We start from the raw sequence: 45,621 nt of genomic DNA on the forward strand, positions 1-45,621 counted from the left end.
CGATCGGCGCGTCGGGCTGCCGGATCCTGGTGACGCTGCTGCACGAGATGGCCAAGCGCGATGCGAAGCGCGGGCTGGCGTCGCTGTGCATCGGCGGCGGGATGGGCGTCGCGCTCGCGGTCGAGCGTCCGTAACCGGCTGTCCGTAAGCGGCCGTTCGCGACCAGCGAACCGAATCCGTGCGCCGGCCGATTGCGGCTTCGGCCGGCGTCACGTGAAGTCAGAGGGGGCCTCCGGCGGCTCTCGAAACCAAAAAATGGAGTGAGATTCATGTCTCAGCGAATTGCGTACGTAACGGGCGGGATGGGCGGCATCGGCACCAGCATCTGCCAGCGCCTGTTGAAAGATGGCTTCAAGGTGGTCGCGGGTTGCGGCCCGAACTCGCCGCGCCGGGTGAAATGGCTCGAGGACCAGAAGGCGCTCGGGTACGATTTCATCGCGTCGGAAGGCAACGTCGGCGACTGGGACTCGACCAAGGAAGCGTTCGACAAGGTCAAGGCTGAAGTCGGCGAGATCGACGTGCTGGTCAACAATGCGGGCATCACGCGCGATGTCGTGTTCCGCAAGATGACGCACGAAGACTGGACCGCCGTGATCGACACCAACCTGACGAGCCTGTTCAACGTGACGAAGCAGGTGATCGACGGGATGGTCGAACGTGGCTGGGGCCGCATCATCAACATTTCGTCGGTGAACGGCCAGAAGGGGCAGTTCGGCCAGACCAACTATTCGACCGCGAAGGCCGGCATCCACGGCTTCACGATGTCGCTCGCACAGGAAGTCGCGACGAAGGGCGTGACGGTCAACACCGTGTCGCCGGGCTACATCGGTACCGACATGGTGAAGGCGATCCGCCCGGACGTGCTCGAGAAGATCGTCGCGACGATCCCGGTGCGGCGTCTCGGCGGGCCGGAGGAAATCGGTTCGATCGTCGCGTGGCTCGCGTCGAACGATTCCGGTTTCGCGACGGGCGCCGACTTCTCGCTGAACGGCGGCCTGCACATGGGCTGAGCGTCCGCGCTGCGCGGGCCGGGTGGCCGCGCAGCCGGGCGTTTTCCGAAGGCCCCCGCCTCCCGGATTCGGGCGGCGGGGATTCGTCACTTCCGCTACGCTGCACTCAAAGGCGTTACATGACTACTACAAAGAAGACGGCTGAACGGCTCATCAAGAAGTACCCGAACCGTCGGCTCTACGATACCGAGACAAGCACGTACATTACGCTGACCGACGTGAAGCAGCTCGTGCTGGAGCAGGAGGACTTCAAGGTCGTCGATGCGAAATCCAATGAAGACCTGACGCGCAGCATCCTCCTGCAGATCATCCTCGAAGAAGAAAGCGGCGGCGTGCCGATGTTCTCGTCGTCGATGCTGTCGCAGATCATCCGTTTCTACGGGCATGCGATGCAGGGCATGATGGGCACGTACCTGGAAAAGAACATCCAGGCGTTCATCGACATCCAGAACAAGCTCGCGGATCAGTCGAAGAACCTGTACGAAGGCAATGCGATGAATCCGGAAGTCTGGTCGCAGTTCATGAACATGCAGGCGCCGATGATGCAAGGGATGATGACCAGCTACATCGAGCAGTCGAAGAACATGTTCGTGCAGATGCAGGAACAGATGCAGAACCAGGCGAAGTCGATGTTCAGCACGTTCCCGTTCAAGCAGCCGGGCGCGTCGGAACCGGAAAAGAAGTAACGGTTTCGCGGCAGGCCGACCGCGGCGGGCAACCCGCCGGGCGTCGGTGCCGCGAAGCGATGCGGTGCGGGCCGGCCGATCGCGCATTCGGGCGCGACGATGTGCGGCCGCCGCCTGCCGGACCCTCTCGCCGACGGTCGTTCACGACCGTCGGTACCGAATGCGCGCGCCGGGTTCGGGCGAGCATGACCGCTGTCCAGTCGATCGAGATCCAGCCTCACGTGCAGCGGACGTCGATCGATTGATCGTGTTGATGCCGGGTGCGAGAGAGCGAGACGATTCGCGATGGCGAGTGGCAGGCGACCGCACAGCGGCGACGAGGGGCGGACGGTATAGTCGAAATCCCGAAAGTTCCGAATGCTACTCATGGGAAACAACCCGCTGCGCGTCGTCGTGGTCGGCGGTGGCATCGTCGGTGCATCCATCGCATGGCATCTTGCGCGATCGGGCGCGCAGGTCACGCTGCTGGAACGGCAGGCAGCGCCCGCGGGCGGCGCGACTCACTGGTCGTTCGGCTGGGTGGGTACCGGCAGCGCGCTTCCTTCTGAAAACCCGTCCAGGTTCTCCCGCACGCTCGGGGCGCTCCCGGAGTTCGCCAGGCTGGAGCGTGAACTGGGCCCGCTGCCGATGACGACGCGCGGGGCACTTGTCTGGCTGGACACGGATACGCAGACCGCTGCATTGATCGACGAGCAGCGCGCGGCGGGCGTGCAAATGGAAGCGTTGGGGCGTCGAGAGGTGGCGCGGATGGAGCCGCGTCTTGCACGGCTTCCCGAGTTGATCGCGTGGGCACCGGATGATTTCGTGGTCGAGCCGATCGACCTGACGCATCAATTTCTGGCCGGTGCGCAAGCGGCCGGCGCGCAGGTCCGATGCGGTTGTGCAGTCGATGCGATCGAAACGCGCAATGGGCACGCAGTCGGCGTACATACCGCGCACGGGCATGTGCCGGCGGATGTCGTTGTCCTGGCGAACGCTGCTTCAGCGGTTGCCATCGCCGCGGGCCTGGGCGTGTCGTTGTCTGTTCGCGAGGAGCCGGCCGTGTTGATGCGTTTCGCGGCTGAGCCCGGTCTCATCAGCCACTTGATCTACGGGCAGGATCTTGAAGTGCGTGTCGGTCCATCGGGCAGCCTGCTGTCGGCCGCGGATCCTCCGAAAGAGGGAAACAGCGGGCTTGCCGCCCTTGTTGCGCGTACGGCCTTGGACATTTCGGCGCTGTTTGCCGATCCGCCAACTCTCACGCTGCTCTCCGCGAAATCGGCGCTTCGGCCGATGACGAACGACGGGGCGCCGATCAACGGATTTTTGCCCGGTGTTGCGGGCGTCTATACCGTCGTCGCGCATCCCGGCGTGATCCTGGCGCCCCAGCTCGGGCGATTGGCCGCGAACGCGATCATGGACGCGTGACGGGGCGCGCGTCTCGTCGTTCGTCAGTGCGCCGGATCGAAATCCTGCTCGCCGTCCGACGGAGGAAGGTCGAGCACGAGTTTGACGGCGCTGTAGTTGGCCTTGAGCGAAAACACGCGGCCGATCACGAGAAACGTCTGGCGCGAATTCTCGAGTTCGACGAAGTCGCCCGGTTGCGGCACGTGTGCGCCCTGGTCATACGAAAAGCTGGTGCTGGTCTGCTCGCCGATGGCTTCCGCTGCGTGGTCGGTGAATTCGATCGTGATGTGAGTGGTCATGCGAGCCCCGTTGAGTCGATTGAAGAGGGTGGAGGGTTCGATTTTCGCATAGCGGCCGGCGGTGCCGGTGCGATGCTCAGCTCGCTGAGGGGCGTTGGGGGGCAGAGCGGCAACGCGACTTTGCTCGACACGAACGGACACGCCAAAACCGGCGTAACGGCGCACCTGGCGCGCGACGGATATGCGAGCTGGCGCAGCGGATGCCCAACAACTGCTCGTTTCGAGATACCCGGATATCCAAGGGCCGCAAATCCACGCTTTCGCTACTACATCGTCACACTCCGGATTTCCCCAATTCCCGAAGCACGGTCCTGCATCCCCCGGGGTGCCGGTTATTTGGCAAATACAGCTCCCACCCCGTATGGCGGGTTAAACAAGCAGAGACTTGCCCACAGTCTGGCGGGGGCGGATAGCGGGTTGCGTCGGCCGATAACCCGGTTGCAGTTATCGGCCGCATGTCTGTCGGACCATTCAATCAAGCTCGTTAGCCGACTGACAGCGATAAGAGAAGACGCTGCTCATTATCGCGCCGGCGATGGGCGGCATCATTCCTCTTTCATTGATGCATAAGGGACTGCCAGATCCGGTTGCCAGTTAACGCCATCGGACGTCGATGTGTAATAAATGCTCGAATCGGTGGCGCTTTGGTGCGCCAGGTAAAGATTGTTGTTGAACACTGCCAGTGAAACCGGCGCGTTGGTTTGGGCAACGCCGTAGAGTAATTCGATCGGAAACTTCCAGTTAACACCATCGGATGTCCACGTATAGTAGATATTGGTGTTGGAGTCGGGGGCGCCTTTATACGCCAGGTAAAGATTTCCTTTAAAGGCGGCCATTGCAACCGGCACGGTGGTTGAGACAACGTCAGGGCGAACGATATTTTCTTGTGCCCAATTAATACCATCGGATGACGACGTATAGAAAACCAGGGAGTCGGTTGCGCCTTTGTGTGCCAGGAACAACTTGGTACCAAACGTGGCCAATGCGACGGCTTGGGCAGTCTTGGCAACGCCGGTGAGGACAGGGGTCGGCGATGACGCCCACGTCGTGCCGTCGAAGTTTGTGGTGGAAATATTGGTGCTGGATGCCTGTTTGAACGCCAGGTACAGCTTCGTCTTGAATGGGGTCAATGCGGCCGGGTTATCGCTTCTGCAACTCGGAACTGCCTGATCACTCCCCCAGCTCGAACCACTGGTCGAGTCGTAATAGACCTGGGTGTCGGATCCGGAGCTCTTGTGAATCGAATACAATTTTGTACCGAATGCTGCTAACGCCAGGGCCTGATTGGTCGAGTCGTAGGTGTTGATTGGAGCAGGGCGCGACCAGATCGAGCCATTGTATGTCTGGTATTGAATCCTGGTGCTTTTCTGGTCTTTATAGACCAGGTATAGCTGGTTGTTGAGTGTGGCGATTGCAGGCCAATTCGTTGTCTGCGCAGCGGCAGCGGAAACATCTTGGTCGTTTTCTTCTTCGACAAGGCGATTTTCGTCATTCATGATATGGCCCTCTGGATTATTAATGGAGGTGAGCTGGCCGGCATATTCAAACCGACACGTGAAATTTGAAAATTCACGTGCAATAAACTTAGCCTTGCTTATGCGCCGGATCCATTACACTCGATTACGCGTCTGTGCCGTCTGGGCGTAGCGCGATTCGATGAATCGCAGACCCTCGATCGCTTCGACGTGCCGGCGAAAGGCATGACGAAAACTGCGCCGAAGCGCCGTTGTTCTCGTGCGGAGGCTGGCGGCGACGACACGTGAAGATGCCCGCTGCCGATTGGCGCGCAGGAATACGCCACATGCCTTGTCTGACGTACCGTTGACGAGCGGCCGGCAGCCCTGACCCCGAAGAGAAACGGACGGATTACCCCATCCCCAATCAGCCGCCGATCTGGCGCCAGTCCGAGCAGGCATGCCGCGGCCGCTTTCCCACGCTTGTTTTGGCTCGCCGCCCCTAAATCGCTGTAAACTCACGCTTTTGCTGCCACGCCCCCACAATCCAGATGTCCCAATCCCCCAAAGTAGGGTTCGTATCCCTCGGGTGCCCGAAGGCGCTTGTCGACTCCGAACAGATCATCACGCAACTGCGCGCCGAAGGTTATGAAATCTCCGGCACGTACGACGGTGCCGACCTCGTCGTCGTGAACACCTGCGGCTTCATCGACGAAGCCGTGCAGGAAAGCCTCGACGCGATCGGCGAAGCGCTGACCGAGAACGGCAAGGTGATCGTCACCGGCTGTCTCGGCGCCAAGGCGAGCGCCAGCGGCTCGAACCTGATCGAGGAAGTCCACCCGAAGGTGCTCGCCGTCACCGGCCCGCACGCAGTGGGCGAAGTGATGCAGGCCGTGCATTCGCACCTGCCGAAGCCGCACGACCCGTTCACCGATCTCGTGCCCGCGGCCGGCATCAAGCTCACGCCGCGCCACTATGCATACCTGAAGATTTCCGAAGGCTGCAACCACCGCTGCACGTTCTGCATCATCCCGTCGATGCGCGGCGACCTCGTGTCGCGCCCGGTCGCCGAAGTGATGCTGGAAGCCGAGAACCTGTTCAAGTCGGGCGTGAAGGAACTGCTCGTGATCTCGCAGGACACGAGCGCGTACGGCGTCGACGTGAAGTACCGCACGGGCTTCTGGAACGGCAAGCCGATCAAGACGCGCATGACCGACCTGGTCGCCGCGCTCGGCGAACTCGCCGCGCAGTACGGTGCATGGGTGCGACTGCACTACGTGTATCCGTATCCGAGCGTCGACGAAGTGATTCCGCTGATGGCCGAAGGCCCGTTCAAGGGCCACGTGCTGCCGTACCTCGACGTGCCGTTCCAGCACGCGCACCCGGAAGTGCTGAAGCGCATGAAGCGTCCGGCGAACGCCGAGAAGGTGCTCGAGCGCGTGCAGAAGTGGCGCGAAATCTGCCCGGACCTGACGATCCGCAGCACGTTCATCGCGGGCTTCCCCGGCGAGACGGAAGCGCAGTTCGAAACGCTGCTCGACTTCATCCGCGAGGCGGAACTCGATCGCGTCGGCTGCTTCGCGTATTCGCCGGTCGAAGGCGCGACCGCGAACGAACTTGACGGCGCGCTGCCGGATGAAGTCCGCGAGGAGCGCCGCGCGCGCTTCATGGAAGTCGCTGAGGAAGTGTCGGCGAACCGCATCCAGCGCAAGGTCGGCAAGACCCTCAAGGTGCTGATCGACGAAGTCAGCGAAGAAGGCGGCATCGGCCGCACGGCGGCCGATGCGCCGGAAATCGATGGTGTCGTCTATGTCGAGCCGGCGGCGAAGGCATCGAAGCGCTACAAGGTCGGCGATTTCGTGTCCGTGAAGATCACGGGCGCCGACGGCCACGATCTGTGGGGCGAGGTGTAAGCGATGACCGCCGCGTTTCCGGAGATTCTCGCGCTCGGCGAGGCGATGATCGAATTCAACCAGTCGCAGCCGGGCCGGCCTGAATTCCTGCAGGGCTTCGGCGGCGACACGTCGAACTTCTGCATCGCGGCGGCGCGCCAGGGCGCGTCGACGGGCTTCGTGTCGGCGATCGGCGACGATCCGTTCGGCCGCCTGCTGGCCGACATGTGGCGCGCCGAGCACGTCGACACGACGTACGTGCGGATCGACCGCACGGCGCCGACCGGCGTGTATTTCGTCACGCATGGCGCCGGCGGTCACCAGTTCGACTACCTGCGCGCGGGCTCGGCGGCGAGCCGCTATGCAGCGGGCGACCTGCCGCTCGACGCGCTGGCCGCCGCGAAGGCCGTGCACCTGTCGGGCATCAGCCTCGCGATCGGCACGGCTGCGTGCGACGCTGCGTTCGCGGCGATCGACCATGCGCGCCGCAACGGTGCAAAGGTCAGCTTCGACACGAACCTGCGCCTGAAGCTGTGGCCGCTGCCGCGCGCCCGCGCGGTGATGCGCGAAGCGCTGCGCCAGACGGATATCTGCCTGCCCAGCTGGGACGACGTGACGGCCCTCACGGGCGCGAACGATCGAGACGCGATCGTCGATGCGATGCTCGAACACGGGCCGCAGGTCGTCGCGCTGAAGCTCGGCAAGGACGGCGCCTACGTGGCGACGCCGAACGAGCGGCGCGTCGTGCCGGGCTTCGCGGTCGCAGCCGTCGACGCGACGGGCGCGGGCGACTGCTTCGGCGGCGCCTTCGTCGCGCGGATCGTCGCGGGCGACGATCCGTTCGCGGCGGCGCGTTATGCGAATGCCGCGGCGGCACTGTCGACGACAGGCTACGGCGCGGTCGCGCCGATTCCGCACCGCGATGCGGTGGAGCGCCTGATGCAAGGCTGATGCGGCATGCGCACGCAGGCCGCGGCGCCGCACGAACGATTCATCGATCGGAAGAATGAGGAGGCAACGCGGCGGCCGTTACCGGCTCGTGACGATGTGCATCGGCGGCGGGCAGGGCATCGCCGCGATTTTCGAGCGAATCTGAAGCAAGGAGCAACACAAGGTGGGTCGATATTCGCAATGGCAACGGGCGCTCGTCGTCGCGGGCGCGCTGGCGGCGGGCATGGCGATGCCCGGCGTGGTCGCGGCGCAGGCCGTCGCGCCGGGCGTGCAGCAGGATGAACCGGCACTGGCGCGGCCGCTGAAGCCGAATCCCGAGTTCGCCCGCCTGCCGCGCTACGAGGGCACGCTCGGCGACCGGCCGATCGTCGTGCATCTCGGCCCGAAGACGGACGAGGAAGGCGTGCACGGCGAATACCAGTTCGCCGATACGGGCGAGGTCGTGCTGCTCGCGGGCGATCGCGACGGCGACACGCTCGAAATCGAGGAATCGAACGACGGCACGAACATCACGGGCGTGTGGATCGGCCGCTTCGACGCGACCGGCGACCTGAAGGCCGACCGGATGAATTCGGACGAGTCGGATCCGCAGCCCGTCGTGCTGCGGCTCGCGCCGGGCAAGCGCGCGGCGCTGCAGGTGCGCGACGGCCGCGTACAGGAAATCGAGACGGTGGGCAGCGTCGTCAATCTGCGCACCGACGACTGACTCCGCGCTGGCTCGGTGCGCACGGCGCGCATTGTACCGGGCCAATTGCGCCGATTTTGGCTAACCTAGCGACATATTCCGCAACCGAACGGCCTCGTGCCCGGGCTCCTGTCATGACTGCATCCACTCCCAAGCGCGCGCTGCAAACCCGCATCGTTCAACCCGACGACGTGATCCCGGAAGGTTTCCGTTCGTTCGTGCCGCCGGTCGCGCGCGCGTCGACGGTCGTGTTCCCCGATCTCGCGACGATGCGTGCGCTCGTCTGGCACAACGACAACCAGTGGCGCTACGGGCTGCATGCGACGCCGACGTCGCTCGCGCTCGCGCAGCGGCTCGCCGAGATCGAGGGCGGCACGCATGCGCTGCTGCAGCCGTCGGGCCTCGCGGCCATCATGAACGTCTACTTCGGGATCGTGAAAGCCGGCGACGACGTGCTGATTCCGCACAACGTGTACGGGCCGAACGCCGATTTCGGCAACTGGCTCGCGAAGGATTTCGGCATTACCGCGCGCTTCTACGATCCGCTGATCGGTGCCGGCATCGCCGACCTGATCCAGCCGAACACGCGACTGATCTGGATCGAGGCGCCCGGCTCGGTGACGATGGAAGTGCCGGACGTGCAGGCGCTCGCGGCGGCCGCGAAGGCACGTGGCATCGTCACCGCGATCGACAACACCTTTTCGGCCGGGCTCGCGTTCAAGCCGTTCGAACACGGCGTCGACATCTCGGTGCAGGCGCTGACCAAGTACCAGTCGGGCGGCAGCGACGTGCTGATGGGTGCGACGATCACCGCGAACGCGGAACTGCACGCGAAGCTGAAGCTCGCGCGGATGCGCTGCGGGATCGGCGTGTCGGTCGACGATTGCTCGCTCGTGCTGCGCAGCCTGCCGAGCATGCAGGTGCGCTTCGACGCGCACAGCAAGAGCGCGCTCGCGCTCGCGCAATGGCTGAAGGCGCGGCCGGAGATCGCGTCGGTGCTGCACCCGCAGATCGCCGATTGCCCGGGGCATGCGTCGTTCATGCGCGACTTCACCGGTGCGGGCGGGCTGTTCTCGGTGGTGTTCGACGAACGCTACAGTGCAGAGCAGATCGACCGCTTCGTCGAGTCGCTCGAACTGTTCGCGATCGGCTGGAGCTGGGGCGGCGCATGCAGCCTCGCGATGCCTTACGACGTCGCGTCGATGCGTCCGGACTGGGCGCATCGCGGCACGCTGGTGCGTTTCTACGTCGGCCTGGAAGACGAAGCCGACCTGCGCGCGGACATCGAGCGCGCGATGCAGGCCGCGCTCGGCTGATCGCCAGCCGATAGCGTTCAGCAGAAAAGAAAAACAAAACGCCGGCGCGATGCAACATCGCGCCGGCGTTTTTCATTTGACGTGCGGCAGGATCAGAACAGCCGCAGCAGCCCGTCGAGGCCGACGTGATCGAACGCGACCGTCGCCGCGTCGCGCACGACGGGCTTCGCGTGGAACGCGACCGACAGCCCGGCTTCGGCCATCATTTTCAGGTCGTTCGACCCGTCGCCCATCGCGATCGCACGGCTCGGCTCGAGGCCGAGCGATGCACACGTCTCGCGCAGCAGGCGCGCCTTCACGTCGGCGTTGACGATCTCGCCGAGCACCTTGCCGGTCAGCTTGCCGTCGACGATCTCGAGCGTGTTCGCATGCGCATGGTCGAGGCCGAGGCGCGCCTTCAGGCGCTCGGTGAAGAACGTGAAGCCGCCCGACACGAGCAGCGTTTTCATGCCGGCGGCCTTCACGCCGGCGAGCATCTTCTCGGCGCCCGGCGACAGTTGCAGCCGTTCCTCGTACACGCGTTCGAGCGCGTGCGCGTCGAGCCCGGCCAGCAGCGCGACGCGTCGCGTGAGGCTTTCGTTGAAGTCGCGGATCTCGCCGCGCATCGACGCTTCGGTGATCTCGGCGACCTGCGTTTTCAGTCCGCAGAAATCGGCGATCTCGTCGATGCATTCGATCGTGATCAGCGTCGAATCCATGTCCATCACGGCGAGCCCGAAATTGCCGAGCGTGAGGCCGGCCTCGACGAACGCGAAATCGAGCGCGTGCGTGCCGCAGTACGCGTCGATGTCGAGGCGCTGCGCCGGGTTCGCGTCTTCGATCCGCAGTGCGTGATCGTCGGTCTGCACGATGCGGGTGCCGCGCGACAGCGCGAGCAGCGGTTTGTGATGGGCGTCCGACAGCGGCGCAAGACTCTGGATGACGAGGTTGTGGGTCATGACGGGATGGTTGGGAGGCGAATGAAAAGCGTGCGCGGCCAATGGGCGGCCGTCTGCGAGCGCGGCCCCTCGGCAGCGGGCCATTGCGTCGCGAACGCGCCATTGTAGCCGGTTGGTATCGGATAGCTATCCGATCGCCGCCAGATACCCCGCGGGTAGCCGCCCGGGCCCGTGCGTGCGGCGGATCGCCGGGCGACGCCGGTGTTCACCCGTCCGCGCGATCCCAGTACGGCGGATCGCCGAAATGCTCGGCCAGGAACGCGATGAACGCGAGCGTCTTCAGCGGGACGTGCGCGCGGCTCGGATAGACGCCCCAGATCGCGATGTCTTCCGCGAACGGATAGTCGTCGAGCACCGTGACGAGCGCGCCGCTCGCGAGCAGCGGGCCGACGTCCCAGGTCGACTTGATCGCGATCCCGAAGCCGTCGACGAGCGCTTCGCGGATCGCCTCGCCGTTGCTCGCGACGAGCCGGCCGCCGACCCGCACGGTGAGCGGGCCTTGCGGCGTGGCGAACGACCAGTCGCGCTGGTCGCCGAGGATCACGCACTCGTGCTGCGCGAGGTCGGCCGGATGGCGTGGTGTGCCGTGCTCGGCGAGATACGCGGGCGAGCAGCACAGCACGCGGCGGTTCACGGCAAGCTTGCGCGCGACGAGCGTCGAATCCTTCAGCGTGCCGAGGCGGATCGCGACGTCGTAACCGTCGTCGACGAGATCGACGATCTCGTCCGACAGCCGCAGGTCGAGCGACACGGACGGATAGCGGCGCAGGAACGCGGGGATCACCGGCGCGACATGCTGGCGGCCGAACGACGACGACATCGACACCTTCAGGCGCCCGTACGGCTCGGTGCGGCCGTGGCCGACCGACGCGCGCGCGGCGTCGGCGGCCGACAGCAGCGTGTCGGCGTGCGCCATGAAGACTTCGCCGTCCTGCGTGAGGCTGATGCGGCGCGTGGTGCGGTGCAGCAACCGCGCGCCGAGCTGGCGCTCGAGCTGCGCGATGCGCGCGCTCGCGACCGCGGCCGATACGCCGAACTCGCGCCCGGCTGCGGTGACGTTCGCGAGCAGCGCCGCGCGCACGAACAGCGCGACGTCGAGCAGGTCGAGCGGCTTGTCGGGGGCCGGAATCGGATGGGAGGGCATTGTTCTGAAATTCCTGAAAATGTTTCAGGAAATATAGCGGTTTTATCGAAGGATCGGGTTGCCTACGATGACGTTCATGGGGCTGCGCCGCGGCCCCCAGGTTTCCCTGAAGGAGTTTCGTGATGAAAGCCGTTGGACTGACCCGTTATCTGCCGATCGACGACCCGCAAGCCTTGCTCGACGTGGAGCTGCCGCAGCCCGTGCCGGGCCCGCGCGACCTGCTCGTGAAGGTCGAGGCGATTTCCGTGAACCCGGTGGACACCAAGGTGCGCGCGCCGAAGCCGCAGGTCGAGGACACCCCGCGCGTGCTCGGCTGGGATGCGGCCGGCACGGTGGTCGCGGTCGGCGCCGAAGTCACGCTGTTCCGGCCCGGCGACGAAGTGTTCTACGCGGGCAGCATCACGCGGCCCGGCGCGAACAGCGAATTCCATACGGTTGACGAGCGAATCGCCGCGCTGAAGCCGCGCACGCTCGATTTCGCCGCGGCGGCCGCGCTGCCGCTCACCGCGCTGACCGCGTGGGAAGCGCTGTTCGACCGGCTGTACGTGTCGCCGCAGGGCGCGGACGCCGGCAAGTCGGTGCTGATCATCGGCGGCGCGGGCGGTGTGGGCTCGATCGCGATCCAGCTCGCGAAGGCGCTCGGCAAGCTGCACGTGATCGCGACCGCGTCGCGGCCGGCGTCGGCCGACTGGGTGCGCTCGCTGGGCGCGGACACGGTGGTCGACCATTTCGGCGACCTGCCTGCGCAGTTGCGCGAGGCCGGGTATCCGAACGTCGACTACGTGCTGATCTTCAACGACACGGATCGTCATTTCCCTGCCGCTGCCGAAGTCATCCGGCCGCAGGGCGGCATTTGCACGATCGTCGAGAACGACAAGCCGGTGCCGGTCGAACTGCTGAAGGCGAAGAGCGCCGCGTTTCACTGGGAATTCATGTTCACGCGCGCAATGTTCGAGACGCCGGACATGATCGAGCAGCACCGGATCCTCGGCGAAGTCGCGCGGCTCGTCGACGGCGGCACGCTGCGCACCACGCTCGGCGAACAGCTCGGCACGATCAATGCCGCGAACGTGCGGCGCGCGCACCAGTTGCTCGAAGCCGGGCGCGCGATCGGCAAGCTCGTGCTGAGCGGCTTCTGAGCCGCCATCGCACGTAAGGTTGCGGCGCCGCGAACGCAAGCGGGGTAACACCCGATGCGTTTGCGGCGCACTGCATGCCGCTTGGCGGTAGACTGGCAGCGCATCATGCATCGAAAACCGCGCGGCACGCGCGTGCCGCCGCATACCAAGGAGGTCAGCATGAGCCAACGCAGCTTGTCAGTCGCCGGATCGTGGTCGGTCGTGTTCGCGGCGGCGTGCGTCAGCGCGAGCGTATTCGCGGCGCCGCCGGTCAAGGGCAGCCTGAAGGGCGGCGGCACCGGACAGCTCGAATACACCGTCAAGGTCGACTCGAAGGCCTTCGGCAATACGCAGGAGACCCGCAAGATCCGCTCGGGCGAGACGGACGACTTCAACTGGAAGTCGGTGCCGCCGAGCGGTGCGGTCGCAATGCCGGACGGTTGCCCGAACGCCGACAGCCTGCCGCGCGACGAGAATGGCGCGATGGTGCGCCAGACCCAGGTGCGGCTCGCGCCGTCGATCGACGCGAAGGGGATCGCCAACGTGCAGTTGAGCTTCCAGGCGGCCGCGCCGAAGGGCACGCGCAGCGTGACGGCCGGCGGCAAGTCGCTGCAGTGCCCGGACGTCGTGTCGGTGAGCCAGGTGAAGTGGGTGTCGATCCCGACCAATGGCGGTTCGAAGTCCGTCACGATGAGCGACGGCACGAAAGTGACGGTGTCGATCAAGCGCTGAGCGGCGCGCGCGGGCCGGTGCCGTAGCCGGTGCGCGTGCAACGGATTCGACTCGCGGGTTGGCCCGGCGACACGGAACCGTTTCGTGTCGCCGTCACGACGCTTTTCCGCGACCTGCCTCGCAGTACCGCGGTTGCCGCAACGGCGTGGCAGCCGTTCGATATGCGACAGCGTCGCGTGCCGACCTGCGTGACGTCACGCGAATGTCACGCTATGCTCGCCCGCATCCTCACCTTCCTGTCACGACATCCCGATGAAATGCCGAATGCGCGCGTTGCTGTGTGCCCTTGCGTTCGTCGCCATGCACGCGCACGCGGCCGACGAGTGCGGCTTCGTGAAAAAGGTCGCGCTGCCGTCGCGGCAGCAGGTGGCGGTCGTGTCGAGCGGCGCGCTCGAGCCGTGCTCGACCGGCAGCTACGCGGTGCACGTGTATTCGACCGCGCATGCCGCCCCCGGCTTCGATACCGACGATTACGTGACGGGCGCGCTGCATGCGCGTGACGGTACGGTCACCGATGCGTTCACGGCCGACCTCGGCGCGCGGGCGCCGCAGGCGCTCGTCGTGACGACGCGCTCGGCCGGCAGCGGCGGCTTTGTCGGCGCGCAGGCGTATGTGACGACGCCGCGCGCGGTGCGGCTTGTTGCGTCGGTCGACGGGCTCGCGCCGCACGCGGACATCGCGGCCGCGTTGCGGCAGGCGATCGGCAAGCGCCGCGCCGTGCGCTGACCGGCGAACCGCGCGAGCGCTTCGCGCGGTGACGCCGCGTGTCAGTGCGCGCGTTCTTCGAGCCGCGATGCGAGAAAGCGGTGATCGGCCGAGAACAGCCGGCGATAGGTCATCAGCACCGCGCCGACGGTGCCGAGCGCGGAGGCCGCGGCGATCAGGAACATGATCACGATCTGGTAGCGCACGGCCTGCAGCGGCGACTGGCCGGCCAGCACCTGGCCCGTCATCATCCCCGGCAGGCTCACGACGCCGACGACGGCCATCTGGTTCAGCGTCGGCAGCATGCCTGCACGCACGGCCTGGCGCGCGGCGTCCTGCGCGGCCTCCCAGCGCGTCGCGCCGAGCGCGAGTGCGGTTTCGACGCGATCGCGGCGTGCCGTGAGTTCTTCCATCATCCGCTCGACGCCGAGCGACACGCCCGTGAGCGTATTGCCGAGAATCATCCCGAGGATCGGAATCGCGTATTGCGGCGCGTACCACGGATGGATGCGGATCACGACGAACAGGCCGACCGCCGCGACGAACCAGCTGCTGAACCAGATCGACGCGATGCTGTCGATGCGCTGGCCGCGATATGTACGCTTGCCGCGCCCGGCGCCGGCGAACCCGGCGATCAGCGTCATCAGCGCGGTGAGCGGCAGCACGACGTACCAGTGCGGATGGCCGAACACCCAGCCGAGCACGTAGCCGATTGCGAGCAACTGCACGACGGTGCGCACGGCCGCGAGCGCGAGCTTGCGGCCGAGGCCGAGCGACAGGGCCATCGAGATCGCGCCGTTGACCGCGACGAGCGCGGCGGCGATGCCGACGTCGACGAGGCTCAGGTCCTGAAGTGCAGGGCTCATTGCGTTGCCTCCGTCGGGTTTGCAACGTGCATCACGCCGGCCTGCATCACTAGCCGCATCGTGCCGATCCGCGCGGCCTGGGCCGGATCGTGCGAGATCCACATGTATGCGCGGGCGTCGGGCGCCGCGTCGAACCATGTGCCGACGAGCGTCTCGATCGCGCGCGCCGATTCGGGGTCGAGCGCGGAGGTCGGTTCGTCGAGCAGCAGCACGTCGGGATCGAGCTGCAGCACGCGCAGCAGCGCGGCGATCTGCGCTTCGCCGCCCGACAGGTCGCTTGCGCGCTTGTCGAGAAAGTCGGGGCCGCGGCCGGCCTGCGCGGCGAGTGCTTCGGCGCGCGCGCGATCGAACGCGACGTCGCGATAGATCGCGAGCGAATACGGATAGCGCAACTGCGATTCGACGGTGCCGTCCATCTGCGCGGGGCGCTGGCGCACATACGCGACGCTGCGGCGGTAACGCGGGATCGCATTGCGCCGGATCCGCTTGCCGCGCCACCGGATGTGGCCGCCGTCGAGCGGATCGAGCAGCGCGAGCGCACGCAGCAGCACGCTCTTGCCCGACCCGGACGGCCCGGTGATAGCAATCCGCGATCCCGCGGCGAGGCTGAAATCGGTCGGGGAGAGCAGGGTCTTGCCGCTGCTGGCATCGCGCCGCGTGATGCGCTGTGCATTGATGAGGCCGGTGGGGGCTGTCATGTCACAAATGAAAAAAAGCGTTAATGGCGCCGAAACGTCACCATGGCGTGCGTCATAATACCGATCGAAAAGCCGCGGGTCTCGTGCGCCGTTCGTCCACGCAAGCGGCCCGGCATGGTGCGGCAACATGTCAGAACAACAACGGAACCGCCATGACGCTAACCCGAGCCATCGGCAAATCGGCTGCATGGATCGTCGGTATCGTCGCGGTGCTCATCGCGGCGGCCGGCGTCTTTCTCTTCGCCTTCGACTGGAATCGCGCGAAGCCGTGGGTCAACGAACAGGTCACAGCCGCGCTCGGCCGCCCGTTCGCGATCAACGGCGACCTGAAGGTCGGCTGGCGCCGCCCCGATGGCGAAACCGGCTGGCGCGCCTGGGTGCCCTGGCCGAGCTTTTCGGCCACGCAGCTCGAAATCGGCAACCCCGACTGGGCGAAGACGCCCAAGTTCGTCACGCTCGATGCCGCGCACTTCGATCTCGCGATCCTGCCGCTGCTCGCGCATGAAATCGTGATTCCGTCGATCGACGTCGTGAATCCGGCCGTCGACCTCGAGCGGCTCGCCGACGGCCGCAACACGTGGACCTTCCAGTTCAAGCAATCGTCGCAGCCGTCGCCGTGGAAGGTGCGGCTCGACAGCTTCGGCTTCGCGAAGGGCACCGTCACGTATCGCGACGCGATCACCAAGGCCGACCTGACCGTCGCGATCGACACGCTCGGGCAGCCGATTCCGCTCGGCGACGTGCTGAAGGAACAGGAGCAGACCTCGCGTGCGGCATCCGCGCAGCGGGTCGGCAAGCACGGCGCCGCGCAACTGAGCGCGAAGGCCAACGCGGAGGCCGCGTCGAGCGCTTCCGCCGCGCAGGCTGCGAGTGCGGCGTCGGCAACGGGTGCTTCGGCTGCGTCTGCCGTGGTTTCGGCTTCGTCCTCGTCGTCTCCCTCTTCGGCATCGGCTGCGGCCGCCGCATCGGGTGCAAGCGGCGCAAGCAGCGTCGCGGCGCCCGCGAAGCCGTCCGGCCCGACCTATGCGTTCGGGCTGAAGGTCGACGGCCGCTACAAGAACGTGCCGATCAGCGGTACCGGCAAACTGGGCGGCGTGCTGGCGATCCAGGACGCGTCGCGGCCGTTCCCGCTGCAGGCCGACGTGAAGGCCGGCGACACGCGGCTCGCGATCGTCGGTACGCTGACCGATCCGATGCATCTCGCGGCCATCGACCTGCGGCTGTGGCTGCAGGGCACGTCGATGTCGCATCTCTACCAGCTCAGCGGCATCACGCTGCCCGATACGCCGCCTTACGCGACCGAAGGGCGGCTGATCGGCAACTTCAAGCGCAAGGCCAGCACGTTCCGCTACGAGAACTTCAACGGCCGCGTCGGCGGCAGCGATCTCGGCGGCACGCTGTTCTACGAGCAGCGCGAGCCGCGGCCGAAGCTGTCGGGCGAGCTCGTGTCGAACCTGCTGCAGTTCTCCGATCTCGCTCCGGTGATCGGCGCGGACACGGCCGCGAGCAAGGCCAAGCGCGGCGACACGACGAAACAGCCGCCGGGCCGCGTGCTGCCGGTCGAGACCTTCCGCACGGACCGCTGGCGCGCACTCGACGCGGACGTCAAGTTCACGGGCCGCAAGCTGGTCAAGAGTTCGGACCTGCCGATCACGAACCTGTACACGCACATCGTGATGCAGGACGGCGTGCTGTCGCTCGAGCCGCTGCAGTTCGGCGTCGCGGGCGGCACGCTCGCAACGACCGCGCATCTCGACGGCAGCGGTGCGCCGCTGAAGGGCCGCTTCACGGTGGCGGCGCGGCACCTGAAGCTCAAGCAGCTGTTCCCGGCGCAGAAGGTCATGCAGTCGGCGCTCGGCGAGATCAACGGCGATGCGTCGCTGTCGGCGACCGGCAACTCGCCGGCCGCGCTGGCCGCGACGTCGAACGGTGAAGTGAAGGCGCTCGTGACGGACGGCCGCATCAGCCGCCTGCTGATGGAAGCGGCGGGGCTGAACGTCGCGAACGTCGTCTACGAGAAGCTGTTCGGCAACCGCGACGTGAACATCAACTGCGCGGCGATCGACTTCGTCGCGACCAACGGCATTCTCGACCCGAAGGTATTCGCGCTCGATACGGACGACGCGCTGATCAACGTCGACGGCCCGATCAGCCTGCGCGACGAAACGCTGAACCTGAAGATCCATCCGCACACGAAGGGTTTCCGGATCTTCTCGCTGCGCTCGCCGCTGTATGCGAAGGGTACGTTCAAGAACCCGGACGTCGGCGTCGATGCCGGCGCGCTCGCGCTGCGCGCCGGCGCGATGATCGGCCTCGGGCTGATCAACCCGTTCGCGGCCTTGATTCCGCTGATCGCGCCGAGCAACAACCGCGACGTGCCGTGCTCGGAGCTGTTTGGTCAGATGAATGCGAAGGCTGCGCAGCGGGCGGCGGCGAAGGCCGGCAAGTAACGGGCGTCAGCAGCCCGCGCGCACCCAGAGCAGCACGACGTCGACCTCCCGGCCGCCGATCCGGACCGGTGCCAAGGGGCCGAGCTGCAGGCGATCGCCGTCGAGCACGGCGATCCGCTGCTGGACGTTGCCGACCCAGTTCGGGAGCAGGCTGACGTCCATTTCGTGAGTCAGCGTGCCGTCGTCGGCGACCTGAAAGGCGCCTGAATAGGCGATGTAGCCGCGCGCGGCCGCCGCGCACGCTTCGTCGGCGCCGTGGTGCGGGTCGCCGTTCGCGTAGGGCGGCCGGCCGGCGGCCATCAGCTGGGCGGACATGTAGCCGTCCCGCGTATAGAGAAGCCAGCCGCGCACGTCGCGGCCGAGCGGATAGGCGGCCGCGCTGCCGTCGCGCGGGCGGACTTCGTAGGACACGAGGCGCCATGCGCCGACGAGTTGTTCGCGAAGCGGGCTGGCAGGCATGCGGGATTCCGGTAAGGCGGCGGCGGTGGGGCGCGTGCTGTCGTGTTGGCGGGCCGCCGGGCGGCGGGCCAGGGGGCCTGGAATGCGCTGCCGGAACGGCGTGGTCGGCAGTTTCTCCGACACCTGCTAAAATACACGGTTTTCCGTCGATTTATCCTTTAACGGGACCTGCCGTGCTTTCTACTGCCAACATCACGATGCAATTCGGGCCGAAGCCCTTGTTCGAGAACATCTCGGTCAAATTCGGCGAGGGCAACCGCTATGGTCTGATCGGCGCGAACGGCTGTGGCAAGTCGACGTTCATGAAGATCCTCGGCGGCGATCTCGAGTCGAGCGCCGGCAACGTCGCGCTGGAGCCGAACGTCCGTCTCGGCAAGCTGCGCCAGGACCAGTTCGCGTACGAAGACGTACGCGTGCTCGACGTCGTGATGATGGGCCACACCGAGATGTGGGCCGCGATGACCGAGCGTGACGCGATCTACGCGAACCCGGAAGCCACCGACGACGACTACATGCACGCCGCCGAGCTTGAAGGCAAGTTCGCCGAATACGGCGGCTACGACGCCGAGGCGCGCGCGGGCGCGCTGCTGCTGGGCATCGGTATCGAAGAGAAATTCCACAACGGCACGATGAGCGACGTCGCGCCGGGCTGGAAGCTGCGCGTGCTGCTCGCGCAGGCGCTGTTCTCGAAGCCGGACGTGCTGCTGCTCGACGAACCGACCAACAACCTCGACATCAACTCGATCCGTTGGCTCGAGCAAACGCTCAACGAGTACAACTCGACGATGATCATCATCTCGCACGATCGTCACTTCCTGAACTCGGTGTGCACGCACATGGCCGACATGGACTTCGGCACGCTGAAAGTCTGGCCGGGCAACTACGACGACTACATGCTCGCATCGGCACAGGCGCGCGAGCGCCAGGCCGCGGCGAACACGCGGGCGAAGGAGCGCGTGGCCGAACTGCAGGACTTCGTGCGCCGCTTCTCGGCGAACAAGTCGAAGGCCCGCCAGGCGACCAGCCGCGCGAAGCAGATCGACAAGATCAAGATCGAGGAATTCAAGCCGTCGTCGCGCCAGAACCCGTTCATCCGTTTCGAGTTCGAGAAGAAGCTGCACAACGTCGCGGTGGTGGCTGAAGACATCACGAAGAAGTACGAGCGCACGATCTTCCGGAACTTCAACCTGTCGGTTCAGCCGGGCGAGCGCATCGCGATCATCGGCGAGAACGGCGCGGGCAAGACGACGCTGCTGCGTTCGCTGCTCGGCGCGCTGGAGCTCGAGCACGGCACGGTGAAGTGGTCCGAGAACGCGAATGTCGGCTACATGCCGCAGGACACGTACGAGGAGTTCCCGAACGACATCACGCTGATGGACTGGATCGACCAGTACCGCAAGGACGGCGACGACGAAACGATGGTGCGCGGCACGCTGGGCCGCCTGCTGTTTTCGTCGGACGACATCAAGAAGTCGGTGAAGGTGCTGTCGGGCGGCGAGAAGGGCCGCATGATCTGGGGCAAGCTGATGCTCGGCCGCCACAACGTGCTGCTGATGGACGAGCCGACCAACCACATGGACATGGAATCGATCGAGTCGCTGCAGATCGCGCTCGAGCAGTTCGAAGGCACGCTGATCTTCGTGTCGCACGACCGCGAATTCGTGAGCGGGCTGGCGAACCGGATCATCGAAGTGCGCACGGATGGCACGCTGTTCGACTTTGGCGGCAATTACGAGGAGTTCCTGACAAGCCAGGGGCAGGAGTAAGTGTCCTGACGCTTCCGTTCATGTGTCACGGCCGGGCAGTACGCATCCGGAGCGCATAGAGCGAAGCGGCCGGAAGCGCATCGAGCCCGCATCGACAGTATTGTCGATGCGGGCTTTTTCATTTCTGCGCCAGTGAAGGCCCCCGTGTTGCGAATCCTGGTTTCCTTCCCTCAATCGACTTCGGGTAAATTACGCTCCGAATACCATCCTTAATTCCGACCGGAGCCGCCCCCTCGATGCAGGACCATCCTTTCCCGCTCGACCTGTCCGGCCTTGCGCAAAGCCTGTACGCGCAGGGCACCGAGGAAGGCATCCTGTCGCGCCTGATGGAGCGGATCGCGCCGGCCAACCGCTTCTGCGTCGACATCGGCGCAAGCGACGGCCTGCGCAACAGCAACACCGCTCGGCTGCTGCGTGAAGAGCGATGGTCCGGCGTGCTGGTGGAAGGCAGCACGTACCGCTTCGGCAAGCTGGCCGCCCACTACGCGGGCGCGGACCGCGTCCGCTTGCACCATGACCGCGTTCAGCCCGACACGATCGACACGTTGCTCGCCGATGCGAACACGCCCACCGACTTCGACCTGCTGTCGATCGATATCGACGGCAACGACTACTGGGTGTGGCGCGGCCTGCAAGCGTTTCAGCCGCGCATCGTGGTGATCGAATACAACCCGTACTACACGCCGCCCGAACGATGGGTCATGTGCTTCAATCCGGGTCACGAATGGGACGGCTCGACCTATTACGGCGCGAGCCTCGAATCGCTCGTCCATCTCGGCAGGCAGAAGGGCTATGAACTCGTCTGCTGCGACGACATGGGCAACAATGCATTCTTCGTGCGGCAGGACCTGTATCCGCTGCTCGGCATCACGAACAACGATCCTTCGGTGCTGTTCCGCCCGGCGATGTACAAGGTGCGCTACGTCGGGCACAACACGTTCCTGAGCGGCCATCCGTATCGATACGGGCCGGCCGAGCACATCTGAATGGACTCGCTCGCCGCCACCTTCGACGAGATCCGCGATGCCTATGCGCTGGGCCGAAGCGGGCCGCCGCGCCAGGTGGGCGAACGCGTGTGGCATTTGCCGACCGATGATGGCGGCGTAGCGGTCAAGCGCTACGCGCCCGGGCATCAGGCGCGTGCGGCCAAGGAAGCTGCCGTGCTCGCGCATTTCGAGGCGCACGGGGATTCACGTTTCCATGTGCAGGCGCTGAAGCGCATGACGGCCGGCGCACCGCTGTGGACGGGGTCAAACACCCACGCGATGCTGACGCGCTGGGAAATCGGGCAGTTCAGAACCTACGACACGTTTTCGCTGGCCGAATGGGATGCGCTCGGTACGAGTCTGGCAGCGTTGCATCTGAGCCTCGAGCAGATTCACTTGCCGCAACTCGACACGATCCGCGCACGACTGACCGCGATCGACGCGGACGCGGTGCGCCGCAGCCTGCTCGACGCACTCGATCACGCCCGCTCGAACGCCGCCGCCGACAACCTGCGCCGCTATGTCGATCTCGCGCTGTGCATGCTCGACCGCTACTATCCACGCAGCATCGATGCATTTCCCGCCGACGATCCGCAGCATCCGATCCACAACGACTACAACCAGTTCAACTATCTGTTCACGGGCACGCTGCCGCCGCTCATCCTCGACTGGGAAGCGTCGATCGGCGCGCCGCGCGAATACGAGCTGGTGCGTTGCCTGAACCATCTGCCGCTGGAGGCGCCGCATCTGGCGGAAGCGTTCGTGCTGGCATACCGGCGGACCCGGCCGGTGGATCCCGCGCGCATTGCATGGGCGGTTGATGCCGCGTGTCTGCAGCACGCGCTCAAGCTCTGGATCGTGCAAGGCTGGCTCGACGATCCTTCGCGCTTTGCATCGCATCTGAACGGCGCGGTGACGATGGCGTCCGCGATGGTGGACGCGCGCGACCGTCTGGTCGATTTCTTTTCCCGTTGTGTGGAAGCAGGACGCTGAAGTGAATGCGAATCTGAACCGGATTTCGAATCCGACGCCGCCGGCCGAGCGGCAGCATGTGTTTCCGCCGCCGCTGGATCGCGATTACCGCATCGAAGACGGGCGCGTGCTGACGCGCTCGCTGGAGGCGCATATCGTCGACCACTGCAACCTGACCTGCGCGGAATGCTGCTCGCTGTCGCCGCTGCTGCCCGAGTGGTACGCGAGCCCCGAATCGCTCGAGGCCGATCTGCGCCGCGCCGCGAAGGTGTTGCGCCCGCGCATGTTCAAGCTGGTCGGCGGCGAACCGCTGCTGCATCCGGCGCTCGTCGAACTCATCCCGCGCGTGCGCGCCACGGGCATCGCGCCCGTGATCTCCGTCACGACGAACGGCCTGAAGCTCGGCGAGATGACGGACGCGTTCTGGCAGGCCGTGGATGCGCTGACGATCTCGCGCTATCCGAAGCCGTCGTTGTCGCCCGACCTGGTCGCGCATGTCGAGCACCAGGCCGCGCGCTTCGACGTGCGCCTGAACTGGAAGGTGCAGGACGTGTTCACGACGATGAACCGCACGCAGCCCGGCACCGACCGCGACGAAGCACAGCGCCTCTATCGGGATTGCTGGATCCGCGAGCGCTGCCATATGATTCGCGACGGCATGTTCTACACGTGCACGCGTCCCGCGCATTTCCATACGCTCTACAAGGGCGAGAAGGATTTTCAATCCGACGGCCTGCCGTTGCGCGACGACGCGGACATGCTCGGCGCGATGCTCGCCTATCTGAATCGCGAGGCACCGCTCGAAGCGTGCCTGCATTGCCAGGGCGGCAGCGCGCCGGTGGCGCCGCATCGTATCCTCAACCGCATTGAAGTGAATTCCCTGAAGGCTCGTTATCCATGATCGTCGGTACGCGCGACCTGTTCGGCTTCGACCGGCTTCACTACCATCCGCGCAGCGGCACGACGGCGTCCGCCATCCGGGCCGTCCTGCACGCATCGGGGCAACCGGCCGGCGAGCCGGACGCGGCGGCCATCGCGGGCTACCTGAGCGGCGAGCGGCTGGTCGGCCGCACCGTGCTGCGCGACGTGCTTGCGGTGCCGCCCGGCCATGCGCTGATCCGTTCGACGCAAGGGCTGGCCGTGCAGCCGGCACCCGGGCAGCCGCAGCACGCCGATCTGGAAACCGTGCTGCGCGCGTCGCTGCAGCGTGCGCTCGACAGCGGCAAGCGCGTTGCGCTGGCGCTGAGCGGCGGGCTCGATTCGGCGCTGTTGCTCGCGTTGCTGCGCGAACTCGGCGCGCAGCAGCAGGTGACGTCCTACATCCTGGTGACCGACATGCCGGACTATTGCGAGCGCGATGCCGCACTCGAACTGGCCGGGCAGATGCAGGCGAACGTGAAGATCGTGCGCGCGAACGAGGCCGATTTCGTCGCGGCGCTGCCGAGAACGACCCATGCGGTCGAGGAGCCGATGTTCAACCTGCATCCGGTCGCGAAGCTGCTGCTGGCCGAGGCGATGGCCGCGGACGGCGTCGAGGTGGCCATCACCGGCGACGGCGCGGACCAGGTGCTGCGCCGCGACCGGTCGGCCAACTATCTGCCGCTGTGCCACGCGTTGTTCGATGCGGCGTCGGTCGACCTGCATCCGCCGTTCGTCGATGCGGCCGTCGTCGCGCATCTGACGAGCATCGCACCCGATCCGGACAAGCAATGCCTGCGCGATCTCGGCGCACGCCTGAACCTGCCGGACCGGCTCGTGCACGGCCCCAAGCGCGGCCGTCTCGCCCCGGCGATGGACCTCGCGGCGCTGCTCGATCGCGACCGCACGCACGCGCTGGCCGACAGGCTCGGTTTGGCCGCACCCACGCTGCAGACGGATAACGAACGCGTGCTGTGGACGACGCTGTCGCTGATCCTCGATCACTTCGACCACCTCGATGCTGCGCATCGCCCAACCTGAGCCGCTCATGAAACGCATCCTGTTCTGCGTGGTGCCCGAGAAGGGGCACGTCAATCCGTGTATCGGCCCGGCCCAGCATCTACGCGCCGCCGGTTGCGACGTCGCGTTCTATGCGCCGGCCGACATCAGCGCGCAGCTCGACGGCGCCGGCGGTTTCACGTTCGTCGGGCCGCGCGAAACGCCGGAGCGCCACGACCTGTCGCGCGGCGCGAGTTTCGCCGCGAACATTCGCGACGCCGACTGGCTGCGGCACTGGATCCGCACGCTGCTGATCGACCTCGCACCCGCACAGGTGGACGGCATCCGCGCGGTACTGCGCGACTGGCAGCCCGACGTGGTCGTGATCGATCCGCTGCTCTATGCGGCGGCGATTGCCGCGGAGCTGGAAGGACTGCCGTGGGTGTCGATGTCCAATTCGCTGAATCCGGTGCTGCCGGACGATCTCGATTCGGAACTGCTGCGCACGGTGAGATGGCTCGCGCCGGAACGCACGCGGCTGTTCGCGCGCTACGGGCTCGACGCGCGTTTTCGCGGTTGCGACATCCTGTCGCCGCACTTGACGCTCGCATTCACGACCGATGCGCTGGTCGGTGCGCCGCCGCCGGGTGTCGAGCTGGTCGGCCCGGCGCTGCCGTCCGGCCCGCGCGGCGACGAGACGCCCTTCCCGTGGGAGCGCCTCGATGCCGATCGTCCGCTCGTCTATATGTCGCTCGGCAGCCAGCTTTACTACCATCCCGATGTGTTTGCGAAGGTCATCGACGCGACGCGCGCGACGTCGGCGCAACTGGTGTTGTCGGTGGGCGAACTGGTCGATTCGGATCTGCTACCAACTGACGACGAGCGCGTGGTCGCGGTGCGCTACGTGCCGCAACTGGCGCTGTTGCAGCGCACGCACGCGTTCGTCAGCCATGGTGGCGCGAATTCGGTGATGGAGTCGCTTGCATGCGGCGTGCCGATGCTGCTGTCGCCGTTCTGCAACGACCAGTTCCATTCGGCGCACTTCGTCGAGCGGGCCGGCGCGGGGTGCGTGCTGGATCTCCAGCAGGCCGGCGTGGCGGGCATTGCCGATGCGCTCGAACGCCTGCTGCGGCCCGGGTCGTTGCGCGAGCAGGCGGCAAAGATTCGTGCGAGCTATGCGGCGCGCGACGGTTCTGCGCAAGCTGCCGGCCTGATCAGCGCACTCGCTTCAGGAAACCGCCTGGCGACAGCGTCATGAGTACGCGGTCTTCGATGTCGTAGTCGACTTCGAACCGGTCGTCGCGGGCGAGGAATTCACGCGCGGCGGTGGCCGGGTTGTTGCCTTTGCCGTACGGTTTGCCGTCGAACATCGACGCGGGCAGGTATTCCATGATGGTATCCATCACGATCGCGTAGCTGCCGGGCGTCACGAGCGGCGCATAGCCTTCGAGTTCGCGCAGCACGTGCGCGTGGGTGTGCGTGAGGTCGAGGATCGCCATCACGCGCGCGCCGTCGTTAATCTGTGCGCGCACCGACGCGAGCGTGTCGGCCGCGCACGATTCGCCTTCGATCAGCGTCATGCGGTGCGCGAGCCGGTGCGATTGCAGGCGCTGCCTGACCTCGTCGCGCAGGCGCGGCTCGATCGCGACGACGCGGCCGCTGTCGCCCGCCAGTTCCAGCATCGACGCGGTGAACACGACACCGCCGCCCGCCGCGATGCCGGTCTGCACGATGCAGTCGGGACGCTCGCGCCAGATCAGCTCCTGGAGCGCGAGCATGTCGCCGGGCAGATGGAAGAAGCGTTCGCCGAGCCAGCGGGTCTGGAACAGATGGCCGAATTCGGCAGCGCGCGTCAGCCATTCGATGTTGATGTCCCGCATGCGGGCCGAAGGACGCTCTGACATGGTCAATGCAACGAGTAGGAGTGACGTGAAAACGCTGGAACCGTGGCTTCACCGGCACTGGAACATCGGGCCGGCGCGCCTGCAGGCGCTGGCATCGGGCCATACTAACAAAACGTATCTCGTCGAGTGCGATGCGGGGCGCGCAGTGTTGCGCGTGTCGTGGTCCGGGAAGCCGGTCGAGCAGGTGAATCGTGAGGTGGCGATACTTGGCCATCTCGGCCACCCGCGCACGGCGCCGATGCTGCCTGCGGTGCCGCGCCTGCGGCCGACCGTGGACGCACAGTCCGGTGTGCGGCTTCCCGATGGAAGCTGGCTGCATCTGTTCGAGCATATCGATGGCAGCCCCGGCCTGCCGGACGATGGGGAGGCCGGCGCGAGCGATGCGATGCAGGCGCTCGCGCATCTGCACGCTGCGCTGGCGGCGATACCCGCGACCGAATCGGCGCCGCTGGCATGGCTGTCGGCGCGCCACGCACGCGTAGCGGCGCGTGCCGCGCCGTCGTTGCCGGGCGACTTGAGCGGCCACTACGAGACGATGATCCGGCGGATCGGCGCACATCTCGACGCTGCCGCGAACTGGCTGACGGGGGCGGCGCACTGGCTGCACGGCGATTATCACGCGGGCAACCTGCTGTACGTCGGTGGCGCGGTGAACGGCGTGCTCGATTTCGATGATGTGGGCCAGGGCGCGCAGTGGCTCGAGGCGGCCTTTGCGCTGTTCGCGCTGTCGCGCGATGCAGGCAGGGACGATCGCTTCGTATTCGATGCGCAGCGCTGGGAGGCCGGCCTGCAAGCCTATGCAGCGACACGGCCCGATGCTGCGCCGGACTGGATGCACGACCGCCGCGATGCGCTGATGGCCCTGTTCTGCGCGGACCAGACGCTGATCCATCTCGAAGCCGCGCAGCGCGGCCTGTGGATGCCGGGGCCCGGTATCGGATTCCTGGGCGGCTGGTGGCAGTTGCTGGAGGGTGCGGCGCCCGGACGCTAGCCGGCTGTTGCGTCAGTCTCGTCGATTCAGGAACAGGCGAACGGCTTCGACCGTGTGGGGCCGCGCTTCGCCGTGCCGCGACCCGTCGTGCATACAGAACAGCACGTCGCGCTGCCGTGCCGCGCTCGCGTCGACATGCGCGCACATCGCGTCGAACAGCGCCTGCGGCGACGGCGCGGGCCGCTGCCAGTCGTCGAGTATGGCGGTCCAGCCTGTGTGATCGCGCTGCAGCCGCGCCAACACGCGGGAGCGATTGTCCTGCGGCATCAGGCCGTAAGGCAGGCGCAGCGGGATCGTGTCCGGCGCGGGAACACCGGCTTCGCGATAGGCTTCGCGGATCAGCGCGTCAGTCGTCTCGATTTCGTCGATCAGTGCATCGTCCGCCAGCGCGCCGGGCTTTGCGTGCCAATACGTGTGATTGCCGAGCCGATGGCCTTCACGCGCCATTCTTGCGGCGACGTCGAGCGCGCCGCCCGCCAGGTGCTTGCCGAGCAGGAAGAAGGTCGCCTTGCACGACGCGTCGCGCAGGACATCGAGCAAGGCCGGCGTCGACGGCCCGGGGCCGTCGTCGAAACTGAGGTGAATTGACATCGCGGGCGGGCGCGCCGTTCGGGGTGTACCGGGGGAACGATAGCGCAAGTCGCGCCGTGCGGCGGCCGGCGCATCGATCGGGCCGGTCACCGAGGCGGCTCGATGGCGAGTGGGCACGTGCCGACCGGACGCAGCCGCGTGCCGGTCCATTCGTAAAAGAACCGGGCGGCCTTCTTGCCGTTGTCGTCGCAGTCGTCGTTGAAGCAGCCCGCGACGATCAGCAGCCTGCTGTCGGTGCGGAAATCGACGCGCTCCTCGTCGTTGCCCATCACGCCCGCGATGGCCTGCACGCCGGGCATCGTGTAGGTCGCGCCCGTGTACTTGTCGACGATCGCGAAATTCCGGCAATCGGTTCCGCAACCCCAGATCGCGACGCGGTAGTGGCCGGCGAAATTGGCCGTTTGCGTGAACGCGTCGTGAATGACGGTGCGGTAGAGGCGCGCTTCCTTGCCGGTCAGGCGTGGCGCATGGGCCGTGGTGTGCGGCGCGGGCACCGTGCGCACGGGGTAGCGATCGAACGATGGCGACGGGCAGTTTCGGGCGGACGCAGCGGTGACGGGCACCGGCTGGGCAGCCACAGCCCAGCCGGCAAGCATGGCCGTGGCGCCGGCCGTCAGCAGAAGTCGGTATGCGCGCATCACGCGATCGTCCTTGCAGGGAAGAGGAGCGGGCCGCCGCGCGCACGGTGGCCGTGCGTTCGTGTGCCGATGTCGCGGCGGGTCGGGGCCCGACGGCCCCGCCGCGCGATTCTATGACGCTTCGCGTGCGCTGGCACGCGTTGTTATCGGCGTCCCGTGCGACTGCGCGAACGGCATGGCGGCCTGATGCCCGCAAGCCGGACCGGTCGCCGGCGCGATGACCGGTCCGCGCTCAAGCATCGCACGCTTCCCGCGCGTCATCCGTAATGGCACGCTCCGCGAGCGCGACATAATCGCCGGCCGCCGTGCGTTCGACCCGGGCGTCGACACGATACGCGCGCCGCAGGTGCGGCGGTGTCAGGACTTCGGAGGGGGCGCCGTCGGCGACGAGGCCGTCGGTGCCCAGCAGCACGAGCCGGTCGCAGAATCGCGACGCGAGATTCAGGTCGTGCATCGCGACCAGCACGACCGCGCCGTGTCTGCGTGCCGCGTCCCCGACCGCTTCCAGCGCGAGCAACTGCCAGCGCAGGTCGAGCGCGCTCGTCGGTTCGTCGAGCAGCAGCAGCGGCGTGCCGCGTACGAGTACCTGCGCGAGTCCGACCATCTGCCGCTGCCCGCCGGACAGCCGCTCGAGCGGCGACATCGCGAGCGCTTGCAGCCGCAATCGCTCGAACACGTTCTGCAGGCGCAGGTCGCGTGCCGCGTCGGACAAACCGGGACAGGTCGCGCGCAATGCGCTGCGTACGGCCTCGTACACGAGCAGCGACGACGGTTGCGGCAGCGTCTGCGGCAGGTAGCCGACCTGTCGCGTGTGTTCCCGGCGCGCGCCGCGCAGCAGGTCCAATCCGCCGAACGCCGCGTTGCCGTGCGCGACCGCGAGCCGGGCGAGTGCGCGCAGCAGCGTCGACTTGCCGACCCCGTTCGGTCCGAGCAATCCGACCATCGTGCCAGGCGAAACGGGTGCGAGCGACAACCCGTCGAGCACGATCTTCGCGCCATAACGCGCGGCCAGGTCGTCGATGTACAGGGTGCCCTTATCCATCGAGCCTCCTGCGCCGGCTGACGAGGATCATGAACAGCGGCACGCCGACCAGCGCGGTGATGATCCCGATCGGCAGCGTCACGCCGGGGATCAGCGCCTTGCTGAGCACCGATGCGCCAGCCAGCATGATCGCGCCGGCAAGGGCGGCGCCGGGCAGGTAGTAGCGATGTTCGTCGCCGACGAGCAGCCGTGCGACGTGCGGCCCGACGAGCCCGACGAAACCGATCGTGCCCACGAACGACAGCGCGGTGGCCGACAGCAGGCTGATGCGCACCAACGCGACGAGTCGCAGCCGCTCGACGGCGATCCCCATGCTGCGCGCCTGTTCGTCGCCGGCGCGCAGCGCCGTCAGCGATGCGACGTCGAAGCTCGCCCACAACGCGCAGGCGGCGAACACGCACGACAGCAGCGCGATCTTGCCCCACGTCGCGCGCGCGAGGCTGCCCATGCTCCAGAACACGATCTGCTGGAGCGCGTTCGCATCCGCGAGAAACTGCAGCAGCCACAGCAGCGCCTCGAAGCTGAACATCAGGCCGATGCCGAACAGCACCACGGTTTCGGTCGTCGCGCCATGGCGCCACGCGAGCCAGACGATCAGCAGCGTCGCGAGGCTCGCGCAGCAGAACGCGCCGAGCGACAGCGCGATGTTCTCGTTCCACAGCACGACGTGCCAGCCCGAGATCACGACGAGCGACGCACCGACGCTCGCGGCGGCCGACATGCCGAGCGTGAACGGGCTCGCGAGCGGGTTGTTCAGCACGGTCTGCATTTCCGCGCCGGCGATGCCGAGCGACGCGCCGACGAGCACGGCCATCAGCGCATACGGCAGGCGCACGTCCCAGAGGATCACGCGCTGTTCGAGCGGCAGCGCGTCCGGCCGGAACAGCCCGGCGACCAGGTCCGCGATCGGGAACGGCGACGGGCCGGTGCCGATGTCGACGACGAGCAGGGTGCCGAGCACGCAGGCGAGGAACATCAGTGCGCCGACCCGCCGCGCGGCGATTGCGCGGTAGCGCAGCTTCAGCGAAGCGGACGAACGGGACGAGGGCGACGATGCGGGCGACGCGGCGCTCATGCGGCATCTCCCGCGACAGCTTCGGCCGCGATGCGCGCGGCCAGCATCGCGCTGGGCACCACGACGCCGCCATGATCCTCGCCGTCGATCAGGCGGAACGTCGCGTCGAGCCCCGGGCGGGCACCGACGCGCCGGACGAAGTCGCGCGCGGAACTGACCTGCTTGCGCGCCTGTTGCCGGCGCATGCGTTCGACGTCGGGATTCGGCGCGCCTTCTTCGAGGCTACCCGCTGTGACGAGCAGCCGCAGTGCGGGCGCCAGCGGTGCCGCTTGCATGGCGAAGCGGTCCGCATAGGGCAGCAGCGCGCGGTCGCCCCACCAGATCGACGGGCTCGCCGCGACATACCGCGCGAACAGGTGCGGGCGCGTCAGCATCGCGTACAGCGTCAGCAGGCCGCCGTACGAATGGCCGAACAGCGTCTGGCGCGCCGGGTCGATGGCAACCTGTTGCGCAAGCCAGGGCTGCACGTCGTGTTCGATGAAATCGAGCAGGCGGTCGGCGACGACACCGTGGCCGTCCGTCAGCGGCGCGAGCGTGTAGTCGTCCGCGCGGGCCGCCATGTCGTATGCGGCATCGGTCGGGTAACCGATGCCGATCACGACGGGCTCCGCATCGGGCGTCGCGTCGGGGCGCGCGCGCCGGTTGCGCACGAGTTGCGCGGCGAGCGGGAAGAGCGCGTTGCCGTCGAGGACGATCAGCACCGGATGGGATGCGGCAACAGCCTGCTCGGCGGGCAGCGCGACGAACAGGCGGCGGGGCTTGCTGCCGACCGTCACGTCGAACTGGCGGCTGTTCGGCACCTGCACGGCGGGCGCTGCGTCGAGCGCGGGCCAGTCCGGTGCACGAGCGGCGAGTGCGGGGGCGATGCGGACGCCGAGCGGGCCCGCGAGGCCGGCGACGAGCAGCGAGCGGCGCATCGTGGAAGCAGGGAGCGCCATGTCAGGACCCTTCCTGTACCCAGTATTCGCCCTGCAGCGGAACCGGCTGGAAGCGTTGCACCATCGTGTCGAGCGTGCGGCGCGGGTCAACGTCGGCGAACAGCGCCGGATGCAGCCATTTGGCCAGAGCCTGCACCGCGACGACGTTGAACGGCGAGTTGTAGAAGTGATGCCAGATCGCATAGGCCCGGCGCTCGCGAACCGCGCGCAGCGGCGCGATCTGCGGGCGCTGCAGCGACCGGTCGAACGAACGGGTGGCGGTTTCGCGGGACACGCCGGCGCCGAGCGCGATGCGCAGCGGCGCACTGTGCAGCGTCTGTGTCGAGCCGATCCCCGTGCCGATGTAGAAATCGGGCTGGCGGCTGAGCAGGTATTCGGGATTCAGCGTGCCGTGCTCGCCGGGCACGCGGCCTTTCGCGATGTTGTTGCCGCCGGCGGCGTCGAGCAGGCGCCCCATCATGCCGGTCATCGTGTCGCAGCAGTCGCTCGACAGGCCGACGCGGCTTTCGAGGAACACGCTCGGTGCGACCGCGTGCGCGTTCGCCAGCCGCGTGCGGACGAGGTCGAGCTGCGCGTGCCAGTACGCGTTGAAATCCGCCGCGCGCTGCGGCGTGCCGAGGACCTGGCCGAGCAGCGCGATGCTGCGCGTCGTATTGACGAGCGGGTCGTGCCGGAAATCGACGAAGACGATCGCGACGCCGGCGGCTTCGAGCCGCGCGAGCGTCTCGCGATCGCGCTCGCCGGGGCCGTGGCCGCCGCCGAGGCCGAAGATCGCGACCTGCGGGCGCAGCGCGAGTGCGCGTTCGTCGCTGAAGCTGCCGGCCTGCGAACGGCCGATGCGCGGCACGTCCTTCAGGCGCGGAAACCGCTCGAGCCATTGCGCGTAACTGGCCGGATCGAGCTGTTCGAAATCGCCCATCATGCCCACGAGGCGACGGGTGGGATCGCTGGGGTCGACAACTGCCAGCGCAGGCAGCAGGCGCCCTTCGCCGAGCAGCACGCGCTCGACGCGCGCGGGAATCGGTACCTGCCGGCCGGCCAGGTCGGTCACGGTGGTGTCCGCGCATGCCGCTTGCGCGACGAACCCGCTGCATAGCCATGCGCCGAGCATGGCCCACATTCCACTTGTCTTTCTCACGCGACTCCCGATACGATATAAATGAGAACTATTCGCATTTAATTGTAGCCGAGCAGCGGCGCATCGCGGGATGCCGGCTGTTTGATCCAGCGACGAAATAGTTTGTGCGGGCACGCGGTGCCCGACGCACTCAACGGGGTATCACGACATGACGGCGCAGACGCCAGCTGCTTTCCAATCCGACGGCCATCGCCACGACGCGCACGTCGCGCGGATCCGCGAGGTGCGTCCGGGCTTGCGCATCCACGCGGACGACGCGACCGACGAATTCGATGCAGTGATGTCGGGGCAGTGCACGCCGGGCCTGCATCTCGTGCTGCTGCTCGAAGGCGCGCTCGACGTGTCGTACGGCGACCGGCGCGTGTTACTGACGACGGACGCGCGCCGGGCGAACCGGGCGCCGGTGCCGCGGCCCGCGGTGCGGATGCAGTCGTTCCTGCTCAATGCGGTGCAGCCGGATACGTTCCGCCGGCGGCTCAGCAAGGGCGGCTATGCGCGGCGGCTCAGCCTCGCGATGTCGGGTGAGTGGCTGGGGCATCTTCAGGCCGCGAGCCGCGGCGCGCTGCCGGAGCGGCTGGATGCGATGCTGTCCGCGCACCTGGCGATCCGCTTCTGGCAACCGACACCACGCGCGACCGCGCTGGCCGAGCAGATCGTGCGGCCGCCGACCTATCAGCCGATGCTGCAGGCGATTTACCTGGAAAGCCGTGTGCTGGAACTGCTTGCCGAGGCGTTCGCGCCGCTCGAGGCGGAGGCGGTGGACGCGGCACCGGCGCCGGATGCGGCGCTCGGATCGCGCGACTACCGCCGGATGGCGGAATTGCGCGCGTTCCTGGCGAGCAATGCCGCACAGGATTTGTCGCTCGACGATATCGCACGCCATGCCGGCATGAGCGCGAACGCGATGCAGCGGCAATTCCGTGCCGCCTACGGCACGACGGTGTTCGACTTCGTCCGCGAGCATCACCTGCAGCGCGCTCGGCTGGCCCTCGAGCGCGACGCGGTGAGCGTCAAGCAGGCCGCGGCGCTGGCCGGCTATACGAGCGCGGCGAACTTCGCGACCGCCTACAAGCGCCGCTTCGGCGTCACGCCAACGCTCGCGCGCCGCAGCGACCATCGCTGACGGTGCAGTCGCGGTGACTCAAACGAGTTCGTCGCTTACGCAAAGATTTCGGCGTATTACATGTTCCATAATGCAAATGAGAATCAATCACATTATGAAATATCGAAAGCGCCACCATGTCGAGTCAAGCTGCAAACCTTGCATTGAAGCCGGTCGTCGTCGCCGGCCTGTACCTGATGGGCGTGTCGAGCGCGTGGGCGCAGACGCCTGATCAGCCCGCCGGCGCATCCGCCGTCCCGGTTCAGGCGGTTGCCGGCGATCTGCCGGATCCGGTCACACTGAAGGATATCGTCGTGACGGCCAGCCGCCGCGAGCAGGCGATCCGCGAAGCGCCTGCGAGCATTTCCGTGATCGGTCGAGACGAGATCGAGGCGAAGCCTTATACGTCAGTTGCGGAGATCGTCAGCAACGTCGAAGGCGTGAGCGTCGTCGGCACCTCGCCGAACGACCAGGACATCTCGATTCGCGGAATGCCCGGCGAATACACGCTGCTGCTGGTCGACGGCCGCCGCCAGAATACGCGGGAAACGATGAACCGCGGCAGCTCGGGCGTGCAGTCGAACCTGATGCCGCCGCTGTCCGCGATCGAGCGGATCGAGGTCGTGCGCGGGCCGATGTCGTCACTGTACGGCGCCGATGCGATGGGCGGCGTGATCAACGTGATCACGCGCAAGGTACCGAAGCGTTGGGGCGGCACGATCACGGCCGGCAGCGTGTGGCAGCTCGAATCGAACCAGGGCGATACGCAGAGCGTCGACTTCTGGCTCGGCGGCCCGCTGAAATCCGACGTACTCGGGCTGCAGGCGTCCGGCCGCCTCCTGCATCGCGGCGAGGACGACATCTATTACGCGAACAGCGGCACCGGCGGCGCGAACGGGCAGCGGATCGGCAGCTTCGACGTGAAGCTCGCGGCGAAGCCCACGCGCAACCAGGACGTGAGCGTGAACATCGGGCGCGAGCAGCTGACCTACCTGAGCACGCCGGGCAAGAGCGCGGCGCCGCTCACGCCGCGCACGGCCGCGTCGGCGGTGACCGAGACGCGCCACGTCCGCGACTACTGGGGCATCACGCACGACGGCCGCTGGGGATTCGGCAGCACCACGCTGTCGCTCTATGGCGAGCGCGGCGTGCAGGATCAATGGACGCCGGCCGGCCGCGCAGCGATCCGGCCCGCGCTGACCGACACGATCCTCGAAGGCAAGGCCGAGGTGCCGTGGTGGGGCGAGCGCAACATCCTGACGGTCGGTGGCCAGCATATCTGGTCGACGCTGTCGGGCGTGGCCCGCCAGGACGCGGTGCCGAAGGGCCATGCGGCGAACTCGGACCGGATCCGGCGCAATGCGTGGGCGTTGTTCGGCGAGAACGACTATTTCTTCAACGACCGGTTCACGCTGACGACCGGCGTACGGCTCGATCACGATGATCGTTACGGCAGCCACGTGAGCCCGCGCATCTATGGCGTCTACAAGCTCAGCCGGGCGTGGACGGTGCGTGGCGGCGTGTCGACGGGCTTCCGGCCGCCGTCGCTGCGCCAGAGCACGGGCGGCTACTGCATGACGTCGGGCGGTGCAGCGGGGGCGACGCCCGGCACGCTGTGCGGCAATCCGGATCTCAAGCCGGAGACGAGCCTGACCGAGGAACTCGGCGTGCGTTACGACCTGGGCGACACGTACGCGGGGCTGACGCTTTTCAACAACCTGTTCAAGAACAAGGTGGCCAGCTACGACACGGGTAAGGCCGATCCGCGCTCGCCGGGCCGCAACATCTACGTGTACGACAACATCGACCGGGTCAAGCTGTACGGCTTCGAGCTCGGCGCGGGCACGCGCGTGGTGCGCACGCTGAAGGTGTCGGGCACCTACACGCTGACCCAGTCGCGCCGCGAGGGCAGCGGCGAGAAGGCGTTCAACGGCAGCTCGCTCGACGGCTATCCGCTCGACAAGACGCCCAAGCACAAATTCAACGTGCAGGTCGACTGGACGCCGACTGCCAAGCTCGATCTGTACGCGACCGCGAACTACATCGGCAGCGAATACTGGGCGGCGTTCCGCAACAGCGCGCAGGGTGTTCGCGAGCGGCCTTCGACGACGACCTTCGATGTCGGCGGCCGCTACCGGATCGACAAGCGTTTCTCCGTCAACTTCGCGGTGCTGAACCTGACCAACAAGATGGTACCGATCGACGATCGCACGCGCACGACTGGCCTGAGCGGCAACTGGCTGGTCGATCAGGGGCGCCGCGTCGCGGTGAGCCTCACCGCCGAAATGTGACGGCACGGCCGGTGCGACGCGCCGGCCCTTCAATCTGGAGATGAATTCGATGAATGCGATATCTCGTCCTGCCGATCTGTTAGTACCCCATAGCATATGGGATCTCTATCGTGCCGATGCGGCGCTGTTCCTCGCGACACCGGGCCATACGCTGCTTGCGGCCGATCCGGCGGAAGCGATTCCGCATGCGGATACGCCGCTGACCGCGCGCGTGGCGCAGGCGCTGCGTCGTGCGCAGGCGCACGGGCATGCAGGTGCGGCGGTGGTCGGCGCGGTGCCGTTCGATGCCGATTCGCCGGCCGCGCTGCGGGTGGCGCACACGATGCTGCGCGCCGCACCGCGCGGTGTGCCGCGGGTGCCGGAGCCGACCGGAATGCGCTATGCGACGCGCGAGGTGCCGGCGGCCGACGCCTATGCCGATGCGGTGGCGCATGCGGTCGCGCGCATCCGCGCGGGCGAACTCGACAAGGCCGTGCTGGCGCGCACGCTCGAAGTCGATGCCGAGCAGCCGGTCGAGGTCGCGCCGCTCGTCGCGCGTCTCGCGGCCCGCAACCCGCACGGCTATACGTTTTCCGTCGATCTCGGCGAGGGGCGCACGCTGCTCGGCGCGAGCCCGGAGCTGCTCGTGAACCGCTTCGGCGGTGTCGTGCGCGCGAATCCGCTGGCCGGCTCCACGCCGCGCAGCCGCGACCCCGTCGAGGACCGCCGTCGCGCTGAGGCGCTGCTGGATTCGGTCAAGGATCTCGACGAGCACCGGGTCGTCGTCGAAGCGGTGCGGGACAGCCTCGCGCCGTTCTGCTCGCATCTCGACGTGCCGGTGCGCCCGTCGCTGATGCACACCGAAACGATGTGGCACCTGTCCACCGAAGTGCGCGGCGAAACACAGGCCGACGCGTTGACGCTCGCGCTTGCGCTGCATCCGACGCCTGCGGTCTGCGGCGCGCCGCGCGCCGCGGCCCGCGCGTGCATTCGCGCGGCCGAACCGTTCGACCGCGGGTTCTACGCGGGGATGCTCGGCTGGGTCGATGCGCACGGCGATGGCGAATGGATCGTGACGATCCGTTGCGCGCAAGCGTTCGATCGCACGCTGCGGCTCTATGCGGGGGCAGGCGTCGTCGCCGAGTCGACGCCCGACGGCGAGCGGGCCGAAACGGCGGCCAAGTTCAGGACGATGCTGGATGCGCTGGGGATTCGCCACGACGCCGCGTCGGGCGGCGCCCGGGAGGCGGCATGACGATCGCGCACGGCACGCCGTGGCCGGCCGCGCTGGCCGACACGTACCGGAGGAGGGGCTATTGGCGCGGCGAATCGTTCGCCCGCTGGTTCGATGCGCGCGTCGCGCAATTCGGCGAACGGACGGCGCTCGTGCAGGGCGATCTTCGCTGGTCGTACCGGACGCTCGCGGTCGAGGCACAACGTATTGCGCGCGCGCTGAGCGCGGCGGGCATCGCATCAGGCGATCGCGTGGTGTTGCAACTGCCGAACTGCGCGGCCTTCTTTGCGACGACGTTCGCGCTGTTCCGCATCGGCGCGCTGCCGGTTTTTGCGTTGCCCGCGCACCGGCGTCGCGAGATCGGTTTCTTTTGCCGGCACGCGGGTGCGGTGGCCTACATCGCGGCGCAATCGCACGACGGCTTCGACTACCGGTCGCTCGCGCGCGACGTGCAGGCCGACGCGCCGACGCTGAAGCACGTGCTGTTCACGACGCCGGGCAACGCAGGGCTCGATCTGCACGATGCACCGGAAGCCGCATTGCCGCCGGGGCCGGCCGCGCACGAGGTGGCGTTCCTGCAGTTGTCGGGTGGCAGCACGGGCACGCCGAAGCTGATCCCGCGCACGCACGACGATTATCTGTACAGCGTGCGGGAGAGCGCGCGCATCTGCGGGCTGAGCGAACGCACCGTCTATCTCGCCGCGCTGCCGGCCGCGCACAACTACGCGCTCAGCTCGTCGGGCTCGCTCGGCGTATTCGACGCGGGCGGCACGGTCGTGCTGTGCGACAGCGCCAGCCCCGACGTTGCATTCGAGCTGATCGAGCGTGAACGCGTGACCGTGGTCGCGCTCGTGCCGCCACTCGTGCTCGTGTGGCTGAACGCCGCTGCGCGGCGCGGCGGCGCGCCGGCGAGTCTCGAACTCGTGCAGGTCGGCGGAGCGCGATTCGATCCGGCACTGGCCGCGCGCGCGGCGGAGGGCTTCGGCGCGCAGCTCCAGCAGGTATTCGGAATGGCGGAGGGGCTCGTCAACTACACGCGGCTGGGCGATCCGCGCGACGTCGTGATCGCCACGCAGGGGCGGCCGATCTCGCCGGACGACGAGATTCTCGTGGTCGACGACGACGATCGTCCGGTCGGGCCGGGCGAGGTCGGCCACTTGCTGACGCGCGGCCCGTACACGATCCGCGGCTACTACGATGCGCCGGTACACAACGTACGCGCGTTCACGGCGGACGGCTTCTACCGCACCGGCGATCGCGTGCGGATCACCGATGGCGGCTATCTCGTCGTCGAGGGGCGCGCGAAGGACCAGATCAATCGGGGCGGCGAGAAGATTCCCGCGGAGGAGATCGAGCATCTGCTGCTGGCGCATCCCGGCGTTGCCGACGCGGCACTCGTGCCGATGCCGGACCCGTATCTCGGCGAGCGCAGTTGTGCGTACGTGATTCGCGGATCCGCGGCGCCGAGCGCGGCGGAACTCGTGCGGTTCGTGCGCGAGCAGGGCGTCGCAACCTACAAGGTGCCGGACCGGATCGAGTTCGTCGACGCGTTCCCGAAGACCCCGGTGGGCAAGATCGACAAGCGGGCGTTGCGGCAATGCATCGCCGATTGCCTGGCCGACGCGCCAGCCTGATGTACGGCGCTCAGGCAATGCCGACAACATTCATTTTCACGACGCTTCACCACACATTCCAACATGGCCATTCCGAAAATCGCCTCCTATCCGATGCCGGCAGACCTGCCGGCCAACCGCGTGACCTGGCAGTTCGATCCGCGACGCGCGGCGCTGCTCGTGCACGACATGCAGGACTATTTCCTCGATTTCTACGATCGCGGCGCAGCGCCGGTGCCGTCGTTGCTGGCCGGCGTGCGGCGCCTGATCGATTTCGCGCATGCGACGGGGATGCCGGTTTACTACACCGCGCAGCCGGCGACCCAGGCGCCGGCGGATCGTGCGCTCCTGACCGACATGTGGGGCCCGGGCCTGACCGCGCAGCCGGCGCGCGCGGCGATCAGCGAGATCGTCGCGCCGGCGCCCGGCGACACGGTGCTCGAGAAGTGGCGCTACAGCGCCTTCCGGCGCTCGGATCTCGAGACCCGGCTGAATGCACAGGGGCGCGACCAGCTCGCGATCTGCGGGATCTACGCGCACATCGGCTGCCTGATGACCGCGTGCGATGCGTTCATGCGCGACATCAAGCCGTTTTTCGTCGGCGATGCGCTCGCGGATTTCTCCGAACGCGAGCACCGGATGGCGCTCGATTACGTCGCGGGGCGCTGCGGCAGCGTCGTGTCCGTCGATACGCTTGTCGGCGCCGCCCATGACGATCCCGCGACGCCGACGCTCGACGACGTCGCGCGGCTGGTTGCCGGGAGCCTGCGCGTTCCGGCCGCGACGCTCAGCGCGGACGCCAACCTCGTCGATTGTGGCGTCGATTCGATCCGCATGATGACGTTCGTCGAGCAGTGGCGGGCCGACGGGCACGACGTGACGTTCGTGCAACTCGCCGAAGAACCGACGCTCGACGCGTGGACGCGCCTGCTGCAACGCCCAGCGCAGGTGCCGGCATGACCGCGCGCGACGTGCCCGGCATCCGTCCGGCGCCGTTCGCCAGCACCGCGGAAGTCACGCTTGCGCAGGCCGATCGCGTGCTCTTCAAGCTGTGCAAGCACTACGCGATCAAGGTGCCCGTCGTGTTCGACGAGCATCGTGCGACCGTCGACTTCCCGTACGGCACCTGCCGGATGCAGCGGACCGACGACCGGCTGCGGATGCGCTGCGAAGCCGATTCGGCCGACAAGCTCGCGCAGATCCAGTACGTGATGGACGAGCACCTGGTGCTGATGTCGCGCAATCGCGAACTCGTGATTGCGTGGCAGCAGGCCGACTGACGGCGTGCATTTCCGGTTCAACGTTTACTCGCGATATCTCCATTCATGCAACTCGAAGAACGACCGATGCGCGCGACATCCGCGCAATACGGAATCTGGGTCGCGCAGCAGGTCGATCCCGACGATCCGGGCTACCTGACCGCCGAAATCATCGAACTTGACGGCGCGCTCGACGTTGACGCGCTCACCGGGAGCGTCGAGGCGGTGCTCGATCATGCCGATGCGCTGCACATGCGTTTTGCATGGGCCGACGATACGCTCTGGCAATGTCGCCGCGCACCGGCCACGCGGTTGTCGCTCGTGGACCTGTCGACGCAAGCGGATCCCGAGCAGGCGGCACGGGACTGGATGAAGGCAGCGCTGTCGGTGTGCTGCGATGTCACGTCCGATCCGCTGTATCGCACGATGCTGTTGCGCCTCTCGCCAACGCGGCACTGGTGGTATCTGCAGGTTCATCACATCGCGCTGGACGGCTTCGGCTACGGGCTGCTGCAGCAAGCCGTCGCGGCGCGCTACAACGCGCGTGTCGGCAAGGTGCCCGTGCCGGCGCTGCCCGATTGGCGCGTGGATCGCGTCGTCGAGGCCGAGGCGCGTTATCGCGCGAACGGCGGCTTCGAAGCCGATCGCGCGTTCTGGAGCGCATATCTGGGCGACATGCCCGCGCCGCTCGTGCTCGCGCCGAAGCAGGACGTGGCCCCTGATGCGGCGCGGGCCACGCGCTTGGTCGACGGCGCCCGGCTGGCCCGCCTCAGGGGCGCCGCGGCGCACGCGGGCGTCGACTGGAACGCGTGGCTGTTGTGCGCGACCGGGATCTGGCTGGCAAGACAGGGCGGGCAGCGCGACCTGACGCTCGGGCTGCCGGTGATGAACCGGCTCGGCACGGCGGCCCTTGGTGTGCCCTGCATGGCGATGAACATCGTGCCGTTTCGCGTGCATGTCGACGCGGGCCATGCGCCGCGCGATCTCGCGCGCGCCTGCTCGGAGCAACTGCGCGCGATCCGGCCGCATCTTTACTACCGGTACGGCTGGATTCGCGGCGATCTGGGCCTGCTCGAGCGCAACGTGTTCCTGTTCAACCAGGCCGTCAACGTGATGCCGTTCGAACGGCAGGTTGCGTTTCGCGGGCTGGCGAGCGATACGCGCGCGGTGAGCGGCGGGCCGGTGAAGGACCTGAACGTGACGCTCGCCGTGCGTGGCGGCGCGTGGCATCTGACGCTCGAGGCCAATCCGAACGCGTACGCCGCCGACACGCTCGCAGCATACGCGCAAAGCTTCATGGAATGGCTCGACACGTTCGCCGCCTGTGCGGCCGACGAACCGGTCGCGCACCTGCTCGACGACCTGCCGCCGCCGTCGATCATGCGCGGCGCGCCACTGCCCGGGCCGCACGACGACGTGATCGCGCTGATCGAACGCGCGGCGCGCGACGCACCTGCGAACACGGCGATCGAAACCGGCGAGCGTCGCGTCGACTATCGCACGTTGCTCGCCGACACCGCGGCGCTGGCGGACGAGCTCGTCCGGCGTGGCGTGACACGGCAGACGCGCGTTGCGCTCGCGGCGCCGCGCGCGCCGGACGTGATCGCGGCGATGCTGGCCGTACTGAAGGTCGGCGCTGCCATCGTGCCGCTCGACCCGGACGGGCCGCCGCAACGCACGGCCGCGATGCGCGCGGACGCGGCGCCCGCGATCGTCATCACCCGCGGTGCGCACCACGGATGCGCGGGGGCATGCCCGGTGCTCGATCTCGATGCGGCGCGCGTGCCGGCGACGCAACCCGCGCCGGCCGGCGACGAACCGGTGCCGGACTCGCTGCCTGCGTATCTGCTGTACACGTCGGGGTCGACCGGCCGCCCGAACGGCGTGCTGACCGGACGCGGCGCGCTCGGCCAGTTCGTCGCGAGCACGCGTGACCTGTATTGCATCGGGCCGGGAGATCGCGTGCTGCAGTTCGCGCCGCTGCATTTCGACGCGAGCTTCGAGGAAATCTTCGCGACGCTGTGCCATGGCGCGACGCTCGTGCTGCGGGACGATGCGATGCTCGATTCGGTCGATACGTTTACCGCCGAGGTCGAGCGGCGCGGCATCACCGTGCTCGACCTGCCGACCGCCTACTGGCACGTGCTCGCGCATGCGCTCGACGCGCGCCATGCACGACGGCTCGAACGCGTGCGCCTGACGATCATCGGCGGCGAGGCCGCGTTGCCGGAGCGGATCCGGCGCTGGCGCGCCCACCTGCCGGACGCGGCGCTGCTCAATACCTACGGACCGACCGAGGCGACGATCATCGCGACCGCGGCATGCATCGGCGGCCCGCAGGCAGTCTGGCAGGAAGGCGAGCCGGTGCCGATCGGCACGCCGCGTGCGGGCGTCGATGCGTGCATCGTCGACGAGCGCGCGTACCCGGTCGCCGCGGGGCGCACCGGCGAACTGGTGCTGTGCGGCGACGGGCTGGCGCTCGCGTATGCCGGCAATCCCGCGCTGACGGCGGAACGCTTCGTCACGTTGCCGCGCGGTGGGCCGCGTGCATACCGCACCGGCGATCTCGCGACGCTGCGCGACGGCCGGCTGTATTTCGACGGTCGGATCGATCACGAAGTGAAGATCAGCGGCGTGCGCATCGACCCGCGCGGGATCGAGGATGCGCTGCTGCGCGAGCCGGACGTGCGCGAGGCGGCGGTCGTCGCATCCCGCAGCGGCGCAGGCACGGTGACGCTCGCGGCGTTCGTCGCCGGGCCGGCCGAGCCTGCCGCGTTGCGCACGCAACTGGCGCTGCGGCTGCCGGCGGCGGCGGTTCCGGACCGCTGGCACGTGCTCGAACGGCTGCCGCGCAACGCGAACGGCAAGATCGATCGCAACGCGCTGCTGCGGTTCGATGCGCGGCGCGACGAGGCGGCCGACGATCCGCGCGCCGGTGTGCTCGAGCGGCAGGTCATGGCCGTATGGCGGAACGTGCTCGGCGATGTCGCGCTGACCCCGGACGCCAATTTCTTCGACATCGGCGGCAAGTCGCTGCAGGCGATGCAGGCGAGCGCAAGGCTTGCAGCGGAACTCGGGCGCGACGTGCCGGTCTCGATGCTGTTCCGGCATCCGACGATCGCGAGGCTGACGGCCGCATTGCGCACGCCGTTGGCGTACCGGCCGCGCACCGAGCGCAACGGGTTTGCGCCGCACCTGGCGATCCAGTCGGCGTCGGGCGCCGCGCCGCGGCTCATCTGCATCCATCCGGCCGACGGCCTCGCGTGGAGCTACCTGCGGCTCGCGGCCTATCTACCCGATGCGACGATCGACGGGTTGCAGCTATCGGTCGACGACACGTGCGACGCGGCTGATTTCGACGCACTCGTGCGGTCCTATGTGCGGCGCGTACGGGCATTGCAGACCGACGGGCCGTATCACCTGCTGGGCTGGTCGCTCGGCGGCGCGCTGGCTTATGGCGTCGCGGCGGCGCTGGCGCGCGACGGCGCCGCGATCGGCACGCTCGCGTTGATGGACAGCTATCCGTCGTCGGCATGGACCGCGCAGCCGATGCCGGCCTGCGGTGACGCGCTGCGGATCCTGCTGACCGTCAACGGCGACTTCGATACGGCCGACCTGTCCGACACCGTGCTGCGACAACGCCTGCTGCGCGCGAACAGCCCGTTCGTGGCGCTCGGCGGTGCCGGCCTCGATGCGTTCGTCGCCGCGACACTGCGGCAGATGCGCCTGTTTCGCGCGGCATCCACGCCGCGCTACGACGGCGAACTGCTGCTCTTCAACGCGACCCGCAGGCGGCAGGGCATGCCGACGCCCGAGAGCTGGCATGCGCATCGGCCGCCCGGGACGCTGACCTGCCATGCGCTCGACTGCTCGCACGACGGCATGTCGGACCCCGAACCGATGGCGGCGATCGGCGCTGTCCTGACCGAACGGCTCGCCGCAGCGGCGGGCCCGGATCTTCAATCACGGAATTCGAATCAATGACAAGCACAACGAACCTGACATTCCCGGCGGGTATCGCCGTCGTGACCGGTGCGGCGCGCGGAATCGGTGCCGCGGTCGTCCGCATGCTCGCCGCGTACGGCGTGGACGTGGCGGCCTTCGACATGGATGGCGACGCGCTGGCGCGCACGATCGCCGACAGCCCGCCGGCGGCGGGGCGCGTGCACGCGTTCGCGGTCGACGTCGCCGACGCGCGTGCGGTGCAGGCGGCCGTCGAACGGGTGGAATCATCCGTCGGTCCGATCGGCATGCTCGCCAACGTTGCCGGCGTGCTGCGGCTTTCAAGCGCGGCATCGCTGACGGACGACGACTGGGCGCATTGCTTCGCGGTCAATGCCGACGGCGTGTTTCATCTGTCGCGCGCGGTCGCGCCGCTCATGGCCGCGCGCCGGGCAGGCGCCATCGTGACCGTCGGGTCGAATGCGGCACTCGTGCCGCGCACGCAGATGGCGGCGTATGCGGCATCGAAGGCGGCGGCTCATCAGTTCACCCGTTGCCTCGGCCTCGAACTGGCCGCGCACGGCATTCGCTGCAACATCGTCGCGCCGGGATCGACCGACACGCCGATGCAGCGCCAGCTCTGGCAGGGCCCCGAAGGTCCGGCAACGGTCATTGCGGGGGCGCTCGACACCTACCGGAACGGCATTCCGCTCGGCCGCATCGCGATCCCCGGCGATATCGCCGAAGCCGTGCTGTTCCTGCTGTCCGACGCGTCGCGTCACGTGACGTTGCACACGCTGTGCGTGGACGGCGGCGCGACGCTCGGCACATGACGCGCGAGCGGCTTCCGGAGCCCTGGCCATGAAACACCTCACTGCCTCTACCGAGTACGGCGCGGCGGGCACATTCGCGCAGCCGCGTCATGACGAGCGGCTGCGCGGCGGCGCGCTGCGCTACGGCTGCTCGGTGACCGATGCGTGCATCGGCCGGGAAGCGACCGCGGATGCGTTGCTGCATGCACGAAACCGCCTGCTCGCGCGAGCCGCGCTGACCGTGGCCGGTACAGGCCGGCCCCCTTCATTTCTCCAATACGAACGAATCATGTCGACCCCTTCCGCTGACACCCTGAACGCGCCGGCCGATGCCGGCGCGTCATTTTTGCCGCTGCTGCTCGCGAACTTCGCGATGGTCGCGGGAACCTACGCGTTCGTCACGATCGCCGGCCCGATGGCCCGGCGCATGCACCTCGAACCGCTGCACGTCGGCGCGATCATCGGCATCGTCGGGCTGGTGTGGATGCTGGCCGCACCGCGCTGGGCGCGAGTCGCGGATCTGCGCGGACGGCTGCCGGCCATGCGCGCGGCGATCGGCGGCTTCGTCGCGAGTTCGCTGCTGCTGACGGCGTGCGTCGGCTGGGCGCTGCGCGATGGCGGCACGGCCGTGCCGGCCGTCTG

Annotated in this window: 40 protein-coding genes and 2 pseudogenes; 28 read left to right on the plus strand and 14 right to left on the minus strand. The window is 67.6% G+C overall.

All coding sequences use genetic code 11. The features are described from left to right. The 4 genes and pseudogenes from G3N64_RS20945 to G3N64_RS20960 all read left to right on the plus strand — a co-directional run. A pseudogene (locus G3N64_RS20945) lies at positions 1 to 134 on the plus strand (acetyl-CoA C-acetyltransferase); the annotation flags it as partial. A 135-nt stretch (positions 135 to 269) separates the two neighbouring features. Next, positions 270 to 1,010 (plus strand): 3-ketoacyl-ACP reductase, encoded by a 741-nt coding sequence (locus G3N64_RS20950; RefSeq protein ID WP_014896930.1) that lies wholly within the window; start codon positions 270 to 272, stop codon positions 1,008 to 1,010. A gap of 119 nt (positions 1,011 to 1,129) precedes the next feature. Then, a complete protein-coding gene (gene phaR / locus G3N64_RS20955; RefSeq protein WP_006485265.1) occupies positions 1,130 to 1,696 on the plus strand; it encodes a polyhydroxyalkanoate synthesis repressor PhaR in 567 nt (188 codons plus the stop codon). A 366-nt stretch (positions 1,697 to 2,062) separates the two neighbouring features. Continuing rightward, positions 2,063 to 3,103: an FAD-dependent oxidoreductase gene (locus G3N64_RS20960; RefSeq protein WP_205785627.1), complete on the plus strand. Its 1,041-nt coding sequence runs from the start codon at positions 2,063 to 2,065 to the stop codon at positions 3,101 to 3,103. Between the two features lie 23 nt (positions 3,104 to 3,126). On the opposite strand, the gene G3N64_RS20965 is transcribed toward G3N64_RS20960, so the two are convergent. Together G3N64_RS20965 and G3N64_RS20970 are read right to left on the minus strand one after the other, a co-directional pair. Then, a complete protein-coding gene (locus G3N64_RS20965) occupies positions 3,127 to 3,381 on the minus strand; it encodes a hypothetical protein (RefSeq protein WP_205785628.1) in 255 nt (84 codons plus the stop codon). Positions 3,382 to 3,926: 545 nt separating this feature from the next. After that, complete coding sequence (locus tag G3N64_RS20970) at positions 3,927 to 4,877, minus strand: hypothetical protein (protein WP_205785629.1); 951 nt, start codon at positions 4,875 to 4,877, stop codon at positions 3,927 to 3,929. Positions 4,878 to 5,386: 509 nt separating this feature from the next. On the opposite strand from G3N64_RS20970, the gene rimO reads away from it, so the two are divergent. The 4 genes from rimO (at position 5,387) to G3N64_RS20995 (ending at position 9,679) form a co-directional block, all read left to right on the plus strand. Then, positions 5,387 to 6,748, plus strand: coding sequence for a 30S ribosomal protein S12 methylthiotransferase RimO (gene rimO, locus G3N64_RS20975; RefSeq protein ID WP_205785630.1), 1,362 nt, complete (start codon positions 5,387 to 5,389; stop codon positions 6,746 to 6,748). A gap of 3 nt (positions 6,749 to 6,751) precedes the next feature. Continuing rightward, the gene (locus G3N64_RS20980) at positions 6,752 to 7,678 is read left to right on the plus strand and encodes a sugar kinase (RefSeq protein ID WP_205785631.1); all 927 of its coding nucleotides are present in this window, start codon (positions 6,752 to 6,754) and stop codon (positions 7,676 to 7,678) included. A 163-nt stretch (positions 7,679 to 7,841) separates the two neighbouring features. After that, on the plus strand, positions 7,842 to 8,384 hold the full coding sequence (locus G3N64_RS20990; protein WP_205785632.1) for a hypothetical protein: 543 nt from the start codon (positions 7,842 to 7,844) through the stop codon (positions 8,382 to 8,384). 113 nt (positions 8,385 to 8,497) lie between these two features. Next, entirely contained in the window at positions 8,498 to 9,679 is a 1,182-nt protein-coding gene (locus G3N64_RS20995) for a cystathionine beta-lyase (protein WP_205785633.1), read from the plus strand. A 92-nt stretch (positions 9,680 to 9,771) separates the two neighbouring features. Here the strand turns inward: G3N64_RS20995 and serB are convergent, their stop codons facing one another. Together serB and G3N64_RS21005 are read right to left on the minus strand one after the other, a co-directional pair. Then, positions 9,772 to 10,617 (minus strand): phosphoserine phosphatase SerB, encoded by an 846-nt coding sequence (gene serB, locus G3N64_RS21000; protein WP_205785634.1) that lies wholly within the window; start codon positions 10,615 to 10,617, stop codon positions 9,772 to 9,774. Between the two features lie 205 nt (positions 10,618 to 10,822). Further along, a complete protein-coding gene (locus tag G3N64_RS21005; RefSeq protein ID WP_205785635.1) occupies positions 10,823 to 11,761 on the minus strand; it encodes a LysR family transcriptional regulator in 939 nt (312 codons plus the stop codon). Between the two features lie 122 nt (positions 11,762 to 11,883). Between G3N64_RS21005 and G3N64_RS21010 the strand changes: the two genes are divergently transcribed. The 3 genes from G3N64_RS21010 to G3N64_RS21020 all read left to right on the plus strand — a co-directional run bounded on the left by G3N64_RS21010 (position 11,884) and on the right by G3N64_RS21020 (position 14,337). Beyond that, a complete protein-coding gene (locus G3N64_RS21010) occupies positions 11,884 to 12,900 on the plus strand; it encodes a zinc-binding alcohol dehydrogenase family protein (protein ID WP_205785636.1) in 1,017 nt (338 codons plus the stop codon). 159 nt (positions 12,901 to 13,059) lie between these two features. Then, the gene (locus tag G3N64_RS21015) at positions 13,060 to 13,611 is read left to right on the plus strand and encodes a DUF6013 family protein (RefSeq protein ID WP_205785637.1); all 552 of its coding nucleotides are present in this window, start codon (positions 13,060 to 13,062) and stop codon (positions 13,609 to 13,611) included. A 252-nt stretch (positions 13,612 to 13,863) separates the two neighbouring features. Further along, positions 13,864 to 14,337 carry a PliI family lysozyme inhibitor of I-type lysozyme gene (locus tag G3N64_RS21020; RefSeq protein ID WP_205785638.1) on the plus strand — a complete coding sequence of 158 codons (474 nt, stop codon included), beginning with the start codon at positions 13,864 to 13,866 and terminating at the stop codon, positions 14,335 to 14,337. A gap of 41 nt (positions 14,338 to 14,378) precedes the next feature. Here G3N64_RS21020 and fetB read toward each other — a convergent pair whose 3' ends face one another. Together fetB and G3N64_RS21030 are read right to left on the minus strand one after the other, a co-directional pair. After that, positions 14,379 to 15,182, minus strand: a complete 804-nt coding sequence (gene fetB, locus G3N64_RS21025) for an iron export ABC transporter permease subunit FetB (RefSeq protein WP_085039171.1) — start codon at positions 15,180 to 15,182, stop codon at positions 14,379 to 14,381. After that, positions 15,179 to 15,880 (minus strand): ATP-binding cassette domain-containing protein, encoded by a 702-nt coding sequence (locus G3N64_RS21030; protein WP_205785639.1) that lies wholly within the window; start codon positions 15,878 to 15,880, stop codon positions 15,179 to 15,181. The genes fetB and G3N64_RS21030 overlap by 4 nt, the downstream gene beginning before the upstream one ends. Positions 15,881 to 16,032: 152 nt before the next feature. Here G3N64_RS21030 and G3N64_RS21035 point away from each other — a divergent pair, with 152 nt between their 5' ends. Then, positions 16,033 to 18,330: an AsmA family protein gene (locus G3N64_RS21035; RefSeq protein ID WP_205785640.1), complete on the plus strand. Its 2,298-nt coding sequence runs from the start codon at positions 16,033 to 16,035 to the stop codon at positions 18,328 to 18,330. A gap of 6 nt (positions 18,331 to 18,336) precedes the next feature. Here the strand turns inward: G3N64_RS21035 and G3N64_RS21040 are convergent, their stop codons facing one another. Beyond that, the gene (locus tag G3N64_RS21040; protein WP_205785641.1) at positions 18,337 to 18,789 is read right to left on the minus strand and encodes a lipocalin-like domain-containing protein; all 453 of its coding nucleotides are present in this window, start codon (positions 18,787 to 18,789) and stop codon (positions 18,337 to 18,339) included. Between the two features lie 173 nt (positions 18,790 to 18,962). Between G3N64_RS21040 and G3N64_RS21045 the strand changes: the two genes are divergently transcribed. From G3N64_RS21045 to G3N64_RS21070, 6 genes are all read left to right on the plus strand, one after another. Next, on the plus strand, positions 18,963 to 20,555 hold the full coding sequence (locus tag G3N64_RS21045) for an ABC-F family ATPase (protein ID WP_205785642.1): 1,593 nt from the start codon (positions 18,963 to 18,965) through the stop codon (positions 20,553 to 20,555). 236 nt (positions 20,556 to 20,791) lie between these two features. Continuing rightward, a complete protein-coding gene (locus G3N64_RS21050) occupies positions 20,792 to 21,541 on the plus strand; it encodes an FkbM family methyltransferase (protein WP_205785643.1) in 750 nt (249 codons plus the stop codon). Further along, on the plus strand, positions 21,542 to 22,534 hold the full coding sequence (locus G3N64_RS21055) for a phosphotransferase (protein WP_205785644.1): 993 nt from the start codon (positions 21,542 to 21,544) through the stop codon (positions 22,532 to 22,534). A gap of 1 nt (position 22,535) precedes the next feature. After that, positions 22,536 to 23,414 carry a 4Fe-4S cluster-binding domain-containing protein gene (locus G3N64_RS21060; protein ID WP_205785645.1) on the plus strand — a complete coding sequence of 293 codons (879 nt, stop codon included), beginning with the start codon at positions 22,536 to 22,538 and terminating at the stop codon, positions 23,412 to 23,414. Next, positions 23,411 to 24,472 (plus strand): asparagine synthase-related protein, encoded by a 1,062-nt coding sequence (locus tag G3N64_RS21065; protein ID WP_205785646.1) that lies wholly within the window; start codon positions 23,411 to 23,413, stop codon positions 24,470 to 24,472. Before G3N64_RS21060 ends, G3N64_RS21065 begins: the two co-directional genes overlap by 4 nt. A 7-nt stretch (positions 24,473 to 24,479) precedes the next feature. Continuing rightward, positions 24,480 to 25,688: a glycosyltransferase gene (locus G3N64_RS21070; RefSeq protein ID WP_205785647.1), complete on the plus strand. Its 1,209-nt coding sequence runs from the start codon at positions 24,480 to 24,482 to the stop codon at positions 25,686 to 25,688. Here the strand turns inward: G3N64_RS21070 and G3N64_RS21075 are convergent. After that, complete coding sequence (locus tag G3N64_RS21075) at positions 25,645 to 26,334, minus strand: CmcI family methyltransferase (protein ID WP_205785648.1); 690 nt, start codon at positions 26,332 to 26,334, stop codon at positions 25,645 to 25,647. The genes G3N64_RS21070 and G3N64_RS21075 overlap by 44 nt on opposite strands. A 25-nt stretch (positions 26,335 to 26,359) precedes the next feature. Here G3N64_RS21075 and G3N64_RS21080 point away from each other — a divergent pair, with 25 nt between their 5' ends. Further along, positions 26,360 to 27,325 (plus strand): phosphotransferase, encoded by a 966-nt coding sequence (locus G3N64_RS21080; RefSeq protein ID WP_346778830.1) that lies wholly within the window; start codon positions 26,360 to 26,362, stop codon positions 27,323 to 27,325. Positions 27,326 to 27,337: 12 nt separating this feature from the next. Here the strand turns inward: G3N64_RS21080 and G3N64_RS21085 are convergent, their stop codons facing one another. The 6 genes from G3N64_RS21085 to G3N64_RS21110 all read right to left on the minus strand — a co-directional run bounded on the left by G3N64_RS21085 (position 27,338) and on the right by G3N64_RS21110 (position 32,729). Next, a complete protein-coding gene (locus G3N64_RS21085; RefSeq protein WP_205785650.1) occupies positions 27,338 to 27,916 on the minus strand; it encodes a polysaccharide deacetylase family protein in 579 nt (192 codons plus the stop codon). 86 nt (positions 27,917 to 28,002) lie between these two features. Continuing rightward, positions 28,003 to 28,557: a hypothetical protein gene (locus tag G3N64_RS21090; protein WP_205785651.1), complete on the minus strand. Its 555-nt coding sequence runs from the start codon at positions 28,555 to 28,557 to the stop codon at positions 28,003 to 28,005. 229 nt (positions 28,558 to 28,786) lie between these two features. Next, positions 28,787 to 29,596: an ABC transporter ATP-binding protein gene (locus G3N64_RS21095; protein WP_205785652.1), complete on the minus strand. Its 810-nt coding sequence runs from the start codon at positions 29,594 to 29,596 to the stop codon at positions 28,787 to 28,789. After that, complete coding sequence (locus G3N64_RS21100; protein WP_205785653.1) at positions 29,589 to 30,671, minus strand: iron ABC transporter permease; 1,083 nt, start codon at positions 30,669 to 30,671, stop codon at positions 29,589 to 29,591. The genes G3N64_RS21095 and G3N64_RS21100 overlap by 8 nt, the downstream gene beginning before the upstream one ends. Beyond that, on the minus strand, positions 30,668 to 31,609 hold the full coding sequence (locus tag G3N64_RS21105; RefSeq protein ID WP_205785654.1) for an alpha/beta hydrolase-fold protein: 942 nt from the start codon (positions 31,607 to 31,609) through the stop codon (positions 30,668 to 30,670). The genes G3N64_RS21100 and G3N64_RS21105 overlap by 4 nt, the downstream gene beginning before the upstream one ends. 1 nt (position 31,610) lies before the next feature. Beyond that, positions 31,611 to 32,729, minus strand: a complete 1,119-nt coding sequence (locus G3N64_RS21110) for an ABC transporter substrate-binding protein (RefSeq protein ID WP_205785655.1) — start codon at positions 32,727 to 32,729, stop codon at positions 31,611 to 31,613. A 166-nt stretch (positions 32,730 to 32,895) separates the two neighbouring features. On the opposite strand from G3N64_RS21110, the gene G3N64_RS21115 reads away from it, so the two are divergent. The 9 genes and pseudogenes from G3N64_RS21115 to G3N64_RS39830 all read left to right on the plus strand — a co-directional run. Then, positions 32,896 to 33,870: a helix-turn-helix transcriptional regulator gene (locus tag G3N64_RS21115; protein ID WP_205785656.1), complete on the plus strand. Its 975-nt coding sequence runs from the start codon at positions 32,896 to 32,898 to the stop codon at positions 33,868 to 33,870. A gap of 116 nt (positions 33,871 to 33,986) precedes the next feature. After that, positions 33,987 to 36,140 (plus strand): TonB-dependent receptor, encoded by a 2,154-nt coding sequence (locus tag G3N64_RS21120; RefSeq protein ID WP_205785657.1) that lies wholly within the window; start codon positions 33,987 to 33,989, stop codon positions 36,138 to 36,140. 49 nt (positions 36,141 to 36,189) lie between these two features. After that, positions 36,190 to 37,374: an isochorismate synthase gene (locus G3N64_RS21125; protein WP_205785658.1), complete on the plus strand. Its 1,185-nt coding sequence runs from the start codon at positions 36,190 to 36,192 to the stop codon at positions 37,372 to 37,374. Beyond that, on the plus strand, positions 37,371 to 38,987 hold the full coding sequence (locus G3N64_RS21130) for a (2,3-dihydroxybenzoyl)adenylate synthase (RefSeq protein ID WP_205785659.1): 1,617 nt from the start codon (positions 37,371 to 37,373) through the stop codon (positions 38,985 to 38,987). The genes G3N64_RS21125 and G3N64_RS21130 overlap by 4 nt, the downstream gene beginning before the upstream one ends. 63 nt (positions 38,988 to 39,050) lie before the next feature. After that, positions 39,051 to 39,926, plus strand: coding sequence for an isochorismatase family protein (locus G3N64_RS21135; RefSeq protein ID WP_205785660.1), 876 nt, complete (start codon positions 39,051 to 39,053; stop codon positions 39,924 to 39,926). Continuing rightward, positions 39,923 to 40,246 carry a DUF2218 domain-containing protein gene (locus G3N64_RS21140; RefSeq protein ID WP_205785661.1) on the plus strand — a complete coding sequence of 108 codons (324 nt, stop codon included), beginning with the start codon at positions 39,923 to 39,925 and terminating at the stop codon, positions 40,244 to 40,246. Before G3N64_RS21135 ends, G3N64_RS21140 begins: the two co-directional genes overlap by 4 nt. 45 nt (positions 40,247 to 40,291) lie before the next feature. Then, positions 40,292 to 44,209 carry a non-ribosomal peptide synthetase gene (locus tag G3N64_RS21145; protein WP_205785662.1) on the plus strand — a complete coding sequence of 1,306 codons (3,918 nt, stop codon included), beginning with the start codon at positions 40,292 to 40,294 and terminating at the stop codon, positions 44,207 to 44,209. Beyond that, positions 44,206 to 45,000 carry a 2,3-dihydro-2,3-dihydroxybenzoate dehydrogenase gene (locus G3N64_RS21150; RefSeq protein ID WP_205785663.1) on the plus strand — a complete coding sequence of 265 codons (795 nt, stop codon included), beginning with the start codon at positions 44,206 to 44,208 and terminating at the stop codon, positions 44,998 to 45,000. The genes G3N64_RS21145 and G3N64_RS21150 overlap by 4 nt, the downstream gene beginning before the upstream one ends. Positions 45,001 to 45,028: 28 nt before the next feature. Then, positions 45,029 to 45,621: pseudogene (locus tag G3N64_RS39830) on the plus strand (hypothetical protein); the annotation flags it as partial.

This window comes from Burkholderia sp. Ac-20344 (assembly GCF_017104975.1).
Taxonomy (GTDB): Bacteria; Pseudomonadota; Gammaproteobacteria; order Burkholderiales; family Burkholderiaceae; genus Burkholderia.

Excerpts from the sequence above, each read along its gene's own strand:
- phaR (WP_006485265.1), top strand. The coding sequence starts at position 1,130 with ATGACTACTACAAAGAAGACGGCTGAACGGCTCATCAAGAAGTACCCG.
- G3N64_RS21110 (WP_205785655.1), bottom strand. The coding sequence starts at position 32,729 with ATGTGGGCCATGCTCGGCGCATGGCTATGCAGCGGGTTCGTCGCGCAA.
- G3N64_RS21065 (WP_205785646.1), top strand. The coding sequence starts at position 23,411 with ATGATCGTCGGTACGCGCGACCTGTTCGGCTTCGACCGGCTTCACTAC.
- G3N64_RS21130 (WP_205785659.1), top strand. The coding sequence starts at position 37,371 with ATGACGATCGCGCACGGCACGCCGTGGCCGGCCGCGCTGGCCGACACG.
- G3N64_RS20950 (WP_014896930.1), top strand. The coding sequence starts at position 270 with ATGTCTCAGCGAATTGCGTACGTAACGGGCGGGATGGGCGGCATCGGC.
- G3N64_RS21055 (WP_205785644.1), top strand. The coding sequence starts at position 21,542 with ATGGACTCGCTCGCCGCCACCTTCGACGAGATCCGCGATGCCTATGCG.
- G3N64_RS21135 (WP_205785660.1), top strand. The coding sequence starts at position 39,051 with ATGGCCATTCCGAAAATCGCCTCCTATCCGATGCCGGCAGACCTGCCG.
- G3N64_RS21040 (WP_205785641.1), bottom strand. The coding sequence starts at position 18,789 with ATGCCTGCCAGCCCGCTTCGCGAACAACTCGTCGGCGCATGGCGCCTC.
- G3N64_RS21115 (WP_205785656.1), top strand. The coding sequence starts at position 32,896 with ATGACGGCGCAGACGCCAGCTGCTTTCCAATCCGACGGCCATCGCCAC.
- G3N64_RS20980 (WP_205785631.1), top strand. The coding sequence starts at position 6,752 with ATGACCGCCGCGTTTCCGGAGATTCTCGCGCTCGGCGAGGCGATGATC.
- G3N64_RS20960 (WP_205785627.1), top strand. The coding sequence starts at position 2,063 with ATGGGAAACAACCCGCTGCGCGTCGTCGTGGTCGGCGGTGGCATCGTC.
- G3N64_RS21015 (WP_205785637.1), top strand. The coding sequence starts at position 13,060 with ATGAGCCAACGCAGCTTGTCAGTCGCCGGATCGTGGTCGGTCGTGTTC.
- G3N64_RS21085 (WP_205785650.1), bottom strand. The coding sequence starts at position 27,916 with ATGTCAATTCACCTCAGTTTCGACGACGGCCCCGGGCCGTCGACGCCG.
- G3N64_RS21120 (WP_205785657.1), top strand. The coding sequence starts at position 33,987 with ATGTCGAGTCAAGCTGCAAACCTTGCATTGAAGCCGGTCGTCGTCGCC.
- G3N64_RS21030 (WP_205785639.1), bottom strand. The coding sequence starts at position 15,880 with ATGACAGCCCCCACCGGCCTCATCAATGCACAGCGCATCACGCGGCGC.
- G3N64_RS20995 (WP_205785633.1), top strand. The coding sequence starts at position 8,498 with ATGACTGCATCCACTCCCAAGCGCGCGCTGCAAACCCGCATCGTTCAA.
- G3N64_RS21140 (WP_205785661.1), top strand. The coding sequence starts at position 39,923 with ATGACCGCGCGCGACGTGCCCGGCATCCGTCCGGCGCCGTTCGCCAGC.
- G3N64_RS21095 (WP_205785652.1), bottom strand. The coding sequence starts at position 29,596 with ATGGATAAGGGCACCCTGTACATCGACGACCTGGCCGCGCGTTATGGC.
- G3N64_RS21020 (WP_205785638.1), top strand. The coding sequence starts at position 13,864 with ATGAAATGCCGAATGCGCGCGTTGCTGTGTGCCCTTGCGTTCGTCGCC.
- G3N64_RS21145 (WP_205785662.1), top strand. The coding sequence starts at position 40,292 with ATGCAACTCGAAGAACGACCGATGCGCGCGACATCCGCGCAATACGGA.
- G3N64_RS21070 (WP_205785647.1), top strand. The coding sequence starts at position 24,480 with ATGAAACGCATCCTGTTCTGCGTGGTGCCCGAGAAGGGGCACGTCAAT.
- G3N64_RS20965 (WP_205785628.1), bottom strand. The coding sequence starts at position 3,381 with ATGACCACTCACATCACGATCGAATTCACCGACCACGCAGCGGAAGCC.
- rimO (WP_205785630.1), top strand. The coding sequence starts at position 5,387 with ATGTCCCAATCCCCCAAAGTAGGGTTCGTATCCCTCGGGTGCCCGAAG.
- G3N64_RS21005 (WP_205785635.1), bottom strand. The coding sequence starts at position 11,761 with ATGCCCTCCCATCCGATTCCGGCCCCCGACAAGCCGCTCGACCTGCTC.
- serB (WP_205785634.1), bottom strand. The coding sequence starts at position 10,617 with ATGACCCACAACCTCGTCATCCAGAGTCTTGCGCCGCTGTCGGACGCC.
- G3N64_RS20970 (WP_205785629.1), bottom strand. The coding sequence starts at position 4,877 with ATGAATGACGAAAATCGCCTTGTCGAAGAAGAAAACGACCAAGATGTT.
- G3N64_RS21075 (WP_205785648.1), bottom strand. The coding sequence starts at position 26,334 with ATGTCAGAGCGTCCTTCGGCCCGCATGCGGGACATCAACATCGAATGG.
- fetB (WP_085039171.1), bottom strand. The coding sequence starts at position 15,182 with ATGAGCCCTGCACTTCAGGACCTGAGCCTCGTCGACGTCGGCATCGCC.
- G3N64_RS21050 (WP_205785643.1), top strand. The coding sequence starts at position 20,792 with ATGCAGGACCATCCTTTCCCGCTCGACCTGTCCGGCCTTGCGCAAAGC.
- G3N64_RS21150 (WP_205785663.1), top strand. The coding sequence starts at position 44,206 with ATGACAAGCACAACGAACCTGACATTCCCGGCGGGTATCGCCGTCGTG.
- G3N64_RS21105 (WP_205785654.1), bottom strand. The coding sequence starts at position 31,609 with ATGGCGCTCCCTGCTTCCACGATGCGCCGCTCGCTGCTCGTCGCCGGC.
- G3N64_RS21035 (WP_205785640.1), top strand. The coding sequence starts at position 16,033 with ATGACGCTAACCCGAGCCATCGGCAAATCGGCTGCATGGATCGTCGGT.
- G3N64_RS21125 (WP_205785658.1), top strand. The coding sequence starts at position 36,190 with ATGAATGCGATATCTCGTCCTGCCGATCTGTTAGTACCCCATAGCATA.
- G3N64_RS21010 (WP_205785636.1), top strand. The coding sequence starts at position 11,884 with ATGAAAGCCGTTGGACTGACCCGTTATCTGCCGATCGACGACCCGCAA.
- G3N64_RS21100 (WP_205785653.1), bottom strand. The coding sequence starts at position 30,671 with ATGAGCGCCGCGTCGCCCGCATCGTCGCCCTCGTCCCGTTCGTCCGCT.